Consider the following 57,671-nt stretch of genomic DNA (forward strand, 5'->3'; position numbering starts at 1 on the left):
CTATAACAGTTATACAACCAATAATCAAAATGGAACAGTTTATATCAAAGATGAACATATTAAATTACCTAAATTAAAATCCATTCAGAGAAAACCAATCTATAGTTATTGAGGACTTAAAAGTTAAAAATATGCAGCAGAATCACAGGCTGGCAAAGGCAATAAGCGAAGCAAGCTGGAGTGAATTCAGAAGAATGCTGGAATACAAGGCTGGATGGTATGGCAGAAAAATAATAGTGGCACCCAGTAATTATGCAAGTAGTCAATTATGTTCAGTTTGTGGATATAAGAATAGAGAAGTAAAAAATCTTGCACTCAGGGAATGGATTTGCCCTAAATGCGGCACACACCATGACAGGGGTATAAACGCCAGTAAAAATCTGCTGAAATTAGCCATATAATTTTGGCAATACACTGAGGTTGGTTCGACCTTTAGAGCTTAGGTAAACTTGTTCCATTAGGAATATTGACTAAGAAGCCATCCACTTCTATAAGTGGTGGTAGTTCACAGATAAAAATTTAGAACAGGCAGTAAGATTAACTGCAAATAAGCCCACTGGTACTTTATATAAAAGCGATGTAGATAAGATATCTGAAGTGAATTTTTATTATAATAAAATAAAAGATATTAGCGGAATTGAAAATTTAACTAGTTTACAAAAACTTGGATTAGGTGGTAATCAGATAACCGATATAGGAGCTATCAATAATTTAGCTAATCTAAAATATGTTTCATTTTCTGGTAATCAAATAAGTAATATAAGCCCATTAAAAAATCTAATTAATTTACAGGAACTTGCATTAGGAGATAATCAAATAAGTAATATAAATTCGCTGGGAAATATGACTAATTTACAAACTCTTATTTTATATAGAAATTCAATAAGTGATATAAGTCCATTAAAAAATTTGACTAATTTACAAATTCTCAATTTAAGCATGAATTCAATAAGCGATATAAGTCCATTAAAAAATTTAACTAATTTACAAACCCTTGATATAGGTAAAAATAATATAAAAGACATAAGCCCATTAAAAAATTTAACTAATTTAAAAGAACTTCGTATATCAGAAGGTCAATTAAGTGATAATGAAATAGATTCTTTGAAAAGTGCTTTACCAAACTTAAAGATTACAGTCGAGTATTTAAATTAACCCAGGTATAGGCGAAACCATAGATTAAAATATTTATTTAGCATAATGAATCTTTAAAAAGAATATAAAGGCTTGATTATAGGGAGCAGGCTATCAAGGTTGAGAAGATAGAGTTTTGAAATACTACTATCAAGTGCAACCAGCCTGCTTTTTTGCATTTCATAGTGAAGAAGCATTTTAAGATATAGCTGTTCTTGATATTCTGAATTATGTTTTTGTGACAATGTAATTAATCCCTCTTTCATATCTTTATAATTTATCCAATTTAGCTTTCCACTTTATTTTAATTTTATTTTATCCCATGTATTTTTTTATTGTATTTGTGTGATAATATTAATAACTTCGGAAGGAAATACATTTTAAAGGGAGGAGAAATATTAAATGAAGAAAAAGCAGAAAGCATTGACTTTAATAAGCTTGATGTTAAATTTGATCTTTATATTAGGTATAGAAAGTATGCCTGTTAAAGCTGAACCCTTAAGTAAATCCGATGGATCGGAGATCAAAGCTATAAAATCAGATTTGAATGTAGATGCTAAATCTGCATTGCTTATAGAGCCCTCAAGTGGAAAAATAATATTCGAAAAAAATTCTCATGAAAAACTGGAACCAGCTTCTGTTACAAAAGTGATGACTATGCTTCTGAGTATGGAGGCTGTAGATTCCGGCAAGATATCTCTGTCAGATAAGGTTACCGTAAGTGAAAATGCAAAGAAAATGGGTGGAAGCTCTATGCTTCTGGACACAGGAGAAGTGAGAACTGTAGAGGATTTACTAAAGGGGATAGGTATAGCATCTGGGAATGATGCAGCAGTTGCCATGGCGGAATATTTAGCCGGCAGTGAGGATGCATTTGTGAACCTTATGAATAAGAGGGCAGAACAACTTGGAATGAAGGATACATCTTTTAAAAATTGTACAGGATTAAGTGCAGAAGGCCATTATACCTCTGCCTATGACATAGGTATAATGTCAAGAGAACTGCTTAAACATCCTGCTATATTGAAATATACGGGAACATATATGGAGACCATATCTGAAGGAAGAAAAAGCCCCATAGAACTGGTAAATCATAATAAACTGGTTAGATTTTTTAATGGATGTGATGGATTGAAAACAGGTTTTACTAGTTCGGCGAAATATTGTATATCTGCTACTTCCCTTAGAGATGGAGTGAGGATGCTGGCAATAATCATGGGTTCACCTACTTATAAGGTGAGGAATAAAGATGCTAGCATGCTTATGAATTATGGATTTTCAAAATATTCCTGTAAAAATGTCTTTAAAAAGGGAAGTAATGTAGAGAAGATCAACTTGAATAAAAGCGGGAGCAGATTTTTTATTGCCAAAGCCTCTTCAGATTTAAACGCAATAACGGAAAAGGGAAAAGATAGTAAAATCACCTATAAGTGTATCATAGATAAAAATAAAAAGAGATATAAAAAAGATGAGAAGGTAGGATATTGTGATGTATATGTAAATGGGGAAATGGTGGGTAAAGTCGATTTACGCAGTGATAGAAATGTAAAAAGACCAGGAATATTTAGCAACTTAAAGGATAACATCAGAAATGTTTTGCCTCAGGGAATATGATATATATGTTTTTAGTACAGAAAATATATAGTATAATAAGGTCAGAAAATTCAATTTATCCGGAAGAGAAAAGTACAAATTTGATATTTTACTGTATTGTTTTCTGAAATTCATTGGATTTTCTGATTGCTATTTAAAAATTAGGGGAGAAAATTAGTATGGAAATTTTAGAGGCATTAACTTGTGATGAGATAAAAATTGTAAATGAAATCATGGATTTATGTAAACGCAGGGGAATAAAGTCATATATAGTAGGAGGGGCTGTTAGAGATGCTATTTTAGGAAATAAAGTGAAAGATATTGATATATGCTTAGAGGAAGATCCAAAGGTTATTTTAGATGAACTGCAGAAATTAAAATGTTGTCAGTATCACAGTGAATTTCAAACAGCTTTTTTAGTTTTTGAAAATGGTGTAAATATAGATCTTATAAGATGCAGAAAGGAATATTATTTTATAGATGGGGCATTACCTAGAATTTCTCCATCCCGTATATATGAGGATTTGTATAGAAGGGACTTTACTGTAAATGCCCTGGCCTACGATATTGAAAAAAAATGTATAATAGATGTCTGTGGGGGCATACAGGATTTAAAAAATAGAGTTTTGAGGAAAATACATCCTAATAGCTATAATGAAGATCCAACTAGAATATTTAGAGCTATAAAATATGCTGTGAGATATAAATTTAGTTTAAAAGACAAAGATGAAATAAAAAAATGCGTGGAAAATGGTGTATTTAGTCTTATAAGTAATGATAGAATAGTAAAGGAAATATACCTTCTGTGCTGTGAGGAGAATTGGAAAGAAAACATTTATCTGTGTAATGATTTAAAAATATTTGATGTAGATGAACGCCTCTTAAAAATTGAACTTGAGGAGGAAAACCAAGATAAAAGATATAGTTGTACAAGCAGGGTGGATATGAGGATCCTTAAATTATTTTATTCCATGAGGGATAGAAAATATAGATCAATACTAGCTGAAAATTCAATTTTGAATAAAGAGTTGAGAAGTGCTATTGAATGTTCCAATGAAGATTCTCATGAGGCAGCTGATTTGATTATGGGTACAATGGATAATTATAGGTTATATACAATATTGAGGAAGATGAATGATTATGAGCTTGTATTATTAAGCTGGAACTCAAAATTGAATTATAAGATATATAATTATATTTATAATTTAAGAGATTATAGGCCTTCTTTAAGTGGAAAATATATAGCTTCTAAAGGAGTAAAGGATGGAAAGTCTATAGGAAGGATCTTGAGGAGCATAATGAAAATTGAACTGAATTCTGGAATAGACTATGGGCAAAAATATTTAACTGAAAATTTAGGAGAGAATATGTAGATGTCTTTAAATATAAAAATAAGAAATTTTGAGGGACCCTTTGATGTACTGCTTCATCTTATAAAAAAAAATAAAATGAGTATATATGATATAAAAATTTATGAAATCACAGAGCAGTACTTAAAATATATAAATACCATGAGGGAAATGGACTTAGATGTAGCATCCGAGTTTATAGTAATTGCAGCTTCGCTTATAGAGATGAAATCAAAGATTTTACTTCCAGAGTCAGACTTGGAGAAAGAAAATGAAGATAAAGAGGAGGATCCTAGAAAAGAGTTAGTGGATAAATTGCTTCAATATAAAAAATTCAAGATGGCAGCTGAATTTTTAAAAGAAAGATGTGATAGAGTAGGAAAGATGTATGGTAAAAAGCCAGAGATAATTGAATCAAAAGAAGCGAGTATATCCCAGATTTTAAAGGGTGCTACCCTGTGGGATATATATGAGAGATATACCAAGCTGATGAGAGAATATGAAAGCAAATTTAACAGTGAAGTTGTGCTCAATAAAAAGATATCTAGAGATAAGTTTAAATTGGAAGATAAAATAATTTATATAAAAAATATTATATATAAGAGAAAAGAAGTTAAATTTTCAACTATTATAAAAAACTGTTCTTTTAAAATAGAAAAGATAATTACATTTCTTGCACTTTTGGAGCTTATAAAACTTAAAGTCATATTTGTAGTGCAAAGTGAAAATTTTAGTGAAATTTACATAGAAAGGATAAATGAGAATGAAAAGCAGTGATGATAAAAGTAGCTGTGAGGCCACAGAGAAAGGAAAACTATCAGAGAATAAGTATTTTTCTATAATAGAGTCTTTATTGTTTGTTTCTGGTGAATCTCTTGGTATTGAACAAATTGCATCCATAATAAAATGTAATGTAGAATTTACGAAAAATTTGATTGATGAGATGAGTAGTGTATATAAAAAAGATTGTAGAGGTATAGAGATTCTAAGAGATAATAACAGATATAGGCTGGTTACAAAGGCTGAAAACAGCAGTTATGTTGAAAAACTGTTGAAGAATAATTCAAGACAAGCTTTATCTCAAGCGTCACTAGAGACTTTGGCCATTGTCGCTTACAAACAGCCTATAACGAGAATAGATATAGACGAGATAAGGGGGGTAAAAAGTGATAGAGCCATATCCACTTTAATTGAAAGAAGACTTATAAAGGAAAATGGAAGGTTGAATGTGCCGGGAAGACCTATATTGTATGGTACTACGGAAGAATTTTTAAAATATTTTGGATTTGAAAATTTGGATAATATGCCTAATTTAGATTCTATAATTGTATGAAGAACAAAAGTTAAGAGTTAAAAACTCAGCTGTTTTTTTTGATTTATAACTCTTAACTATTAATTATTAATGGTTAACTGTCGTAGGAGGAACTGTCTTCACCGTGATTTTTTTCTTTATTTTCATCATCTGTCTTGTGATAAGAGGTATCTTTGTTTTTTCTGTTCTTGGAACATACCATTCCCCGAAGCAGATCCATTATTTGAGGAATAGAATCTATTACTTTTTCACAGGTGTTATTTTGATTTAAGGACAGCAGCCTTACAGAGTCACCTTTTGTAACTAAAAAAGCTACTGGTTTTACCGTAACTCCAGCACCTGAGCCTCCACCAAAAGGGTAGTCGGGTCTAGGTACTTCATCGTGCTGCAGATCAAATTCACTTCCACCGGATGCAAACCCAAAGGACACTTTTGAAATGGGTATTATCAGAGAACCGTCTTTTGATTCCACTGCATCCCCTACTATGGTATTGACATCTATCATTTCCTTTAGATTTTCCATAGTACTCTTTAATAAATTTTCTATAGGATGATTATCCATAAAAACTCCTCCTTATAAATCTTAAATTGTTATTATGCAAAATTGCTGTCTATTGAATTATTTGATTTTTTAGACTGCCTTTTATATCTAGATAACTTTATATATACATAGATAATTTTAACTAAACTTATATAAATTATACTTGTTATTTCTAGTTCGAAACGTGAACTGTTGAAATCAGGCTTTATGTTATCATGATATTTTTTTATATGAAAAAATCCGTTTAACCTGTTGAAGAGAAATATTTTTAATGAGCATATGGCCCCGTATACAAGCGCTGTATAGGCAGCATCGCCTAAACCATAGCAAAGTTTTACATCTACTTTAACTGAAAATCTAGCCTTTACGTTTTTAAGTTCCGATGATTTAATTGCATTTATAAGGGAAACAAATCTATTTTTTTCTGCAGTATTTTTGGGAGAAGATCTACCTAGTACAATTTTATTTGTTATATTCAAATTATATATTTGAAAGAGAAGTTGTCTGTTAATGTATTTTATTTTTATCTTTAAGGGTATTGGAAGAAATAACACAATGGGGAATATTAGAATAAATAGAACAGGTAGTATACTCATATATTTCTCCTCCGAATTCAATATGATCTATTGCTTAATAGTATTTACCGCAATAGTAAATTATATACTAATCTGGAACAAGTTTTAATAGTAATATATTTATTTAGGGAAAAAATATTCACAATAATATATTCATTATAGGAAGGAGCAATTTGTACTATTATGAAGATAAAAAAAATTTTATTGTATTTTATAGTGATTTTTATTATTGCTAATATGTTTCCAAATAAAGTAATGTCAGAAGATAAGGAGAGATCTTCTGAAAAGATCAATGTAGATGCCAGGTGTGCTGTAGCCATAGACAGCAATTCAAAAATTGTTATATATGAAAAAAATGCCTGTGAGTTAGTCCCTATGGCAAGCACAACTAAAGTCATGACTACACTGGTGGCATTGAAGTATGGAAAATTGGATAAAAAAATAAAAATTTCTTCTAAGGCGGCTGGGATAAAAGGCTCTACAGTGGGATATAAGGCTGATGAAAAAATAACTTTGAGAGAACTTTTATATGGTCTTATGCTCCGTTCGGGAAATGACGCAGCTGTGGCAATAGCAGAGGCAATAGGGGGAAGCATAGAGGGCTTTGCAAAACTTATGAACGAATATGCCGATGAAATAGGTATAATAAATAGTCATTTTGAAACTCCTCATGGCCTTGACAGGGAGGAACACTACTCCACCGCATATGATCTGGCTGTAGCTACATCTGTAGCCAAGAAAAATCCAACATTCAATGAAATTGTAAGTTCAAGAGATGTAGATGGAAAAGAAAAAGGATTTACTAGAAGTTATCACAATATAAATAAGATCCTTTGGGAGATACCGAATGCAAATGGAGTTAAAACGGGGTATACGGGAAAAGCAGGAAAATGCTTGATAACTTCTGCACCTGTGCAGGGCAATGATGTGATAATAGTGGTTTTAAATTGCCCTAAAAGGTGGAAAGAAACCGGTAAGATATATGAATATATAGATAAAAATTATGACTTCCAAAAATTATATTCAAAGGGAGATAGAGCATTAGAATTAAAGGTAAATAGAAAGAATTTAAGGCTTGAATATGAAGATGATATTGTAGTTCCTGTGAAGAAAGGATGTAAATATACCAGTAAGATTGTAAAGCCTAAAAAAATAAATTACACAGTCAATAAAGGTGATAAAATAGGTATGATCTGTATATACGAAGATGGTAAAAGAGTATACAAAAATTTCCTAAGAGCTTCTAATACCGTAAAAGTAAGAAGGCTTCTTAATTGGACCTTTTAGAACAATTTACAATGTACAGTTCACAATTGATGAGGATTTTCGGCTGAACCGAAAATCCTCATCAATTTGATATTTAAAGGAATAATTAATGACAGTAGAATAAATTTTCTTTTTTGGAATCTTCTATTAAGTCAAATCTTTTTACGGACTTGAAATTATTGTTCTGTATATTTTCAAGTGTATTTTTTAAGAATTCTCTGCTGAATTTAATTTGGGAGTTTGCATTCAGTCTCCTCTGCATTATATAATCTATATGTTCAGGAACGGTGCTGAATATATAAATGGGAAATAAGTGGCTTATGACCTTGTTTGTAAGGGCATATTGATAGATGGATGCATCTATAATGATACCGTTGTATATATTAAAACAGTGGGCAAAGCTTCTGCTGTAATTTTCATTTATATGTACACGCAATATGCCTTGTATTGCAGGGACATCCATATCCACATACTTGCATAGTTGATAGATTAGTGAGGATATTAAAGGTCCGCTGTTTAAAATTGTGTATTTACTTATACAATATTGGCATAGGTTTTTAAAAAAATTTTTTTCAGATTTCTTCATGTAATTTACCTTTCCCTTCTAAGTAAATATTATAATTTATTTTTTAAAGAAATACCATATTGTATGGGCACTAAGTTAAAGTTGAATAAATCAATGAGCATTTTAGATTTTTCTATCTTTAATCAAAAAAGACTTTAATTTCCTGTATATTTAAAAATAGCATATATTTCAAATAATATATTTTGCTCAAAAATAGTACAGTTATAAAAAAATTAATAATACAGAGTAAAAATTATGATTTTTATGGTATAATGTTATAGATGGAATAAGAGGAGGCATAGATCGTAAAAACGATAACAAGTGAGCAAGGAGATGTCAGATATGAAAAAGATGTCAGAAGGCGTTGTAATTGAAGTAGGACAAGATTTCGCCAAGATAAGAGCAAGTAAACACGGGGACTGCAAAAGCTGTGGATTGTGTGCAGGTGAGAATGCCACTATAGTAGATGCAAAAAATCCTGTTGATGCCAAAGTGGGACAGCATGTTATTTTTGAAGTAAAAGAGAAAAATATGTTGAAAGCCGCTTTTATTGTATATATTTTACCTCTTATTGCAATTTTTGTAGGTGCATTATTGGGAACATGGATTGCGAATAACATTGGGTATTCTGAAAGAGCACTTCAAATAGGAGGTGGAGCAATACTTTTTGTTGTTTCATTGTTGTATATAAAAATATTTGATAAGTCCACAAGTAAAAATGATACTATGAAGCCTATTATTAAACGTGTTTTATTTTAAATTACACCTAATTTTCTGATAGAAATACTAGAGCATAAAGCTGTATAGCAAATTGTGGAATATCAAATCTGTAATTTGCTATATAAGCTATTTTTATATTTATCCACACGCTGACATATTTATTCTAAAGTTCAAAATGCAACAGATAAATATCAATTAATGAAGATTTTCAGATAAGTCCTGAAATCCGCCGAATTGATATTTGAACTCTGAACTTTGATATTTGGATGGAGGCGCCGGGATAAGGCAATTTTTAATTTATAAATAATATTTTCATGCTAAAAATATTGAAAGAGGTGTTAAAGAGTGTTAAAAAGTTTTCGAGGTGGAGTGCACCCTGATGATAGTAAAAGGTATACAGCTGACAAGCCTATAGAAAAAGCACCTGTACCAGATAAAGTCTATATACCTGTAAGACAGCATATTGGTGCTCCTACATCTCCTATAGTAAAAAAAGGAGATGAGGTAAAAAAAGGACAGCTTATTGCAAAGAGTGATGCTTTTGTCTCAGCCAATGTGCATTCATCTGTTTCTGGAAAAGTTGTAGATGTAGCTGAATATCCACATCCTAATTTTGGAAAATGTTTATCCATAGTTATTCAAAATGATGGAAACGATGAATGGGCGGAAGGGATACCTGTTGAACGTAACTGGAATGACTTAACTGGAAAGGAAATAATAGGTATAATAAGAGAAGCAGGTATTGTAGGAATGGGAGGAGCAACTTTCCCTGCCCATGTCAAGCTTTCACCGCCGCCAAATAAAAAGATAGATGTTTTTATTTTGAATGGAGCTGAATGTGAACCTTATTTAACTTCTGATTACAGATCCATGCTTGAATACACTGATAGAATAGCATCAGGCATTAAAATTATCATGAAAGTCTTAAATGTGGAAAGAGGATTTGTAGGTATAGAGGATAATAAAAAGAAAGCTATTGAAATTATGACAAAAGCTTTTGAAGGTACAAATGTACAAGTTGTTGGGCTTCCTACTAAATACCCTCAGGGTGCTGAAAAAATGCTTATAAATGTTTTGACAGGCAGAGAAGTGCCTTCAGGAGGACTGCCTATGGATGTTGGAGCAGTTGTTCAAAATGTAGGTACGTGCATTGCGGTTAGTGATGCTGTAGAGAGAGGTATTCCGCTTATTCAGAGAGTTACAACTGTAAGTGGAGGAGCCGTAAAGGAGCCCAAGAATTTATTGGTGAGAGTGGGAACTACTTTTAAAGATGTTATTGATTTCTGCGGGGGCTTTAAAGATACTCCTGTTAAAATACTTTCTGGTGGACCTATGATGGGAATGGCCGAATCAAATCTTGATATACCGGTGATAAAGGGAGTTTCAGGAATACTTGCACTGGCTAAAAGTGATGTCAATACAGGAACGGAATCAGCCTGTATAAGATGCGGCCGATGTATAAAAGCTTGCCCTATGGGATTGAATCCCAGCATGCTGAGTATACTTGGACAAAATAATTTATATGAAGAAGCCAAGGAAGACTATAATCTTTTGGATTGCGTGGAATGCGGAAGCTGTGTATACACATGCCCTGCTAAACGAAATATTGTACAGTATATTAAATACATGAAATCTAAAAATGCAGCTGCAGCAGCTAGAGAAAAAGCTAAAGCGGCGGCTAAGGAAAAAGAAAAGGAAAAAGAGAAAGTTGAAAAATAATAAGGGAGTGATTAAAAGATGGCGGAAACGCAAATAAAAAAAGATGTTTTTACAGTTTCAGCATCGCCGCATATTCGCTGTGATGAATCCATTTCTAAAATAATGTGGAGTGTTAATTTGGCTCTAGCGCCAGCTGGAATTTTTGGTATAATCCATTTTGGGCTGCCGGCTTTTGAAGTGATTCTGACAGGAATAATTTCTGCTGTACTTACAGAATATATTGTGCAGAAGATCAGGAAAAAACCTGTTACTATTTCGGACGGAAGTGCCTTTTTAACAGGATTTTTGCTTGCTATGTGTTTGCCTCCAGATATTCCACCATATATGGTAGCTTTCGGATCTTTTGTGGCAATAGCAATAGCTAAACATTCTATGGGAGGTCTCGGATACAACATATTTAACCCTGCCCATATTGGAAGAGCAGTACTTATGGCTTCTTGGCCTGTAGCTATGACTAGTTGGTCAAAATTGACTGCCAGTGGTGTAGATGTAGTTACTAGTGCCACTCCTCTTGGAATTTTAAAATTAGAAGGATACTCAAAATTAGTTGAAACTTTTGGTGGTACAGGAGCACTTTATAAAGCGCTTTTCCTGGGAACACGTAATGGTAGTATAGGTGAAACTTCCACTGTGCTGCTGGTTTTGGGAGGGCTTTTTCTCATATATAAGAAATATATAAACTGGAAGATTCCCGTAGTGATGATAGGTACTGTGGGAATACTTACATGGGCTTTTGGTGGAAGTGCTGGATTTTTTACGGGAGATCCTGTTTTCCACATGATGGCAGGTGGACTTGTGATAGGAGCCTTTTTTATGGCAACAGATATGGTAACTGTGCCTATGACAAACAAAGGTCAGATCATCTTTGCACTGGGTGCAGGGGCTCTTACTTCTCTTATCAGGTTAAAAGGTGGATATCCTGAAGGAGTATGTTACTCCATATTGCTTATGAATGCAGTTACTCCTTTAATAGATAAATTTACACAGCCTGTTAAATTTGGTGCAAGGAGGTAGACTTTTATGGCTAATGATAAAGATAAAAATAGTATTTTTGCGATTACTAAGAATTTGACCATTACATGTTTTATATCCGGAATTATATTGGCTGGTGTTTATTATATAACTGCACCAGTAGCAGCGCAAAAACAGGTTCAAATAAAAAATGATACCATGAAAGAATTGGTTGCGAATGCAGATAATTTTAAAAACGTAAATGGTAAAAAAGATTGGTATGCTGCTGTAAAGGGCAGTAAGACAATTGCTTATGTAGTACCTGCTGTAAGCAAGGGATATGGTGGAGATATAAATATGCTGGTGGCAGTTACACCAGATGGAAAAGTTGTAGATTTCAGCATTGTATCTCACAATGAAACACCGGGACTTGGAGCTAATGCTTCAGAGGATTCTTTCAGAGGACAGTTTAAGGATAAAAAAGCTGCTGATCTGACAGTTACAAAAGATAAGTCCAACAAGAAAAATATCCAGGCTATGACAGGAGCTACAATTACCTCAAGAGCTGTTACTAAAGGGGTCAAAGAGGCAGTTCAACAGGTTACTACATTTACAGGAGGTAAATAGATATGAAATTATGGGATGTATTTAAAAAGGGATTGATAGCGGAAAATCCTATATTTGTGCTTGCACTTAGCTTGTGCCCTGCACTGGCAACTACAAGCACGGCTTTAAATGGACTTACAATGGGATTTTGTGTGATGTTTGTTATAACTTGTAATAATACTGTAGTTTCCCTAATTAAAAATGTTGTAAACCCTAAAGTTCGTGTACCTGTGTACATCACTTGTATAGCAACTATAGTTACAGTAGTTGAACTCGTATTGCAGGCTTTAGCGCCATTACTGTATAAGCAGCTTGGCATTTATCTTGCACTGGTAGTTGTGTTTGCCATAATACTTGCCCGTGCAGAGGTATTTGCATCTAAAAATCCTGTAGTACCATCTTTCCTTGATGGACTTGGGATGGGATGTGGATTTACACTGGCACTTCTTGTAATAGGAATAATACGTGAGCTGTTTGGTTCTGGAACTATATTTGGCCTACATGTAATGTGGGCATCCTATAATCCAATAATGATTATGATCCTTCCTCCAGGAGCATTTATACTCATAGGATATCTGGTTGCTGTAGTAAAAGTCTATAATCAGCATGTAGAGCAAGTTAAAATGGCGAAGCTTGAAAAGGCAAATGGAGGTGAAGCATAATGGGTACTTATCTTACCTTGTTTATAAGTGCAGTAGTAATAAACAATTATGTTCTGACAAGATTTCTTGGTCTCTGTATATTCTTTGGAGTTTCTAAGAATCTGAATGCTTCAGTAGGTATGGGTATGGCAGTTACCTCGGTTATAACTCTGAGTTCAATGCTGGCCTGGGTAGTGTATCATTTTGTACTTATACCCTTTAATCTGACATTTTTAAGAACTGTTGTATTTGTACTTCTTATAGCAAGCTTTGTGCAGCTTTTGGAAACTATTATTAAAAAGCAGGCACCTGCACTATACAATATGTGGGGAATATATCTTCTTTTAATAGCTACAAACTGTATAGTACTTGCTGTACCTATTGTAAATGCTGATTCCAATTTTAATTTTCTGGAAAGTGTAGTTAATTCTATAGGATCTGGATTAGGATTTGCTATGGCTATAGTTTTAATGGCGAGCCTTAGAGAAAAATTGAGATTAGCAGATGTACCTAAACCACTGGAAGGACTGGGAGTAGCTTTTATATTGGCTGGAATGTTAGCTCTGTCATTCTTAGGTTTTTCAGGTATGATTTCTCTATAGAAAGGAGATTATGATATATGATAAATACTGCAATTATGGTTGTTATTGTAATGACTGTTATAGGTTGTGTATTTGGTCTTATTCTGGCTTATGTGAACAAGAGATTTGCAATGGAAGTAAATCCACTTGTAGAGCTTGTAGAAGATGTACTTCCCAAGGGACAATGTGGCGGATGCGGATTTGCAGGATGCAGGGCTTATGCAGAAGCAGTTGTATTAGATGAAAGTGTTCCTCCAAATCTCTGTGTTCCAGGTAAGGCAGCAGTGGCAGAACAGGTGGCAAAGCTAACAGGTAAATCGGCTCCAGCTATTGAACCTAGAGTTGCCCATATAAGATGCGGCGGTGACTGCACGAAGGCAGTTAGAAAATATGAATACAAGGGAATAAAGGATTGTACTGCAGCAAATTTACTTCAAGGAGGCCCTAAAGCCTGTCAGTATGGATGTCTGGGTTTTGGAACCTGCGTAAAAAGCTGTCCTTTTGGTGCTATGTCCATGGGATCCAAGGGTTTGCCAATAATTGATGTGGATAAATGTACAGGCTGTGGAACCTGTGTCAAAGCATGTCCTAAACAGGTAATTGGATTCAGACTTATAGGATCAAAGGTTATGGTCAATTGCAATTCCAAGGATAAGGGTGGAGTTGTACGTAAAGGCTGTAGTGTAGGATGCCTTGGCTGCGGACTGTGTGTAAGAAATTGCCCTTATGATAATCTTAAGGTGGAGAATAATTTGGCGTCGGTAATAGATCATCATGTTTGCGTAGATAAATGCAGTGAAGCTACTTGTTTGGCTAAGTGTCCTACGGGAGCTATCAGAGCTATTGTAAGTGGAGCAGACTTGCAAGAACAGAGCAAGAAGGAAGCTGCAGCAAATGTATAATCGTTTATAGAAAAAACTAAATTGTAAAAGAGGTTGTTTTAAATTATTTTAATACAACCTCTTTTTAAACAGTGAAGAAAGATTTTCAATATTTTAAACCTTTAAACATGGGAAGTTTATATAAATTTTCAGTTAGGAATTTGGTACACCATCCTATGAAGTATCCCGTAACTATAGCGGAAATTAAAAGTACAGGAAGATAGATATATATTCTGAAATCCTCAATTATAATAGAAGCTACCAATAATTGACCAATATTGTGAAATATTGCTCCACATATGCTTATAGTAGATAAGCTGAGAAATTTTTTAAAATACTTATATAGTATAATCATGACCACATTACTTAAAATTCCACCTGCTATACTAAACATGAAGGCCGACATCGTCCCCCCAAATATTGAACCTAGAAGTGTTCTCAAAAGCATCACTGTGAGAGCCTCTTTCCAGCCAAGAAGTATTAACGCAGTCAGAGAAATCATATTTGCAAGCCCCAGTTTTATTCCTGGGAATAAAACTGGAATTTGAGATTCTATTACATATATAACTAAGGCTATGCCAACTAAAAAACTTAAAAAAACCATTTTTTTTATTTTACTCATATTTGCACCTTTGCTTCTAATATATACTTAATTTGAAAGCCCATCGTATTTTGAGTTTTTACCCTCTATATTGATTATGAGTTTATGAGGTAGACATATAATACTTTCTCCTGGCTTTGATATCCAACCGGTTTTTATGCAGATTTTGTCTGGGCAATCTGCATCTTCTATTCGTATTTTCCCATTTTCAACTTCTACTAAATTAAAGTGAGAAGTCTTGTACTTTATTTTAAATTGTTTTCTACCTTTTACCTTATTTAAATCTATGGTATTTATAATTTTACCCTCTTGTTTTATAACTGCAATTTTATGAGAACCTTTGACGTATAATCTATATGAAAAAACTCCAATGAAGCTTGATATTATTAAAATCAATATACAGATTGCAGCTATTTTATCTCCTTTTTTCATTGTGTCTCTCCTCATTTTTATATTATGAAAATTTAACAGACCGATCTCCCTATGATTTTACTATAATGAAAATGTATTTACAATGTTTTTATAATAAATTTTAAGCAAGAAACAAGGTGGTTAATAGGGACTTTGTGGTATAATGTATCTTATAATGTGAGAATTTAAGAGCAAAATTCTATTAGGGGGTAGTATTGTGGACGAAAATTTAAAATGGGTAACTGATCAGAGGCTCAAAAGGACTATGGAAAATTTAGAAAAAAATAACATGGAAGCTTATTTTGTAAACAGCAAAAAGGAAGTTATAGATAAGCTAGGTGAAATCTTAAAAGATGGCGATACGGTTTCTGTGGGAGGATCAATGTCTCTGTTTGAGGCAGGTGTAATTGATTTTTTGAGAAATGGAAATTATAAATTTTTAGATAGGTATGCTGAAAATTTAAAACCTGAAGATATTAAAGATGTTTTTAGAAAGAGTTTTTCTGCAGATGACTATATAGTGAGTACAAATGCACTGACTGAAGATGGAGAGCTCTATAATGTGGATGGAAATGGGAATAGGGTAGCTGCCATGCTGTATGGTCCCGACAAGGTAATAGTTATTGTGGGAATAAATAAAATTGTGTTGAATTTAGATGAAGCCATAGACAGGGTTAAGTACTGCTCGGCTCCTGCAAATGTGAAGAGACTAAATGCAGGCAATCCCTGTGCTAAATTGGGATATTGTGTAGATTGCAGCAGCAGCGGAAGGATATGTAATGAATACACACTGATAAAAAGACAGAATCATAAGGGAAGAATAAAAGTAATAATAGTAAATGAGGCTTTAGGATACTAAATGCATTGTTTGATGTTTGAACTCTGACATTTAAACTTTAGCGTGGGACCTGTATTTTTGGACAGGTCCTTCTAAAGCTGTGGCATTTGTAATGAAAAAGAACTTTACCATAAATCTAAAATTCAATATAACTGTTCCCGTCAAGAGGAATCAATACTTGAATTTCGGGAGAACCGGATAGGTTTCCCACTGAGTATATACTGTAAAATCTGTTTGGAGTTAATCGTACGTTAGGTACATGAAGGACTCTGCTGTGGGAATCAGAAGTATTTACCTCCAGAGTATATACTCCAGGATTTATAGGTATATATTCTGTTATTTCTTTGTAGGAAACGTTCGGGAAAAGTATATTTCCATTGGAAAGTGCAAGATCCAGTTCTGTAGAATCAGAAGTTAAATTTATAAATCTTATAAGGGATCTGTTGGGAATTCTTGGACGACGTATATCTTCTATAGGCAATAGGCTTATGTTTGGGTAGCGGTCTATAGCGGCTATGGTAAATATTTTTTCTGCTGGTATAGGTAGAGTTTCATCTATAATTGGATTTTGCACGCTTCCTGCTGGAAATACTCTTATATTGTAAGTTCCGTAAGGTATATTTATATAGTTGGAAAAAGATTTATAGGTTAAATTTCTAAACAATAGGCGCTCGTTTAAATATACATCTACTGCAGGAGAATTAGGGCTGGCATTTAAGAACCTTATATAGGAAACAGGAGCGGTTTGAGGCATTCTATAGTGAGTTCTATGTGCAAAGTAAGGACAAACGAACATAATGTTCACCTTTCATTATATTTATACATTTATAATATATGTTTATTTCTGCAGCTGTGATACAATAATGTAAAGTTTAAGGATGAGCTATTGGAATTAGTAATTCTTAAAAATGTATTTGCCTAGATAATATAAATTTAAGGATATGGGAATTTTATTCATGTCTATATAATCCATAGGGTAGTTTCCATCCCAGGGATAGATAGACAGGTATTTTTCATTATATACGTTTATAAGCAGTTTTTCTTTATTGAAGGTAAATATAATTTTGTAGGAAGTTTTGTTGGGAAGATCTTTTGGCCTATCTATGAAATTATTCTTTTTAAGGATTTTTAACATGCTTTTTATATCTGAAATGTTTCTTTCTCCTAGTTCCTCTTGGTCATGAAAATTACTTTCTTCTATAATACATTTTTTAGGTGAAGATGTGGTTAAATTTTGAGCAAGTAAATTTGTATAATAAAAATTATTTGGTTTTTTGCGAGAAGGAAATGTATTATTTAATTTATAATTACATGATGTAAGAGTAAAAATACTGATCAAAATAACACTTAAAAGTATAAAAAATTTTTTCATTATAATCACCTTTATATAGAGTATTATAAATAAAATTTATGTTCTCAATTTAAAGTTTATACCTTACAGCAGGATAATTATTTAGATATACATATAATTTGAAAAATCAAGTATAAAAAAATTGGAGTGTTATAAATATGAACTATAAAATTATTGCTATGGATATGGATGGTACGCTTTTAGATGATGAAAAATTCATATCCCAATATAACGTGGATATGATACGTAGGGCAAGTGAATTGGGAATAAAAGTTGTCATGGCTACGGGAAGATTGCCTGGATCGCTAAAATTTTATTACCATACATTATTTCAAAATCAACCTGTGATATGTTGTAATGGTTCTATGATATTAGATGAAAATGGGAATGTTATAAAATCCGAGCCTGTGGATAAGGTTGAAATTCTTAAAACTATAGATATTTTGAGAGAAGAAAAAGATACGTATTATCATTTTTACGATGATCACAGACTTTATTGTGAGCAGTTTAAATACACTACGAAAAGATTTTATGAATTCAACAGAAAAATAGATAGAAAATTTAGAATGGAGATAAGCATTTTACCGGATTCGCGAAAATTTATAGAAAGTACTGAAGAGAATATCCATAAATTAGTGGCCATAGATTCAGATTTAGGTTATTTAGAGAGATTGAGAAAAAAAATAGAGGGCAGTACTAAGGTAGGTATAACAAAATCCGGCATAGACAATATTGAAATAATCAGCAGGGGAAACTCCAAGGGGAATGGATTGAAGGCTTTGGCAGATTATTATAGGATACCTATCAGTGAATGTATAGCTGTGGGAAATGACGAGAATGATAAGAGCATGATTAAAGCTGCAGGACTTGGAGTGGCAGTGAGCAATGCCCGTCAAATACTGAAAGAATCTGCAGATTATATTACAAAAAATGATAATAACAATGGGGCCATAGGAGAGGTTATAAAAAAATTTATTTTATAACCTATTATGTTTAAAGAAATTTCTGTTAAAGAGTGCAGATGCTTTAAATACTGAAGATATAAAAAATATACCTACAGCTATTGAACCAGCAATAGCCAGTGTTTTGAAGGCGATAAGTAGAGATTGATTTATATTTCCCTGTACATATTGAAACATGGCATTATACATATTTCCACCGGGAACCAGAGGTATAATTGCACCTATGATAAAAGTTGTGGCGGGAGTTTTTAAGATTCGGGCCATTATTTCAGAGTAAATAGATGCGAATACCGAGGCTATAAAGAAACATAATATACTGGAGGAACCTATATAGTGGGAGGAAATTGAATATAAAAACCAGGTTATACCTCCTCCAATGGATGAAAATACAAGATTTTTTCCACGAACATTGCCGATTATGCCAAAGCATAAAGTGGCGATTAAAATATATATGGAATTTATTATCATAATTAAAGTCCTCCTAGAACAAGCCACAGTTTCAATATGGATCCTGTACCCACTGCAATGGCAATGGCTACTAAAAAAGCTTCAATTCCCCTTGAAATTCCGGATATGAGATCACCGGCCATGGTGTCTCTTATGGCATTGGTTATTGAAAGGCCAGGTACTAAAAGCATGATGGAACTTATTATTATGGTATCTACATGAGAGCCTATTTCAAGTTGAACACTGCTCAGAGCTATTAGAGCAGTGACGGCCCCACATATTATGTTTATGAAAAATTCATTTGCTTGAAGAAGGCCTAAAGATTTAGAGAGAATGCTTAAAATACATCCTATGATAAAGGATACTAAAAAGTCATGCAGGTTTCCGCCAAATACAAGAGAAAAAAAAGCAGCAGCTATACCTGAAAACAATATAATTATCTTTGTACTGTAGGGTTTTGAATACTGTATTTTAGATAATTTATTTTCCATCTCATCTAAGGTATAGGCCTCATCTTTTATGTGTCTTGAAATATTATTTACCTGAGATATTTTCTCCAGATTCAGGGTTCTCTGTCTTACTCTTTTTATCAATGATATGGTTTGACCATACTTATCTGAAGCAGAAATTATGATTATATTCAATGTCACAAAGGCATCTATATCATCTATGTTATAATTTTTACTTATTCTAATTATTGTTTCCTCTACTCTGTAAATTTCCGCACCGCTTTCCAGCATTATTTTTCCTGCATAAGCAGCTAAATTTACTATTCTGTTAATATCCATATAAATTGATCTCCCTATGGTAAAATATATCATTGTTTTATTATAGCATATGGGTTCTTGACATGAAATAGTGAAAAAAAAGTAAGTCGCTTGTGCAAATTCAAGTTATAAAGTAGTGTATTGATAGATGTTAAAGGTTTACAGTATAATTATATACGAGATACAAATAATTTGTAAGGAGTTGATAAGAAGTGGATTTTAGTGAATTAAAAAATAGTGACAAGGCCGTTTTTGGCATAATTGAGGAAGAGGCTGAACGACAGGAAAATGGCATAGAGCTTATTGCTTCAGAGAATTTCACAAGTAAGTCTGTAATGGAGGCCATGGGATCTTTTCTTACCAATAAATATGCAGAAGGATATCCGGGCAAAAGGTACTATGGAGGATGTTATGCAGTAGATAAAGTTGAAAATCTTGCAAGAGACAGGATGAAAAAGCTTTTTGGGGGGGAACATGTAAATGTACAGCCTCATTCAGGTTCTCAGGCAAATATGGCAGTGTACATGTCTGTTTTAAAACCGGGAGATACAGTTCTTGGTATGAGCTTAAGCCATGGAGGGCACTTAACTCATGGAAGCAAGGTGAGTTTTTCCGGAAAATTGTATAATTTTATCCCCTATGGATTAAATCCAGAAACAGAGAGAATTGACTATGATAAGATGAGAGATTTGGCTCTTGAACATAGACCTAAAATGATAGTTTCAGGTGCAAGTGCATATTCCAGAGAGATAGATTTTAAGAAAATAAGGAGTATATGTGATGAAGTTGGTGCGTATATGATGGTGGATATGGCACATATTGCAGGACTTGTTGCAGCAGGAAAACATATGTCCCCCGTTCCCTATGCTGATTTTGTAACGACTACTACACATAAAACACTGAGGGGACCTAGAGGAGGAGCTATAATATGCAAGGATAAATATGGAGCTGTTCTTGACAAGACAATTTTTCCTGGAATGCAGGGAGGACCTCTGATGCATGTTATTGCAGGAAAAGCTGTTTGTTTCGGAGAAGCTCTTACAGATGAATATAAAGAGTATATAGCTCAGGTTGTAAAAAATGCCAAAGTTCTGGCAGAAGAGCTTGAAAGATATGGATTTAGAATTGTAAGCGGGGGAACGGATAACCATCTTATACTTGTGGATCTTACTGATAAAAAAATTACAGGAAAAGATTTAGAAGAACTTCTTGATACTGTAAATATAACCGTCAATAAAAATGCAGTACCTTTTGATAAGCTTGGTGCAAATATTACCAGTGGAATTAGGCTGGGTACTCCTGCGGTTACTACCAGAGGTTTTAAAGAAAATGAGATGAAAAAGATAGCTTATTTTATAAATTCAGCTGTAGAAAACAGAGATAAAGATCTGAGCGGCATCAAAGAAAAGGTAGTTGAGTTGTGCCATAGCTTTCCTTTATATAAATAGTGCTATTTGATAGTTTTGCTGTTCACATATTTGTGGACAGCATTTTATTTGTCTTAGTAATTATATTTCATATTTTTTCCGCATACAATTTATTAAAACTATAACGGGGTTGAGTTAAATGATAAAAAAAGGAAGATTAATCGAAGTGGAAAATATGGATTTTTGTCAGGATAAAAGGACAATTAAAGTATTTTTAAGAGGCGTGAGCCTGAAGGATTGTGAGTTTGGTGAACAGACTGAAATAATTACCAGTACGGGACATATAGTCAGAGGGGTAGTTTCTGAGAGAAAATACTTTTATGATAGTTCTAAGGTATTTGGGAAAAATGTAAAAGAAATACTGTGTATCAAGTGATTATCGTGCACTTCTGGAGAGTCTAGGCATGGATTGTTATTCATCTTACTATATTTTAGAAGAATTTATGAGGAAAACTGATATTGCTGACACCTGAATTTTTTTTAAGATAGGGGTGTCACCAATGTCGGTTTTATTCAATTATATTGTTCACAAAGCTGTATATTTATGATATAATATCTACGAATAATTTTAAAAAAAATAATATAAATGTTCGAAAAAAAATAAGAAACAAGGAGAGAGTACGATGGGTGTCAAAAGGCTATTTGTAGAGAAAAAAAAGGGATTTGATATAGAAGCTCAAGGATTTCTTAGGGATGTCAGCGAAAGTCTTAATATTCACGGATTGAAAAATATAAGAATAATAAACCGTTATGATATAGAGAACATCAGTGACGATGAATACGAAAAATCAAAATATATAATATTCTCCGAAAAAACTGTGGATAAAATATATGAGGAAGATCTGCCCAGAGATGAGAATACAAGAGTTTTTGCTGTGGAATATCTTCCAGGACAGTATGATCAAAGAGCCGACTCAGCATCTCAGTGTATTCAAATATTAACTCAAAGTGAAAAAATTCATGTTACATCTGCAAAGGTATATGTGATATATGGACATATATCAGATGGTGAGTTTAAAAAAATAAAGAACTACTGCATAAACCCAGTTGATTCAAGAGAAGCTTCCCTTGAAAAGGTTGAAAACTTGGATAAAAAGTTACATATTCCAGATAGTGTGGAGATAATCCATGGGTTTATAGAAATGAGTCATGATGGCTTAGAAGAGTTTATAAAATTACGGGGACTTGCCATGAGTGTTGAAGATCTGATTTTTTGCCAGAAATACTTCAAAGAAGAGGAAAAAAGAAATCCTACAATAACAGAGATAAAGGTTATAGATACTTATTGGTCGGATCACTGTAGACATACTACTTTTAATACTGAACTGAAGAACGTAATGGTTGAGGAGGGAAAGTATTCAATCCCCATAAAGAGGACTTATGAATATTACTTAAAGCTGAGGAATGAAATATATAATAAAGATGAAAAACCTAGATGCCTTATGGATATAGCTACCATTGGAATGAAGATACTTAAAAAAAGCGGCAAACTAAAGAATCTGGATGAATCTGATGAGATAAATGCCTGCAGCATAGTTGTGGATGCGGATGTAGATGGTAAAAATGAAAAATGGCTTGTAATGTTTAAAAATGAAACGCATAATCATCCTACTGAGATAGAGCCTTTCGGTGGAGCTGCAACTTGTCTTGGCGGTGCAATACGTGATCCTCTATCTGGAAGAGCTTATGTATATCAGGCTATGAGAGTTACTGGGAGTGGAGATCCGAGAACTAAAGTTGAAGATACACTAAAGGGAAAACTACCTCAGAAAAAAATAACTTTAGGAGCTGCCCAGGGGTATAGTTCCTATGGAAATCAGATAGGCCTTGCAACCGGGATGGTTTCTGAAATATATGATGAAGATTATGTAACCAAGAGGATGGAAATAGGGGCTGTCATAGGAGCTGTTCCATTGGAAAATGTGAAAAGAGAAAAACCTGAAATATCCGATGTGGTGATACTGCTGGGAGGAAGGACAGGAAGGGATGGATGTGGAGGAGCAACTGGTTCTTCTAAAAAGCATACCGAAACTTCCATATTGACTTCAGGTGCTGAGGTTCAAAAGGGAAATCCTGTTACTGAAAGGAAAATACAGAGGTTGTTTAGGAAAGGAAAAGTCAGCAGGATGATTAAAAGATGCAATGATTTTGGAGCCGGAGGCGTTTCGGTGGCCATAGGAGAGCTGGCTGAGGGACTTGAAATAAACCTTGACTTAGTGCCAAAAAAGTATGAGGGATTGGATGGAACTGAACTTGCCATATCAGAATCTCAGGAACGTATGGCGGTAGTTGTGGACAGGGAACATGAAGAAGACTTTATAAAATATGCCAGAGAGGAAAATTTAGAGGCCACAAAAGTAGCGTATGTGACAGATAGCGGAAGATTGAAAATGTTATGGAGAGGAAATCCCATTGTAGATTTAAGTAGAGAATTTTTGGATACAAACGGTGTAAGAGCAAAAACAGATGTTAATATTAAATCTCCGGATATTAATAGTTATTTTGAAAGCAGGAAAAACGAGGCAAAAAGCGGGGACTGTATTTTAAGAAGCTGGTTTGAAACGCTGCAGAATTTAAATGTATGCAGTCAAAAGGGATTGATAGAGAGATTTGACAGCACTGTGGGAGCCTCAAGTATATTTATGCCTTATGGAGGTAAATATCAGGATACTCCTATAGAAGCTATGGCTGCCAAGCTTCCTGTATTAAAGGGCAGCACAAACACTGCTACTTTGATGAGTTTTGGGTATAATCCAGATATAGCAAAGTGGAGTCCATTTCACGGTGCAGTGTATGCAGTACTGGAATCGATAGCTAAAATTGTATGTTCAGGTGGACAGATGGATAACATAAAATTGACTTTTCAAGAGTACTTTGAAAAATTGGGAAAGGATCCTTTTAAATGGGGGAAGCCTCTTGCAGCACTTCTTGGTGCCCTCTATGCACAGAGAGAGCTTGAAGTTGCAGCTATAGGTGGAAAGGACAGCATGTCTGGAAGTTTCAAAGATATGAATGTACCACCTACGTTGGTCTCATTTGCAGTTACTACGGGAGAAGCTGATAAACTCATATCCCCTGAGTTTAAGGGATATGGCAGTTATGTAGTATTTATACCTGCACCTAGAGATGATTTTCAACTCCCTGATTTTGAGAAGATAAGAAAGAATTACAGTTTAATAGGTAAATTGATATCAGAAGGAAGAATATTATCAGCCAGTACTGTAAAAAGAGGCGGCATCTGTGAAGCTGTAAGTAAGATGAGTTTTGGAAACAGAATAGGATTGAAGTTTGCGGATAACTGGGAAAACATAGATCTGTTTTCACCAGATTACGGCTCCATGATAGTGGAATTAGATAAAAATGAAATTTTAGAAGAGGAGTTAAAAGAGATTGACTATAAGGTTATTGGAATTACCCAAAGAGAACAGTGTATAGATATAGGTGAGATTAAAATATCCATTTCGGAAATGGAAGCTTCATGGGAAAAGAGTCTTGAAAATATTTTTCCAACCAAGGTTGCATTGGAAAATGAAGAAATAAAGTCAAATCTTTTTAGTAGAAAACATAAATTGTATCCAAAAATAAAAATAGCTTCTCCAAAAGTGACTATTCCTGTATTCCCGGGAACTAACTGTGAATATGATTCCACAAGAGCTTTTCAGAAAGCAGGGGCAGATGTAGACACTGTTATAATCAGAAATTTGACTGGTGCTCAAATAGAGGAATCTGTAAATGAAATTGTAAAAAGTATAAACTCTTCACAGATAATTATGATTCCAGGAGGATTCAGTGCTGGAGATGAACCAGATGGATCCGGAAAATTTATTGCTGCATTCTTTAGAAATTCAAAGATAAAGGAGGCTGTAATGGAGTTTTTAAATAAAAGGGATGGATTGATACTTGGAATATGCAACGGATTCCAGGCACTTATAAAATTAGGGCTGCTTCCATTTGGAGAGATAAGGGACATAGAGGAGAATTATCCTACTCTTACTTATAATAAAATAGGAAGACATGTGTCCAGAGTAGTAAACACCAAAGTGGTCTCAAATCTTTCTCCCTGGTTTAACAACGTGTCTGTAGGCGATATATATTCTATAGCAGTTTCTCATGGAGAGGGAAGATTTGTAGCAAGTTCTGCTGCCATTGAAGAAATGAAGAATAGAGGTCAAATTGCCAGCCAATATGTAGATTTTAATGGGAACCCATCCTATGATATAAGATTTAACCCAAATGGTTCCTATTATGCAGTAGAAGGTATAACCAGTCCTGATGGAAGAATACTTGGCAAGATGGCCCATTCAGAAAGAATTGGAGAGAATATCATGAAAAATATTCCGGGAAATAAAGATCAGAAGCTGTTTGATGCAGGAATTAATTACTTTAAAATTTAGAAATATACGCTATTTATTTAAAACCCCCTATTAAGTATGGTAAATAAATGGTATTTTTGTTATAATAACAGTAAAGTATTGGTATAAAAATTATGCTGTTACTTATTATTCATAATATATTGATTTATGTATTTGACAAAGTATTGTATAATGTTTACTGTAGTGATTGAAATTAATCCTATTTTACGTTGGGGGAGATGCTGATGACTAAGCCTATAATTATGACTGATGCAGGATGTGATTTACCGGGAAGCTTTATAGCAGAAAAAAATATTCCATTTTTAGGTTTAACGTGTCATTTTAAAGGTAAGGATTATGAAGATGATTTTGGAAAATCCTTGAGTTACGCGGAATTTTACGGCGGCTTGAGAAATGGAGAAATGCCATATACATCTCAAATAAATGAATACAGGTTTGCTGAGAAATTTAAAGAATTGCTAAAAGAAAAAAGACCGATTGTATATATTGGAATGTCCTCAGCTATAAGCGGCACCTTTAACAGTTCAAAACTGGCAAGAGAATCTATAATCAGTGAGTTTAAGGATGCCGATATAACTTTAGTTGACAGTAAAGGTTCTTCCATAGGACTTGGACTTTTGGTATATGGTGCTTGTAGAATGGCAGAAGAAGGTAAAAGCAAGGATGAAATTGTAAAGTGGCTGGATGACAATAAACTGAAGATGAATTACTGGTTTATGGTAGAGGATTTAAAACACTTGAAGAAGGGTGGAAGGATATCATCATCCAAGGCAGTTATAGGAACTCTTCTAGATGTAAAGCCTATAATATATATCTGTAGTGATGGATCGCTTAAAAATGTAGCTAATGTTAGAGGAAGAAGAAAGGGAATTAAATATCTAGTTGATAAATTTAGAGAAAGGGCAGTGAGCACTGAAGGCCAGGTTATAGGTATTTCTCATGGAGATTGTCTGGAAGATGCAAATATGTTGAAAAAGGTAATGGAGAAGGAATTCCACAATAACAAATTTATTATAAATCCTTTGGGGCTCGGAATGGCTACTCATTGTGGAGCCGGAATGCTTTCGCTTTGTTTTTTTGGAAATAGAAGATAATAAAGGCTATCATTGATAATAATTTATTCTATATAAAAAAACCACCGCAGGTGGTTTTTTTATGCGTATTTATGTTTATCATTCCACATCTTTTTCAATAAAAATGCCAGAGTAGTTACTGCAAATAGAAACAGCAGCCCAATTACTAGAGTTTTAACTGTACCTGTCAACATTCCGCCTATGTAGGAGTAAATGATAGTAGCAGGGAGTTGTCCTAATCCAGTTGCTATGAAAAACGGCCAAAATCCCATGGAAGTCAAACCTGCTGCATAACTGACTATGTCAAAAGATATAAAAGGTAATAATCTTGCAATTAGTATAGCATATTTACCATAATTTTTAAAAAATTCATCCACTTTTTCTATGGCGGTTTTGGATGTGAGCTTTTCAACTGCATCCCTGCCTAGAAATCTAGCTATATAGAAGCAGAGAACTGCTCCTGCCATAGCACTTGACCAGGATAAAATGGCACCTTTTATCCATCCAAATATCCCTGCATTGGCGAAGGTTATTATAAATGCGGGTAGGGGGGCAATTATTGATTGAAGTACCATTAAAAAAAATGATACTATTGGTGCTAAAATGCCGAAGCTTAGAACATAACTTCTGACTGAATCCACGTCTACATTTTTCAGTACACTGATGGATTTGTCAATCCCATGCCTTAAAGGGGGTATAAATAGATATAAACAGCATATTATTAAAATTAATAATATCTTTCCTTTAGTTCCCTTAAATAGTCCTTTTATGAAAATACACTCCTTTCTCTAGAGGATGACTTGACACAATATAAATATAATACATATATATATTGCGTTCAACAAGAATAGAAAAACAAAATATTTCAACTGTATAATATAAATACGTTTTATAAAAATAAATTTATTTATAAATTTTTGCTATAAGTTTTTTATTTGTATTGCTATTTTACAAACTAACTGGTAAAATAAAAACAATGATTAATTTATTACTGCACTGAATTAAAGCATTAGCATGATAAAATAAGGAAGTGAACTCTATGACCAATTGGAAAAAATATATACCTGATGGAACAAAGGATATTTTATTCGAAGAATGCAGCAAAAAAATAGATATAGAAAATATATTGAGGAAAACATATGTGTCCAGCGGATTTATGGAGGTAAAATCTCCAACTTTGGAATTCTATGATACTTTTAATGGGAACAATTCCATATTACCTCAAGAAAAAATATATAAATTGATTGATAGTCAAGGAAGAATCTTGGCATTGAGGGCTGATATGACCACACCCATTGCTAGAATTGCGGGGACAAAATTAAGGGAAGTAGCTCATCCCCTTAGGTTATGCTACAATTCAAATGTGTACAGGGCTAATGAAAGTTTAAAGGGTAAAAATAGCGAGATAACCCAGTCAGGAATTGAAATCATAGGAACAGATAATACTGCTGCAGATGCAGAGGTCATAATAACTGGAATAGTTTGTCTGTTAAATTGCGGACTTAAGAATTTCAAGGTGGAAATTGGCCATGCTAAGCTGTTTAAAGCTTTGGTAGATCAGCTAAATATAGATGATGTGGAGAGGGAAAAACTGAGAAAAAGTATAGACATGAAGAATTTTACAGCGTTAAATGAGGTATTACATACAAATGAGGATAAATTTAATGAGGACTCTTTTAATATTCTAAGTGAACTGCCAAGGCTTTTTGGTGGTATAGAGACAATTGAGAGGGCATATGAGCTTACCGATAATAAAAATGCTTTAGAATGCCTTGGGGATATTGGGAAAGTGTATGAGATTGTAAAAAGCATAGGGCTTCAGGAGTATCTGTCCGTAGATTTAGGCATGGTCCATCATATAGATTACTATACTGGAATAATATTCAGGGGTTATACTCATGGTTTTGGAGGGAATATATTGAGTGGGGGAAGGTATGATAATTTGGTAGGCCAATTTGGAGACGATGAGCCTGCTACAGGATTTGCCATAGACGTGGATGGAGTAATTGCTGCCCTTAAGTATAATGAAATATTCTATGGAAAAGTATATGAGAAAGTACTGGTACATTATGATAAAAAAGATTTTAAAAAAGCTTATAAAAAGGCTCAGGAACTTAGGAGGAGCGGAATAATTGCAGAGATGAGTCTTTTTGACAATGAAAATAAAGCAGTGGAATATGCTGATAAAAATAATATGAAATTTATTAAAATAGGGGATGGAAAAATTTAAATGGTGAATATCAAGAAAATAAGGATAGCTTTAACCAAGGGAAGAATTGAAAAGGAAGCAGTGAACATATTTCAAAAGGCACATATAGATTGCAGTGAAATCATGAATAAGGGAAGAAAGCTCATATTTCACAATTATAAGGACAATATAGATTTTGTTCTAGTGAAGGCACCGGATGTGCTCACATATGTAGAGCATGGAGTAGTTGATATAGGGATAGTTGGAAAAGATACTCTGCTTGAACAGAATAAAAATTTTTATGAAGTGCTGGATTTAGGGTTCGGGTGCTGTAAGTTTTCTCTGGCTGGACCCAGAAATTCCAATTTTTATTCCGGTTACAATAGGAAGAAAATTGCAACTAAGTATCCGAATGTGGCTAGAGATTATTTTAGAAAATTAGGACAAGATGTTGAAATCATAAAAATAGAGGGTTCTGTGGAATTGGCTCCTATATTGGGACTTGCAGATGCCATAGTTGACATAGTTGAAACAGGCAATACATTAAAAGAAAATGGGCTCGTTATTTATCAGGACATATGTAACATAAGTGCTAGAATGGTGGTTAATGTAGCTAGTATGAAGATGAAAAAAAGTGAGATACAGACAATAATAGATAAGGTTCAAATGCAAATTACTGCACGGGAAAAAGCTTTAAGTTAGGAGGAATATCATGGAAGATGATATTATAAATACAATATTTGCAAATACAGAAGATGGCAGAATGTATCTAAGCAATTTCAGAAATAAAGAGGAGAAAAATCAACAAAGTGCAATTGCAGCAGTCAATGATATATTGGAAGATGTGAGAAAAAATGGAGATGAAGCACTTGTAAAATATACAAACAAATTTGACAGCAAAAAAGTAGGCAGAGACAATATTTTAGTAACAGATCGGGAAATAGAAAATGCCTATGAAATGACAGATAATGAATTTATAGAAGCGTTGAAAACAGCAGCTCAGAATATAATTTTTTTTCATGAAAAGCAAAAGAGGAATTCATGGATGGTTACTAAAGACAATGGGATAATGTTAGGTCAGCAAGTTAGACCCCTGGAGAAAGTGGGTATATATGTGCCTGGGGGTACAGCTGCTTATCCATCATCTGTACTCATGAATGCCCTTCCTGCTAAAGTGGCAGGGGTTAAAGATATAACTATGGTTACACCTCCTTTAGAAGATGGAACTATAAATCCTAAAATTTTGGTTGCTGCAGATTTAGCCGGGGTGGATAAAATTTACAAAGTGGGAGGAGCTCAGGCCGTAGGTGCATTGGCTTTCGGCACTGAAACAATTTGTAAAGTGGATAAGATAGTGGGACCGGGAAATATATATGTAGCCATGGCTAAAAAAAGTGTATATGGCTTTGTTGATATTGATATGATAGCAGGTCCGAGCGAGATACTGATAATTGCAGATGAAACGGCAAATCCCTCCTATCTGGCAGCAGATTTAATGTCCCAGGCAGAACATGATGTACTTGCATCGGCGGTACTGGCTGTAACTTCTGAGAAATTGGCTGCTGAGGTAAAAAGGGAACTTTTAAAACAAATTAAATATTTAAAAAGAAAAGACATCATAATACAGTCTTTGAAAAATCGAGGGGCAATATTTATAGTGGACAGCATAGAAAAGGGCGTTGATTTAGCTAATGAAATAGCACCTGAGCATTTAGAACTATGTATAGAAGATCCATTCCCGGTATTGGGAAAAATAAAAAATGCAGGTTCGGTATTCATGGGAAAATTTTCACCAGAGCCTCTGGGAGACTACATGGCAGGTCCAAACCATGTGCTTCCTACAAGCGGAACAGCTAGATTTTTTTCACCTCTTTCTGTAGATGATTTTATAAAAAAATTCAGTTTCACCTATTACTCTCAGAAGTCGCTTTTAGAGGTAGGGGATAAAATTGTAAAGCTTGCAGAGGCAGAGGGACTTACAGCTCATGCCAATTCTATAAATGTCAGGATGAAATGATGATGAGGAGTGTGTTTTTATGAGAATAGGAGAGTTTTCTAGAAAGACCTATGAAACTGACATACAGGTAAAAATAGATCTAGATGGGAATGGAAGGTATCAGATAGATACAGGTATAGGCTTTTTTAATCATATGCTCTCTATGGTGGCAAAGCATGGAATGACAGATCTGGATATATTGGCAAAGGGAGATCTGGATGTGGATTTTCATCATACGCTGGAAGATACGGGAATTGTTATGGGAAAATGTATAAAGGAAGCTCTGGGGAATAAAAGAAATATAAAAAGGTATGGTACATTTTTTGTACCCATGGATGAAAGTCTATCCATGGTATCTGTAGATTTAAGTGGAAGACCTTATTTGGTATTTGATGCCGATTTCAATACTGAAAAAGTAGGCCAGATGGATACGGAGCTTGTAGAAGAATTTTTTAGGGCACTGGCCTTTAACTCAGAGATGACACTTCATGTGAAAGTGTTCTATGGTAAAAACACCCACCATATGATAGAGGGAATATTTAAAGCCTTTGCACATGCTTTTAGGGAAGCGGCATCTGTAGATGACAGCATAAAAGGGATAATGTCTACAAAAGGCAGTCTGTGATTTCATTTAAATATAAGAGTTCAAAATTGTGAATTGTATAAAGGTGGTGTTTAAAATTGATCTGTATTGTAGATTATGGTATGGGAAATTTAAAAAGTGTTCAAAAAGCACTTAGATATATAGGAGCAGATAGTAAGATAACTTCAGAAGGAAGAGACATAGAGGACAGCAGTGGAGTCATACTTCCAGGAGTAGGTGCTTTTCCTGAAGCCATGAAAAATTTAAAAAAGAGGAATCTGGATAAAGTTTTAAAAAAACAGGCAAAAAGCGGAAAACCCTTTATAGGTATATGCCTTGGCATGCAGCTCCTATTTGATAGTGGAGAGGAAATAGAAGAATGTGATGGGCTTGGATTGATATCAGGTAAAATAGTGAAATTATATGGAGATATAAAAATACCTCATATGGGCTGGAATAATTTAATTACTGAAAAGCAGTGCAAAATTTTGAAAGGTGTTCCTGAAAACAGCTATGTGTATTTTGTACATTCTTATTACGGAAAATTGAAATCAAAGGAAAACTTGAGTGCTTATAGTATTTATGGCCAGGTAGATATACCAGCCGTGGTAAATAAAAACAATGTTTATGGGACTCAATTTCATCCGGAAAAAAGCGGTGATGTCGGCATCAGAATATTGAAAAACTTTATAAAGATGACAGTTTAAGTTAGAGATTTGAGGAGGCATTTTATATGTTGATACTTCCGGCAATAGATTTGAGGAATGGTAAATGTGTCAGATTATATCAGGGGAAATTTGAAAGATCAGAAATAGTGGGAGAAGATCCGGTAAAAGTAGCGTTGAGTTTTAAAAAAGCCGGGTCAGAATATATCCACATGGTAGATTTGGATGGGGCTCTTGATGGAAAAATAAAAAATGCAGAAACTATATCAAAAGTGGTGAAAGCATCTCAAGTTCCAGTGGAGCTTGGGGGAGGAATAAGAAATCTAAATACTGTAGAAAAGCTTGTACAGCTAGGAATATCAAGAATAATACTAGGGACTGCTGCCCTGAATGATCCCGGCTTTGTGAAAGAGGCAGTAAAAAAATATGGAAAAAAGATAGCTGTAGGCATAGATGCAAAGGATGGGAAAGTTGCAATAAACGGCTGGATGAATATAAGCACTGTAAAGTATACAGATTTTGCAAAGCAGATGGAAGATATAGGAGTTGAAACAATCATATTTACGGATATAAGTAAGGACGGAACACTGGGAGGGCCTAATTTGGAACAGCTTTCCAGGATTCAAGATGCCGTTAGCTGCAAAATAATAGCTTCTGGTGGAATTAAAAATATAGAGGATTTGCAGAGTATAAATAAGATGGGCATATATGGAGCTATTACAGGTAAAGCCATATATGCCGGGAATATAGATTTGAAAAAAGCTATAAAGCTGTGCAAATAAAATTAGTAGAAGGTGATAAGTCATGAGTAAATACTGGAGTAAAATTACAAGAAATGTAGAACCATATGTATGCGGTGAACAGCCTAAGGATAAAAAATATGTAAAATTAAATACCAATGAAAGTCCCTATGCGCCATCACCGAAGGTATTGAATGCCATAAGAAATGCAGCGGATGGAGACATTAGATTGTATCCAGATCCCAGCTGTGATAAATTGAGAGAAACTATTTCAAGTTATTACGGCTTGAATAAATCCCAGGTTTTTGTTGGTAACGGATCTGACGAAGTTTTGGCCATGTCGTTTTTAACATTCTTTGACAAAGATGAAGCTATAGTATTCCCGGATATAAGCTATAGTTTTTATCCGGTGTATGCCAATTTATACGGCATAAAGTGCAGATTGGCGGCATTGAATGAAGATTTTTCGATTCCAGTGGAAGAATTTTTGAAACCAAATGGAGGAATAGTGATTCCAAATCCAAATGCTCCCACGGGAAAGTGCCTTGAAACTGAAAGAATCAAGGAGATTTTGAAAAACAATGGGGATAAAGTAGTTATAATAGATGAAGCCTATGTGGATTTTGGAGGAAATTCCGTGATTGGTCTTATAAAGGATTATCCCAACCTGCTGGTAGTACGGACTTTATCCAAGTCCCGTTCGCTGGCTGGACTTCGGGTGGGATTTGCATTGGGTCAGGAAGAACTTATAGATGGACTCAATAGAATAAAAGATTCCTTTAATTCTTATACTGTAAACAGAGTTTCCAATGCAGCGGCAATAGCTGCCCTGGAGGATGAAGATTATTTTAAGAAATGTGTTGAGAAAATAATAAATACCAGAGAGTCAACGGTAAAAAAACTGAGGAAGCTGGGATTTAAGGTCGTACCTTCAAAGTCCAATTTCATATTTATAACCCATCCGCTATATGCCGCCAGAGAACTTTTTATGAAATTAAGAGAAAAAGGTGTTCTTGTAAGATATTTTGACAAAGATAGAATAGATAATTATATGAGGGTAAGCATAGGTTCAGATGAAGATATGGATATTTTTATAGAAAAGATCAGAGAAATTATTGGGAAGGGAGTGTAGGATTTGCTTACCAAAAGAATAGTACCCTGTCTGGATGTGAACATGGGCAAAGTTGTCAAGGGAATAAATTTTGTAGATTTACAGGATGTAGGAGATCCTGTGGAAATAGCTGAACACTATAACAGACAGGGAGCAGATGAAATAGTGTTTTTGGATATTACGGCTACTTATGAAAAAAGAAAGACCATAATAGATCTGGTGGAGAGGACAGCTGAAAAAGTATTTATTCCCCTTACAGTAGGAGGGGGAATATCCGGAATAGATGATTTTAAAAATATACTTAGGGCAGGAGCAGATAAAATTTCCATAAACTCTTCTGCCGTAAAAGATCCAAAATTGATATATGAAGCAGCAGATAAATTTGGTTCCCAATGTGTGGTGGTGGCAGTGGATGCAAAGAAGAGAGATAGCGGTGAGGGATGGGATGTATTTGTAGAAGGCGGCAGAAGAAATACTGGAATGGATGCTGTAGAATGGATTAGAAAGGCAGAGCATTTGGGAGCCGGGGAAATACTTTTGACAAGCATGGATGCAGATGGTACTAAGAAGGGATATGATATAGAACTTACCAAAACTGTATGCAAAACTGTGAATATTCCTGTAATAGCCTCCGGGGGATGCGGATCTCTAAAGGATTTTTACGATGTCTTTAATGATACAGGTGCAGATGCGGCTCTGGCGGCTTCACTGTTTCACTATGGAGAACTTACCGTAAGGGAGGTAAAACAGTATCTTAAGACAATGAACATTCCCGTTAGATTCTGAAGTTAAAAGGGTGATAATAAATGAATGCAGAGATTCTAAATAACATAGATTTTAAAAAAGCAGGAGGGCTTGTACCAGCGATTGTTCAGGATTTTGAAAATGGAGAAGTGCTTATGCTGGCGTATATGAATAGGGAGTCCTTAAATAAGACCGTTGAAACAGGCAAGACCTGGTTTTGGAGCAGATCCAGAAATAAGCTCTGGAATAAGGGCGAAACTTCAGGACATTATCAGTATGTAAAAAGTGTAAAACTGGATTGTGATTATGACACTATATTAATAGAAGTTAAACAAATAGGAGCAGCTTGTCATACGGGAAAAAGAAGCTGTTTTTATAGAAAATTATATTGAGAAAAAGGAGTGTGTATTTTAATGGAATTGCAAAAAATATTAGAGGAATTATGCGGTGTTATAGAAGACAGAAAAGAAAATCCCATAGAGGGTTCCTATACGAGTTATCTATTTAGAGAGGGAATTGACAAGATACTTAAAAAAGTGGGGGAAGAAGCTTCTGAAGTGATAATTGCCAGCAAGAATAATGATAAGCAGGAAGAGGTCTATGAAATATGTGATCTCGTATATCATCTTTTAGTTTTGATGTCAAATCAAAAGGTAGATCTTAAAGATATAACTGAAGAACTTGAAAAGAGAAGACAGAAAATATGTAATAAAAAACCTGAAAGAAAAATAATGGAAGGAATACATTAGTATTCTTCTGCCAGAGATTTTTATGCTCTGGCCTTTATTTATTATTAGAAAAGATATTTTACATTATTATAATTCAAAATTTAATTCCAATATGGTAAAGTATTTAAATATATTGAGTGGAACTTGCCTGCTTGATTATTATTCAAGAGATGAACTGTCAAAGAAGAATTTCAGATTTTATAAAACTATTGCTAAAAACATGACATTGTGATTACATAATTGTATAGGGTGATTTTTTATATTCCAGGCTTAGATGAACTTATTTAGAACATATTCAAATATCAATTTTAATGAATTTTCAATCGTATCTAAAATTATCAATTTGATATCTGTACTTTAGATTAAGGAGGGATGTTTATATGGAGGGAAATTATTTTATCACAATTACAGGGCTGAATCATTATTATGATAAAAGACCCTTTGAAGTTGGCCGTATACTGAAGATTGTAAAAGAACCTGAAAATGAATATGACCAAGAGGCAATACGTGTAGAACTTCCCTATATTGGCACGGTTGGTTATGTTGCCAACAGTCCCAGTACCGTTTTTAGGGGAACAGTTAGCTCTGGAAGGTTGTATGACTCTATAGGAGATTATGCCTATGCACAGGTTTGTTTTATCACCCATTCCAGTGTGATTGCACTTGTTCTATCACCGGATGAAGTGGGAGAAAATTTAAAAGAAGAAGAAATACAGGAAATGGTCGAAAAACTGAAGAAAATGAAATAAGGCGTAGAAAATATCTATTTCATCTCACACATGCTTGTCTCGTTTCTATTATTCTATTATGTATATTTTAGGCAGTAACAAATTTATCTAGCTTAATAAGTTAAAGCTTTTATCTATAACTTTTTTTGAATTCCACTTTATGATGTAAAATTATAAGGATATTTAATAGGAACTGCGTTCAAATTTTTTGTATAATGGATTATAATATTAAGGTAATATTTAAATATCAAAGTTCAGAACCCAAATATCAATTTTGGTGGATTCTAGGTCATACAGGAAATTATCATTATTTGATATTTGATATCTGCACTTTGTACTTTAAGATTGAAGGTGGGATATGAGATGGATAAATCTGAACTTTTGTCTGAACTGGTGGAGGTATCTGCCAGGCCTATATTTCAAGCAAAAAATTACTGGCATAAAAGTGTGTACAGCACGTTGGAAGCCAGGAGGAAAGCTGCAAAAGAAAGTGAAAATTATGCATTGGCTTTGAAAGCTGACATTGTATCCATAAAAAGGCTTTGGGAAAAACAGCTGAAAGTTATAGAAAAATGGGCAAGGGATGAAAAAATACCTGATACAGATGAAATTGGCAGGACTATAGAAAATATTGAAAGAGAATCTAAAACGGAAATAATGGGGAATAAGATAATTTTTGAAAATGAAGATAAATTAAATAGGGATGAGCTTGATTTTATAGAAAGATACAGTTCCATAGAAGATTTAAATGAAAGAATTGCATCTATGGAAGAGGATTATCTGTATTTCCGGATAAGAGATTATATAATTTTAAATTTATTTCAGTTTTTGGAGGAAAATAGAGAAATGGCACTTAGCATATTGAGTGGAAATGTCCCCCAAAATGTAGAGAAGATATCTGATTTAATCTGTAAACATGCGGATAGGTGCATGTATATTGATTTAGAATGAGATTGATTTAATATGAATTTTCACTTTTAAGGGAATAAAAATTAGGGGGAGCATTATTGGACGTTAAGGTAGTAAATGAAGTAATAATATTATCACTTATGATGATGGTGGGGGTGTTTGCGAGAAAAAAAGATATAATAACTAAAGAGACGGTGGGAAGTCTATCGGATTTTTTACTGAAGGTAACTCTGCCGGCTATGGTGCTGACTTCTTTTAATTATAGTTATTCGGAAAAAATGGTAAAAAATGCAGAAGATATATTTATATATGCTGCAATCCTTCAGATAGGCCTTATACTTTTTAGCAAATTGTTGACCTTTAAAAACAAGGATAATGCTAAAAAGGTCTTGAGATTTATAATTATATTTTCCAACAGCGGGTTCATGGGATATCCTGTTCTGGAAGGCATATTCGGGAAAATAGGTATATTTTATGCAGCTATATTCAACATACCATACAATATTTTTATGTTTAGTGTGGGAATTATGATATATACTGAAAAAAGTGACTTAAAGACAACAAAAGAGGTGGTTTTAAATCCGGCAATAATTGCAACAGTAATTGGTTTTTTGATGTTTTTATTTTCTATAAAAATGCCATATACTTTATATACTGCGGCAAGTGCGGTGGGAGCTATGACTACTCCACTTTCGATGATCTTAGTTGGAGCTATGCTGGCGGAAGTAAAATTGAAGGATATATTTTCAGGAGTTTTAGTGTATTATGGATGTTTTTTAAGGCTGATATTAGTACCTATTTTTACAGTTTTACTGTTGAAAATATTACATACAGATAATTTGATAATTCAGATATGTGCTATAATTGAAGCCATGCCTGCGGCAGTTGTAGCTTCTGTATTTGCACAGAAATACAGAGCAGATACAGAACTGGCAGCCAGAATTATATTCATGAGCACCATAATGTCGATGTTCACCATTCCAGCAGTGACATTGTTTCTAAAATATATAATTTAAAAGTTTATAGGAGATGGTATATTGTTTGATACACATGTACATACTACTTTTTCTACGGATTCAGACATGAAGATAGAATCTGCTGAGAAATATGCGGAGGAAAATTGTGTGTCCCTTATAATAACTGAGCATATGGATATCAATTTTCCTAAAAAGGGTTTGTTCTGCTTTGACGTAAATAGATACTTCCAGGAATATTTCAAGTGGAGAAAGGATGATTTGCTTCTGGGGATAGAGCTTGGAATGAAAGAGGACTGTGTAAAAGAGAGTAAAAAGCTTATAGAGGACAATTCGTTTGATTATGTAATAGGCTCCATACATCTAATTGACAATATGGATTTATATTATCCTGATTATTATAAAGGAAAGACCAAAAAGGAAGCTTATCTCAAGTATCTCCAGGTTATGTTCGATAATCTGAATTATTTTGACTTTATAGATAGTTTGGGACACATTGATTACATAGCCAGATATGCCAAATATGAGGACAGTGAGTTGTATTACAACAGCTTTTCGGATATAATAGATGAGATATTAAAAAGACTTATAGAAAAAGGAATATGTCTGGAGCTAAATACCAGAAGACTTGGCAATTACAGTTCAATAAAAAGTATGATTGATATATACAGAAGGTTTGAAGAACTGGGAGGAAAGTACATAACTGTAGGATCTGATGCCCATGATCCTTCTGCTATAGGAATAAATTTTAAAGATGCAGTGGAAATTGCTGAACTCTGCAATCTAAAAATTGTATATTTTAAAAATAGGTCGAAGGAATATGATAAAAACTTATAGGAGGGTTAATTATGGAATTTACACATAATATGGAGCAGACTATTGAGAGTATAGGAAAAGGAAGAGCTTTTCTAACAAGTAAGTACGATGATAGAATAAATACCATGACTATAGGATGGGGGAGTATTGGTATTATATGGAGGAAACCTGTTTTTACTGTCCTTGTGAGAGAATCCAGGTATACAAGAGAATTCATAGAAAAAAGTGGAAATTTTACTGTAAGTGTATGTTTTGATGACAGCATGAAAAAAGCATTTTCAATATGCGGGACAAAATCAGGAAGAGATATAGACAAATTTAAAGAGTGCAATTTGAAAGCAGTTCCGGGTAAAAGCGTGAGCAGCCCTGTAATGGGTGGATGTAATATATATTATGAATGCAAGGTTGTATATAAAAGGGATATGGATAAAAAGTTTTTATCTGAAGATGTGGATTCAGATTGCTACGGCGGCAGTAATACAGGGGATTATCATACAATTTATTATGGAGAAATAGTAAATTGTTATGAAGCACAATAAGCCTGAAAATAGTTTAACAGTGCAGCCATAAGAAGTTTTCAACTGTAACTTCTTATGGCTGCACTGAGTTTTCCGTTGAATTTTTAAATCATCTTTGTATATTGATTTAAAGCACGTTTCAGGCTGTCGATTTGAGGTTCTCTGTCTTTACTGCGAAGTGCGTCAAGAACACAGTGATCGAGATGATCTTCTAATACAATTTGGCTGATTTTTTGTAAAGCTGCTTTTGCAGAATTGAGCTGAATAATAATTTCGTCACAGGGTTTGTCATTTTCCAGCATCTTGCATATGCCATTTAACTGCCCCTGAATTCTATTGATTCTCTGACATAGTTTCTTTATATCGTGATGTTGATAATCAGGCATGAGATCCACTCCTTTTAAATTATACTATAAAAATTATAGCAAAAATGCAAATTTTAATTTTGAAGATAATCAACTGATCTCCTCTTTATATGTGAGCAGCAGGGCGGAGTTTACAACTACAAATACTGAACCGCAGTTATGAACAAGTGCTGCTGTCACAGGATTTAAAATGCCAAAGCCCGCGAGGATAATGGCGAAAAAGTTGATGCACATGGAGATGATGATGTTAAAAATAATGCGGCTCCTGGTTTTACGACAGAGCCTTATTAAAAAGGGAAGCTTGCTTATATCGTCGCTCATCAAAGCGATATCTGCGGCTTCAATGGCCACATCTGAGCCTATGGCACCCATGACAATACCTACAGAAGCTGTGGCTAAAGCTGGGGCGTCATTTACTCCATCTCCCAGCATGCCTACAGAATACCCCTCTTCTATTAATTTTTTTATTGTAGCGGATTTGTCTCCAGGAAGCTGGGAAGCAAATATGTCTGTCATGTTTATGGATTGTCCAATAGAATTGGCAACGGTTTGATTGTCTCCTGTTAGCATGATCATATGTGATATACCAGCTTTTTTTAAATCTGAAATTGTGCTTTTAGCCTCTTTTCGAAGAGTATCTGCAATGGTTATAATTCCTGCAATTTTTCCATCTAAAGCAACGGGTAAAACGGTCTTTCCATATTTTTGAGTCTGTTCAATAAACTCCAAGGCTCTTGGAGAACTATTTATAAGCTCTTGTCCAATAATTTTCATACCGATTGAGAGTTTGTGCCCACAAATTGTTGCAGAAATACCTTTCCCAGCCTCCATTGCAAAGGATTCAGGATCCTCTGGAGTAATGTTATGACTTTGGCTGTATGCAACAACGGCTTTTCCCAATGGATGTTCAGAAAATTTTTCTGTACTGGCAATCAGTTTTATAAAATCTGTCTTACTTATATTTTGGTCAAATATTACAATATCCTCTACTTGAAGTTTGCCATAAGTAAGTGTTCCTGTTTTATCCATAACTATGGTATCGAGTTTTGCGGCAGTTTCTACTGCAGAACCTGATTTAATAAGTATTCCCTTTTTTGTGGCATTTCCAATTGCAGCCATTATGGCAGTAGGAGTGGCAAGTATCAGTGAGCAGGGGCAAAAGACAACCAATGCTGTAACTGCTCTGTGAATATCCTTTGTAATAATCAAGATCAATATAGAGCAGCCCAGGGCAATCGGGACGAGAATACGGGCCCATTTATCTGCAATACGGACGATGGGTGCCTTGTTTTCTTCAGCTTGTTTTACTAGATGGATCATCTTTTTAAGGGAGGAGTCATCACCTACATTGATGGCTTTAATTTCTATAGCACCCTGTTGGTTTATGGTACCCTGATATACTTCATCTCCAGCTGTTTTGTCAACGGGAACGGATTCACCGGTCATGATTGATTGGTCAATTGAAGTGTTTCCACTGAGTATTCTGCCGTCAACGGGAATAGACTCACCGGGACGAACTAAGAGAATATCACCCTTTTTAACTTCTGATACCAATATTTCTCTATCACCGTTTAAACTGTGCAGACATGCTTTTTGAGGTGTGAGTTTTATAAGTGACTGCAGGCTTTTATGAGATCTATCTGCTGTAACATCCTCTAACACTGTGCCCAGCTGCATGATGAAAGCGACTTCTCCGGCAGCAAAATATTGGCCTATTATAAGTGCAGCTATTAGTGCAATTGCCACTAGAAGATCAGCGGTAACATCAAATTCTGTAATCAGTCCTTTGGTGGCCCCAAAAACTATGGGAATTCCACTTATGATAATGGCGATCCAGGCTGCATCAAAGGGTAATTGCGGAATCAATTTAAAAAAACTTATAATTAAAACTATTCCTGATAGTATTGTTAGACATAATGTACGAAATTCTTCTTTCTCTCGAAACTTATCAATAACATACATAATGAAGTTCCACCTTTCTTTTGATCAATTTACGATTAATGAAGATTTTTTTTTGGCCGTACTGAGAGTCCACTGAATTTTATGTTGGAACTGTGATATTTAAATATGCCATATGCCCCTATGTGGTATATGATCATTTTAGAAAAAATTATCCTCTTTGTCAACTACAGTCAGCCATCAACTACATGTAGAAATTATTTGGATGAATTTAATCCGTCAGTTTAGTAGACAAAAATACTTGAAGTTTATAGTTGACAATTTTACTCTGATTTGATAATATAAAAAATATAATAGGTAAAGTATTTAAAAAGTAGATGGGAAGTGGTTACTTGAAATTATCTACAAAAGGAAGATATGGTGTAAAAGCTATGGTGGATTTAGCTATTCACTATAGTGAGGAACCTTCATCTATAAAGAGTATATCAGAAAGACAAAACATATCGGAATATTATTTAGAACAGTTATTTTCCAGTTTGAGAAAATCCAATTTGATCAAGAGTATAAGGGGAGCACAAGGTGGATATATTTTAAATAGAGAACCTAAAGATATAACAATAGCTGATATAATGGGAGTATTGGAGGGTCCTGTAGAAATTTCAGATTGTATAGATGAAAATAGTGAAAGTTCTTGCAGCAGGATAGATTGTTGTGCTACCAGACTTTTATGGAGCAAAATTAAGGAGAGCATAGATCAGGTTATGAAATTTACTACTTTGCAGGATATGGTAGATGATTATAATCAAATGATACAGCAGAAGAATAAAAGAAATAAATAGATAATCTATTAAAATATAACTTCTAAAAGTTATATTTTTTTATTTTTTTGGATAAAATAAGAATATTATTTTTAAACTAAAGGTGATATTTTGTATAGAACTATGGATTTTATATTTAAAGATGTAATAGACCTTTCTGGAAAAATGCTGGGATTTATAAGTGATATAATATTGGATTTTAACGGCAAAAAAATAGATGGATTTATAATAACTCCTAATAACATATTTAAAAAAACTTTGAATGTCAATATAGAAAATGTGGTAAATTTTACTTCTGTAATAGTTGTAACTGCTGTGAGTAGAGGGAAATGCCTTCAATTTGAAGATATAAAGAATATGGATGTGGTGAATGAGAGAGGTGAGCTGATTGGAATGGTTGAAGATATTTTATTTGACAGAGAGAAATTTTCCATAAGGGCTCTCATATTGTCCACTGGATTTATAAATAATTTTATAAAAGGCAAAAAAGTTCTGCTTATAAATGATTTGATATTGGGGGACAAAAATTTGTTATACAGAGGTAAAAATCGAAATCTCGAATTTTTCAATTCAGCCCATAAATTATTAAAAAAAGAGAAAAGCTAGGTATTGTAAATTAAAGAAGAATTATGGAAGATGATGCGGATGAATATTTATAAAAAAAGCAGTATTAGATATATCACTGTGGCGGTTATAACAGCGGCATTGATTGTATTTATCATTATGAGTTCTCTATTGAGAGAGCTTATATGTTTAATCTTTATATCTTTTTTAATAGCATATACGCTGAGGCCGATATATAATTCCATGTTAAATAGGGGAATTAACGGAAGAGTGGGAGCTTTTTTTTTGATAAGCTTATTGATTCTGCTTATAGTAGGTGTCTTTGCAATTCTCATACCTTCTTTGTTTAGAGAAAGTTTGAATTTTAACTCTGCTGCAGAAAGAATTCAAAATATGGTAGATAATTTTTATGTGAAATTAAAACCGATTCGCGATAACAAAACTATTTATTCACTGATAAACAGTTTAAATAGTAAAATAGACAGTGGAATTGTAAATATATTCAATAAAATGTTTGATTTTATAATTTATATAGGACAAAATTTATTATCTGTAATAGTCATACCTATAATAGCTTATTATTTCTTAGCAGACGGGGAGTATATAAATGGAAAGATTCTGTCTATATTTCCAATGGACAGCAGAAATGTAATTGAAAAGATGTGCTGTCATGCAGATAAAATATTGGGTAGATATATAATGAGCCAGCTCATTTTAAGCGGGCTTGTGGGTATAGCCACATTTTTTATTTTAGTGAGTTTAAAGGTGGATTTTCCCATTATATTGTCCATATTAAATGCATTTTTTAATATAATTCCATATTTTGGGCCTATATTTGGAGCGCTGCCAGCTGTAGTTATAGCTCTTATAGAATCTCCCAGGGCAGCACTGTGGACTGCAGTATGGTTATATGTATTGCAGCAGATAGAAGGCAATATGCTGTCTCCAAAAGTTACAGGGGACAGTGTAAGTATGCATCCTCTAGTAATAATACTTCTTTTAATAGTCGGAGGAAAAGCAGCGGGATTTATCGGAATGGTACTGGCAGTGCCCATAGGGGTTATAGTTAAAATAATGTATGAAGATTTAAACTACTATTTATTTTGATTTAATCGATAAATATTGACATAAGTGTGCATTTAACTTATAATTTGTATCATAATCGAATGATGAAGTGATGAATAGAAGGAGTAGGTATTTTCTTATATTAAAGAGAGGAAGTGGAAGGTGAAAACTTCCTGTAGGATATATTGAAGCTGTCTAGGAACTTGTATTATGTTGTTTAAGAGATATAGATTGTATTTTGAATATCTATATAATTAGGGTGGTACCGCGAAGAGAATCTTTCGTCCCTTAGGGGAATGAGGGATTCTTATTATTTTAAACGTGGATTAAATATGATATTGAAGTTGAAAGGGAGAGATATATATGGAAAAATTAGGGTTGAATCAAATTAGGGAATTGTACTTGAAATTTTTCGAAGGAAAAGGACATTTGAGAATGCACAGTTTTTCATTAGTTCCTAAAAATGATAAGAGTTTACTTTTGATTAACGCTGGTATGGCGCCGCTTAAACCATATTTTACAGGGCTTAAAATACCGCCTCGGAAAAGAGTTACTACCTGTCAAAAGTGTATAAGAACGGGGGATATTGAGAATGTAGGTAAGACTTCACGCCACGGCACTTTTTTTGAAATGCTGGGAAATTTTTCTTTTGGGGACTATTTTAAAAAAGAGATAATTCCATGGGCCTGGGAATTTACTACTGAAGTTTTGAAGCTGCCAAAGGATAGATTATATGTTACAATATACTTAGATGATGATGAGGCCTATGATATATGGGTAAAGGATACCGATATAGATAGTTCAAGAATTTTTAGACTTGGCAAGGAAGATAATTTTTGGGAACACGGTGTAGGTCCCTGCGGACCCTGTTCTGAAATTCACTATGATAGAGGAGAGGGAAAGATAGATACAGTAGAAGAATTTGTGAAAGCAGGGGATAATGATCGGGTACTGGAATTTTGGAATTTAGTGTTTACTCAATTTGACAGGGATGAACAGGGGAATTATAATAGACTTCCAAAGCCTAATATAGATACGGGTATGGGGCTTGAAAGAATGGCAGTTATAATGCAGGATAAAGAAAGTATATTTGAGGTAGATACTATAAAAGCTATATTAAAAGAAGTAAGTGATATGTCCTGTAATTCCTATGGTAAAGATAAAAATAGTGATATATCTATCAGAGTGATAACAGATCACATAAGAAGCATTGTATTTATGGTGAGCGATGGAATACTTCCTTCTAATGAAGGGCGCGGATATGTACTCAGAAGACTTTTGAGAAGGGCAGCAAAACATGGCAGATCTCTTGGAATTAAAGGTTCTTTTCTATATAAACTTTCTAAATCTGTGATAGATAATTCTTATGAAGGCTATCCCGAATTGAGAGAAAGGGAGGATTATATAAGAAAGATAATAAAGATTGAAGAGGAAAGGTTTGCCGTGACAATAGATGGTGGGATTCAGATTTTAAATGAATTTATATCCCAATTGAAAGAGAATGACAGCTCAGTATTAGATGGGGATAAGGTATTTAAATTATATGATACTTATGGTTTCCCTGTAGAGCTTACTGAAGAGATATTGGAAGAAAACAACATGACTGCAGATTTGGAAGGCTTTAATGAAAACATGGAAAATCAACGAAACATGGCAAGAGCCGCCAGGATGGAAACAAATTATATGGGTGCAGAAGATACCATATTGAATAAAATTCCCATGGAGGTTAATACTGTATTTGAAGGTTATGATAAACTGAAGTCAAAATCTAAAGTCAAAATCATGATGAAGGATGAAGAGTTTGTATCTCATTTAAGCGAAGGAGAAGAGGGAGTTATAGTAGTTGAAAATACACCTTTTTATGCTGAAATGGGTGGACAGGTAGGAGATAGTGGAATCATATACAATGATGATTTTAAAGGTGAAGTGTTAGACTGTAAAAATAATGTGGCAGGTAAAATACTCCATTTTATAAGGGTGAATTCAGGCGGCTTGAGTTTGGATGACGATGTTGTTTTGAGTGTGAATGAGAATAGAAGAAATAGCATAAGAAAAAACCACACTGCAACTCATATATTAGATGAAACCCTGAAGAGGGTTTTGGGAGAACAGGTACACCAATCTGGTTCCTATGTGGATGAACACAGATTGAGGTTTGATTTCAATTATTTTGAGCCTCTGAGCAGTGATACATTGAGGAAAATTGAAGATATGGTCAATAAGAATATAATGGCAGTTCATCAGGTGAAAACTGCTGAGATGCCTTTGGAAGAAGCTAAAAAAAGCGGGGCAATAGCACTTTTTGACAGTAAATATAAGGATAAAGTAAGGGTAGTTTCTGTGGGAAATTTCAGCAGTGAACTCTGTGGTGGAACTCATGTAAATAATTCTGGTGAAATAGGATTGTTTAAGATAATATCTGAAACTGGAATAGCTGCCGGCATTAGGAGAATAGAGGCTGTTACCGGCGAAAGTGCAATAAAATATCTGAACTTGAGAGATGATATGTTAAAGGAAATATCGGGTAAATTGAAATGTTCTGAGAAGGAAATAATTCATAAATTGGATCTGCAATTCAATGAACTGAAGGCAGCTGAGAGGGAAATTCAGCAATTGAAGTCAAAATTGGCAGGTAATGCGGAAACTGATATTCTGGATGGAATGAAAATAATTGGAAAAACGAAGCTTTTTACAGGGGTGTTAAAAGAAGTTGATGCCAGTGCACTTAGGGAACTGGGAGATAAGTTTAGAAATAAGTATGACAACTGTTTAGTGGTATTGGGAAGTAGTGTAAAGGGAAAAGTTCAACTCATAGCTATGGCAACTGAAGAGGCAGTGAAAAGTGGTATTCACTGTGGAAAGATAATAAAGGAGGTTGCGGCTGTCACTGGAGGAAGTGGAGGAGGAAGACCGGATATGGCACAAGCCGGAGGAAAATTACCTGAAAAATTAGAAGAAGCTATAGGAAAATGCAGTATAATTATGGAAAAAAAAGTTAGATAGTATACATTTTATGAAATATGTTTTATAATAGATCTATTAGAATGTTAGCGGGGTGATATATATGGGCAAGGACAATACTATTCAGTTTGACATTTCTGAGAGTAAGAAAGCACTGACAAAAGAGATATTAACTGAAGTTTATGATTCGCTAATTAAAAAGGGATACAATCCGGTAAATCAGCTGGTAGGATATTTGATTTCAGGGGATCCAACTTATATAACAAATTATAATGGAGCAAGGTCATTGGTGAGGAAACTTGAGAGAGATGAGATACTTGAGGAAGTTTTGAAAGTCTATTTAGATATAAAATAAAAATGTCCTTTTAGGGCATTTTTATTTTAAATGTGAGCATAATATTGAGGAGAGTGAAAATTTGAGAATACTGGGACTGGATATAGGGGATAGAACTATAGGTGTTGCACTCAGTGATCCATTGGGATTTACAGCACAGGGAGTTACTACTATAAAGAGAAGGGGAATGGAAAAGGATATTGATGAGCTGAGATCTGTTTGTGAAAAATATGGTGTAGAATTAATTGTCTCCGGACTTCCTAAAAATATGAATGGAACACTTGGTCCCCAGAGTGAGAAAGTGATGGATTTTTGCAAAAGAATAGAGAAGCTTATAAAATTACCCGTAAAAATGTGGGATGAAAGATTAACTACCGTGGCAGCAAATAGAGCCATGTTAGAGGGAGATCTCTCCAGGGCAAAGAGAAAAAAGATAGTAGATAAAATGGCTGCTGTATATATTTTGCAGGGGTATTTGGACAGTATTTCGAAATGATTTATTTTGATAAAGCTAATTCTTTGAATAAAGGGGAAAAAATTGAATGGGAGAAAATATCAGAAACTTAATACTGGAGGATGAAGATGGCAAAAAAGTTCAATTTGAAGTGATTACCAAATTGGATATAGAAGATAGAGAGTATGTAATTGTAATGCCTGAAGAGTGTAGAGAATCAGAGGAAGCCATAGTGCTTAAGATAATAGAAGATGAAAATGGCGAGGAAATTTTTGCAACGTTGGAAGATGAAGATGAATTTAACCAGGTTTCAGAAGTATATGAAACTTTGTTTTAATGTTAATTGATTTTCAATTGACAATATTTTTCTGTTATATTAGACTTAAAATAGAAAAGTTTTTGTGGGTGTTTTAAAATTTAAGTTGAAATGGGGTATAGTTATGTCAAAGCTTTCCTCTTCAGAAATAGAGAGATTAAAAAATAGCCTGAAGGAAAAAGGGTATAAGCTTACACCTCAAAGGAGGGCTATAGTTGATATTATAATAAGAAATGAAGGACAGCATCTTACAACGGAAGAAATATATGATCAAGTTAGAAGTGAGTGTCCTGAAATTGGTTTAGCTACAGTTTATAGAACTGTACAACTTTTAGATGAGATAGGAGTTATATGTAAATTGGACTTGGATGATGGATGCAATAGATATGAAATAATACACAAGGAAGAAAATCACCAGCATCATCATTTGATATGTAATAAATGTTCAAAAATAATTGAGGTGACGGATGATCTTTTGGAACCCCTTGAGAGGGAAATAGAAAAGAAATATGATTTTAAAATTTTAAATCACAGTTTAAAATTTTATGGAATATGCAGTGACTGTAAAAAGTCCGGCAAATACAAGTAAAATTGCAATTTGTAATTTTTATATTTTATGAAAGAGTTATTTGACATAGGATGCGGATAGGGTACGTTTTTAATTTGATATTCATATTGTTTTAACATAACTTGTTCATAAGATATTTATTACCAAGTTGTAAAAATATTAAAATAAATTAAATAAGGAGGGAAGATTTTATTGCGAAAAGAAAGAGATAAGGTAAAAATTATTCCATTAGGCGGACTAAGTGAAATAGGAAAAAATATTACAGTAATAGAATACAAAGATGAGATAATAGTGATTGACTGCGGGATGGAGTTTCCAAGTGAAGAGATGTTAGGAATAGATATAGTCATACCCGATACAACTTATCTTAAAAAGAACATAGATAAGGTAAAAGGCATATTTTTAACTCATGGACATGAAGACCACATAGGGGCACTGCCGTATGTATTGAAAGAGATCAATGTACCTGTATATGGGAGCAAATTGACGTTGGGGATTGTTGATTCAAAATTAAAGGAACACGGTTTAAGTGGATCAGTGGATTTAAAGTGCATAAAAGCAGGTGACGTAATTAAGTTAAATAGAATGTCCGTGGAATTTATAAGAACCAGTCACAGTATAGCCGATTCCATGGCTATTGCAGTATATACCCCGGTGGGTATAATACTTCATACTGGTGATTTCAAGGTGGATTATACACCTATTGATGGCAGCGTAATTGATCTGGCTAGATTTGCAGAACTTGGGAAAAGGGGAGTAACTGTTATGCTGGCAGACAGCACTAACGTGGAAAGACCTGGATATACTATGTCGGAGAGGACGGTAGGACAGACCTTTCAAAAATTTTTTGCTGTGGCAAAAAGTAGAATAATAGTTGCCACTTTTGCATCTAATATTCACAGGATACAACAGGTAATTACTGCTGCTGAAAAATATGACAGGAAAGTGGCTGTTTCAGGTAGAAGTATGGAAAATATAATGGAAGTAGCTATGAATTTGGGATATATAAATATTAGGAAAAATACTCTTATAAATGTAGACAATATAAATAAATATCCCGGAAACAAGATAGTTATAATAACTACTGGAAGTCAGGGTGAACCTATGTCAGCACTTTCTAGAATGGCAGCTTCTGAGCATAAAAAAATAAGTATTATTCCAGGGGACACAATAATAATTTCAGCAAATCCCATACCTGGAAATGAAAAATTGGTGTCAAGGGTGATAAATCAATTGTTTAAAAAGGGAGCAGAGGTAATATATGAAGCTCTGGCGGATGTTCATGTATCAGGGCATGCCTGCCAAGAAGAATTGAAACTTATGCATACTCTTGTAAAACCCAAATTTTTTATACCTGTACATGGAGAATACAGACACCTAAAACAGCATGCAGATTTAGCGATGAATCTTGGACTTAACCCCAATAACATAATCATAGCAGACAATGGGGATGTTATAGAAGTTTCCAGAGATTCCATAAGAAAAAATGGAACAGTGGTATCGGGACAGGTATTTGTAGATGGCTTGGGAGTTGGAGATGTGGGGAATATAGTCTTAAGGGATAGAAGACATCTTTCTCAGGACGGAATACTTACAGTGGTTATTACTATTGAAAAAGAAACGGGTACCGTCATTGCAGGACCTGATATAATATCCAGAGGTTTTGTGTATGTTCGGGAATCAGAAGATCTAATGGAAGAGGCAAGGGAACTTGTTCGTGGTGCTTTAAAGGATTGCGAGGAAAAACATATTACAGAATGGTCAAGCATAAAATCCAATGTAAAAGAAGTACTTAGATCATTTCTCTACGAGAAGACGAAGAGAAAACCCATGATATTGCCAATAATCATGGAAATATAATATTGTATTAAAAATTAGGAGAGTATTTGATAATGAATATATATGATAGAACAAGAGAATTTGCAGAAGAGCTTAAAACATGTGATGAAGTAGTTGATCTTCAAAGATTGAGTCAAAGAATAAAAAACAATGAAGATTATACAAGAATATTGAGTGATTTTAGAAAAATACAAGTGGAGGCCTATTCGCAGCAAGTTCAAAATGGAAAGATCTCAGAAGAGATTATGGAAAAGTTTAAAAATATGGGCTCTGTGATTTCTGCTAATCCTCCTGTAAATGAATATATACAGGCAGAACAAAAATTCAGTGTAATGTGGCAGGACATATTAAAGATATTAAATGATGCCATAGGGGTAGATTTTTCTTTTGGAAAAGATAAAAATAAAGTTAATGTGCACTGAAAACCGTTAACTTAAGCATTATAAAGTTGACTTTTTAATACTATGATATTAGAATAAATATGGCAGCTCTAAATTGGATACAAAAAAGGTATCCAATTTTTTTGAGTGCTTATCCAATTCACAATGAATTTTGATATTTGAATATATTCCATAGGTTAAAAATAAATTGGAGGAGTAATAATGAATTTATTTACAAGAAATGATATAAGAAATGTGGCAATAATTGCACATGTAGATCATGGCAAAACTACATTAGTAGACGCATTATTAAAACAGAGCAATATATTTAGGGCAAATGAAAAAGTGGAAGAGAGGGTTATGGATTCAAATGCTATTGAAAGAGAGAGAGGAATTACCATACTTTCAAAAAATACTTCCGTAACTCATAAGGGGATTAAGATCAATATTGTAGATACACCAGGCCATGCAGATTTTGGCGGTGAGGTAGAACGTGTACTTGAGATGGTAGATAGTGTTCTATTGGTGGTAGATGCTGCTGAAGGCCCAATGCCGCAGACAAAATTTGTTTTAAAAAAGGCATTGGAATTAAAACTAAAACCAATAGTTGTAATAAACAAAATAGATAAACCAGATGCAAGACCATCTGAGGTTTTAGACGAAGTATTTGATCTGTTTATAGAGTTGGGGGCCAGTGACGAACAACTGGATTTCAGTGTGGTCTATTGTTCGGCAAAGGCGGGATTTGCTAAAAAGGAGATGGAGGATAAATCCACTAACATGGAACCTCTTTTCGATACTATAATAAAAAATGTTCCAGCACCTCAGGGATATCTGGATATGCCCCTTCAACTTCTAGTAACGACTATAGATCACAATGAATATGTAGGAAGAATAGGTGTTGGAAAGATAACGAGGGGTAGCATAAAGAAAAATGAACAAGTTGCTCTCATAAGAAAGGGAAATAAAATAGAAAATGTGAAGGTGTCAAATCTATATGTATATGATGGATTAAAAAAGGAAGAAGTAGAAGAGGCCAAACTGGGAGATATAGTTGCAGTTTCAGGAATTCCCGACATAAATATAGGTGAGACTATAGCTGATGCTTTAAATCCGGAAGCACTTCCTTTTGTAGATATAGATGAACCTACGCTGACTATGAATTTCATGGTAAATGATTCTCCATTTGCTGGTAGAGAAGGAGATTTTGTGACATCAAGGCATTTAAGAGACAGACTTATGAGAGAATTGGAGACTAATGTAGCCCTTAGGGTGGAAGAAACTGATTCACCAGACTGTTTTAAGGTAAGTGGAAGAGGAGAACTTCACCTCTCAGTTTTGATAGAAACCATGAGAAGGGAGGGTTATGAATTTCAAGTTTCCAAACCAACAGTGATATTTAAAGAAAAAGATGGAAAAAGATTAGAACCTATTGAATACCTCACTATAGACGTACCTGAAGAATTTATGGGAGTGGTTATGGAAAAACTGGGTCCGAGAAAAGCTGAAATGGTAAATATGACTTCAGCTGTAAATGGATATACCAGATTGGAATTTAGGATACCCGCCAGAGGATTGATTGGGTTTAGGAGTGAATTTATGACTGATACTAAGGGCAACGGTATAATGAACCATGTATTGGACGGATATGAAGAGTACAAGGGTGAGATACCCGGCAGGACAAGAGGCTCCCTGGTAGTATTTGAACCTGGAGTATCTATAACTTATGGACTTTTTAATGCTCAAGAGAGAGGAACACTATTTATAGGACCTGGAGTAGAAGTATATGAGGGTATGATAGCTGGTGAGTGTTCAAGACCGGAGGATATAGAGGTAAATGTATGCAAGAAAAAGCATCTGTCAAATACCAGATCCTCAGGAGCTGATGAAGCGCTGAAATTAGTGCCCGTGACGGAAATGACTCTGGAAAAGTCGCTGGAATTTATAGCACCGGATGAATTGGTAGAAATTACTCCCAAGAGTATAAGAATGAGAAAGAAAATATTGAATACGGATCTCAGGAAAAAGGCCATGAGAAGAAAATAGGAAGGATTGTTTACAGTGAAAAGACACTTAAAAAAAAGTATTTTTTTACTTTGTAGTGTGGCTTTAGTTTTATTAATTGCCGGTGTCTTGTATTATTTCATTCAAAATACAAGATACCCATTTAAAACAAACGGAAAAAAGATAAATTTTCAGATAAAACAAGGGGAAAGGTTAGAGCAGGTTATAGATAATCTGAGCAGCAGTAAATTAGTAAAAAATCCACTTTTGATAAAATGGTATACAAAAAGGCATTTTGAAAATGGCCTGTTAAAACCTGGAAAGTATTCCTTTTCTAAAGGTATAAGCTTGAGTAATTTTGTACTCTATGTGGAAAGGGGAATTAGGGATGATAGACCTGTAAAAGTTATAATACCTGAAGGATATGATATAGAGCAGATAGGAAATTTACTGGAGAAAAAGGGGATAATAAGCAGCTCGAATTTTATAAAAAGCTGCAGGGAGTATAAACTGCCTGATTTTGTGAAGAAAGATTCAAAAAGAAGGTATGCCCTGGAAGGGTATTTATTTCCGGATACCTATGATTTTCTCAAAGGAAGCAGCGGAGATTATATAATTGAAGTGATGCTAAATAGATTTTCTGATGTCCTGGATAAAGTACAGGAGGATACAGGAAAACATTTAAACATTCAAGAAATGGATAAAATCATAACCATGGCTTCTATAGTTGAAAGAGAAGTGAAAAAACCCGAGGAGAGGGGAAAGGCAGCTTCTGTATTTTACAATAGATTAAAAAGGAATATGAAGCTTCAGTCCTGTGCTACAGTATTGTATGCACTGAATGTGCACAAGGATAAGGTGTATTATAAAGATTTACAAGTAGACTCCCCGTATAACACTTATAAAGTAAATGGACTTCCTGAGGGGCCTATATCCAATCCAGGAAAGGGCTGTATAATAGCGGCTATAAATCCTGAAAAAACAAATTATCTTTATTTTGTTTCTGAAAATAATGGAACTCATTTTTTTACAGATAGTAATGAAAAGTTTTTGGAGGTCAAAAAAACTACTCAGGGTGAATGACCGACCTTTTGGAGGAAGATATGAGTGAAGTTGAACATGAATATATAAAAGAATATATAACGTCCTTAATAGGAAGTCATAGTGGAATATTAAAGGAAATAGAGGAGTATGCATCTGAAAATTCCATACCGATAGTGCATAGAGAGATGGCAAGATTTTTAGAGCTTATGATAAATATGAAAAGACCATCTAGGGTTCTTGAACTTGGAACTGCTGTTGGATATTCTGCCATTTTAATGAGTCTCAGTTCCCATAAAAAAAATCATATAACCACTATTGAAAGGGACAAAAATATGGTTGAAATTGCTAGAAAAAATATAAAAAGATATAATTTTGAACAATATATAGATGTTATTGAGGGAGATTGTATGGAAATACTTAAGAATATTAGAGAAAAATTTGATCTTATATTCATTGATGCCGGAAAGGCACATTACAATCATTTTTTACCCTACTGTTTAAAACTTTTAGACGAAGAAGGCGTAATAGTGGCAGATAATGTATTGTTCAGGGGAATGGTGGCTTCTGATGAATTAGTAAAGAGAAGAAAAATAACCATAGTCAAGAGAATGAGAGAATACTTAAAAATTGTATCTGATGACAATAAATTTATAACTTCAATTATACCTATGGGAGATGGTATTGCTGTTACTATGAGGAGGAATTGAGATGAATAAAAAGCCGGAGTTATTGGCACCTGCGGGCAATTTGGAAAAGCTGAAAACTGCCGTGGATTTTGGAGCGGATGCAGTCTATTTAGGAGGAAATAAGCTTAATCTTAGAGCATTTGCAGACAATTTTACGGATGAAGAACTTATAGAAGGTATGAAATATGTTCATGAAAGGGAAAAGAAGGCATTTATAACTGTCAATGTATTTCCACATAATGCTGATCTAGAGGGATTGGAAGGTTACCTAAAGAAATTGTATAAATTGGATGTAGACGGGATAATTGTGTCAGATCCAGGGATAATAATGGCTGCCAGGAAAATCGTGCCGAATCTGGAGCTGCATCTAAGTACTCAGAGTAATAATGTGAATTGGATGTCTGCTATATTTTGGTATAGACAGGGTATAAAGAGAATAGTTCTTGCCAGGGAACTTTCGCTTGAAGAAATAAAAGAGATAAGGCAGCATTTACCAGAAGATTGTGAAATAGAGGCTTTTGTTCATGGAGCCATGTGTATGGCCTATTCGGGAAGATGCATGCTTTCAAATTATATGACAGGAAGAGATTCCAATAGGGGGCAGTGTGCCCAGCCTTGCAGATATAAATACTATCTTATGGAAGAGAAGAGGCCGGGAGAATACTTTCCTGTATTTGAAGATAACAGGGGGAACTATATTTTAAATTCGAAAGATCTCTGTATGATAGAACATATTCCAGAATTAGTAGAAGCGGGCATAAATTCATTTAAGATAGAGGGAAGAATGAAAAGTGCATATTATGTAGCTACTGTAGTTAAAGCCTATAGAAGGGCTATGGATTCCTATTTTGAAAACCCTGATACATATGTATTTGAGGAGAAATGGCTGAAGGATTTGATGAAAGCCAGTCATAGAAAATATTTTACAGGATTCTATTTTGAAGATAAAGACAGCCAAATTTTCGAAAATTCATCTTATATAAGAAATTATGATATAGTTGGCTTAGTTAAAGATTATGATAAGCACGATAATACCGTGGTTATAGAACAGAGGAATAAAGTATACAGTGGAGATATGGTGGAAGTATTAAGGCCTATAGGAGACAGTTTTAAAGTATATCTAAAAGATATGAGAGATGAAAATGGGGAGAAAATAGAATCAGCTCCTGTTGCCCAGATGATATTTACTGCAGTAGTGGATAGAATATTGGAAAAGGGAGATATGCTTATAAAAGCTAAACTATAAGTTACAACCTGGTAAAATTATATCCAGGTGAATAAAATACCTTATTTTGGATAGAAATTAGTCTAGATGAGGTGTTTTTTTATGTTAAAGATAAACAGGCATATAATACAAAAAAGACAATATATTTTATTTTTCATAATTATTTTAGCGTTTTCCCTGCTGTATTTTAAAATAATAAAACTTCAGTATTTTGGAAGTAGTAAATTGAGTGTAATGGCAGATTCACAATATTCCTATAAAGAGGATTTAACCGATGTAAATTATATGTTATATGATTGCCATGGGAAACAATTTATGAGTTATGATAAAAAATATTATGTGGTTATATCGCCAGAAGTATTTTTGAAAGATAATGAAAATGTGGATTCAGAGAAGATGCTCACTTTAATTTATACTCTTAGAAATTATGACAGTGATTACGATATATCTAAAGCTGGAGTATTGAATAAAAGTGAGAAATTATATTATGAGGTGGATGTAAACACCTACAATAAGTTAAAGAATATAACTGGAATAAATGGAGTCTATACGTATGTTTATTCTCCTTTAAATAAAGCTGGTATATGGAGTATAGGAAATTTACTTCTAAATCCTAAGAGAACTGAGAATAACCAAATTAAAAATAAAAATTCCTTAGAAATGCAGATATATGAGAAGACAAAAGACAATAATAAACCTGAGGTCGTATTTGAAAGGGATGTAGATGGAAAGATAATAAATAAAAAAGTGAATTATCCTGAAAACAATGTAAATGTGAGATTGACTGTAGATAAAAGTATACAGGACAAAATAAAAGAAATATTAAATGAGGGAAAAAATAAAGAATTTAGTCAGATAGGTGTGGTTTTGATGGAGGCGGATACGGGAAAAATAAAGGCACTTGTACAGAAAGATGACAGTAAACCAAATGTAAATATAGGTGCTGCCACTAATCATGGATTTTTTCCCGGCTCCATATTTAAAGTTATAGTAGAAGAGGCAGGACTTGATAAAAATATCATAAATGTAAATGACAAATTTACCTGCAAAGGACTGTATGAGGTAGAAGATGAGGCAAATCATGGCACACTGACTCCAGGAGAAGCACTGACTGTATCCTGCAATGATGTGTTTGCCCAGATAGGGGAAAAGGTGGGATTTAATAATTTTTATGACAATGCAAAAAGTCAGGGATTATTTCAAACAGTTTTAAATTTAGATGGTGAGAAATCAGGACTGTTTGAGGTAAAAAATCCAAGTTATGCCGACGGAAGCTTATCCCTTGCATCTATAGGGCAAAATATTAGGATAACTCCGATAGAAGCTATCAGCATACCAAATACGGTGGTAAATGGTGGAGTATATGTAAAGCCGTATATATTAGATGCCTATGTGGATGATAAAAATAGTAATATAGAAAAATTGAATACCACAAGTAGTTCCGTTATAAAAAAATCAACAGCTGAGGAAATGAAAGAACAGATGATAAATGTAGTGAAAAATGGTACAGGAAAATCTGCACATGTAGATGACATGGAAGTTGGAGGAAAAACGGGAAGCACCCAGCGAATAGAGCTGACCGGTAAAAATAAGACAGCAGAGGAACATTCAGATGGATGGTTTGTAGGATTTTTTAAGTATAATGGCAAGTACTATTCTATGGTTGTTTTTGTGAAGGATATAGATAAAAATAATGAAAGCGGTGGGAATACTGCTGCCCCAATATTTAGGGATATAGTTTCAAACATACAACAATATCTAAATT

General features: G+C 34.0%; 61 protein-coding genes, 1 pseudogene and 1 other annotated feature (1 of these 63 running past the window's edge). Of the genes and pseudogenes, 50 read left to right on the forward strand and 12 right to left on the reverse strand.

Annotated features, from left to right (window positions below):
* Window positions 1-86 precede the first annotated feature (86 nt).
* From LN736_RS12470 to scpB, 6 genes and pseudogenes are all read left to right on the forward strand, one after another.
* Window positions 87-401: pseudogene (locus LN736_RS12470) on the forward strand (RNA-guided endonuclease TnpB family protein); the annotation flags it as partial.
* A 196-nt stretch (window positions 402-597) separates the two neighbouring features.
* Complete coding sequence (locus tag LN736_RS19145) at window positions 598-1,155, forward strand: leucine-rich repeat domain-containing protein (protein ID WP_229981655.1); 558 nt, start codon at window positions 598-600, stop codon at window positions 1,153-1,155.
* A 381-nt stretch (window positions 1,156-1,536) separates the two neighbouring features.
* On the forward strand, window positions 1,537-2,748 hold the full coding sequence (locus tag LN736_RS12480; protein WP_150356499.1) for a D-alanyl-D-alanine carboxypeptidase family protein: 1,212 nt from the start codon (window positions 1,537-1,539) through the stop codon (window positions 2,746-2,748).
* Between the two features lie 158 nt (window positions 2,749-2,906).
* Window positions 2,907-4,100 carry a tRNA nucleotidyltransferase/poly(A) polymerase family protein gene (locus LN736_RS12485; protein ID WP_229981656.1) on the forward strand — a complete coding sequence of 398 codons (1,194 nt, stop codon included), beginning with the start codon at window positions 2,907-2,909 and terminating at the stop codon, window positions 4,098-4,100.
* Complete coding sequence (locus tag LN736_RS12490) at window positions 4,101-4,853, forward strand: segregation/condensation protein A (RefSeq protein ID WP_179977200.1); 753 nt, start codon at window positions 4,101-4,103, stop codon at window positions 4,851-4,853. It abuts the gene before it with no gap.
* Window positions 4,840-5,409 carry an SMC-Scp complex subunit ScpB gene (scpB, locus tag LN736_RS12495; protein WP_229981657.1) on the forward strand — a complete coding sequence of 190 codons (570 nt, stop codon included), beginning with the start codon at window positions 4,840-4,842 and terminating at the stop codon, window positions 5,407-5,409. The genes LN736_RS12490 and scpB overlap by 14 nt, the downstream gene beginning before the upstream one ends.
* Window positions 5,410-5,482: 73 nt before the next feature.
* On the opposite strand, the gene ytfJ is transcribed toward scpB, so the two are convergent.
* Together ytfJ and LN736_RS12505 are read right to left on the reverse strand one after the other, a co-directional pair.
* Entirely contained in the window at window positions 5,483-5,950 is a 468-nt protein-coding gene (ytfJ, locus tag LN736_RS12500; protein ID WP_150357840.1) for a GerW family sporulation protein, read from the reverse strand.
* A gap of 32 nt (window positions 5,951-5,982) precedes the next feature.
* Window positions 5,983-6,525 (reverse strand): DUF2953 domain-containing protein, encoded by a 543-nt coding sequence (locus LN736_RS12505; RefSeq protein WP_229981658.1) that lies wholly within the window; start codon window positions 6,523-6,525, stop codon window positions 5,983-5,985.
* Window positions 6,526-6,687: 162 nt separating this feature from the next.
* Here LN736_RS12505 and LN736_RS12510 point away from each other — a divergent pair, with 162 nt between their 5' ends.
* Entirely contained in the window at window positions 6,688-7,791 is a 1,104-nt protein-coding gene (locus tag LN736_RS12510) for a D-alanyl-D-alanine carboxypeptidase family protein (RefSeq protein WP_179977201.1), read from the forward strand.
* A gap of 85 nt (window positions 7,792-7,876) precedes the next feature.
* Here the strand turns inward: LN736_RS12510 and LN736_RS12515 are convergent, their stop codons facing one another.
* The gene (locus LN736_RS12515) at window positions 7,877-8,356 is read right to left on the reverse strand and encodes a hypothetical protein (RefSeq protein ID WP_179977202.1); all 480 of its coding nucleotides are present in this window, start codon (window positions 8,354-8,356) and stop codon (window positions 7,877-7,879) included.
* Between the two features lie 321 nt (window positions 8,357-8,677).
* Between LN736_RS12515 and LN736_RS12520 the strand changes: the two genes are divergently transcribed.
* The 7 genes from LN736_RS12520 to rnfB all read left to right on the forward strand — a co-directional run bounded on the left by LN736_RS12520 (window position 8,678) and on the right by rnfB (window position 14,455).
* Window positions 8,678-9,094: a SoxR reducing system RseC family protein gene (locus tag LN736_RS12520; RefSeq protein WP_150357836.1), complete on the forward strand. Its 417-nt coding sequence runs from the start codon at window positions 8,678-8,680 to the stop codon at window positions 9,092-9,094.
* A gap of 306 nt (window positions 9,095-9,400) precedes the next feature.
* The gene (gene rsxC / locus LN736_RS12525; RefSeq protein ID WP_229981659.1) at window positions 9,401-10,774 is read left to right on the forward strand and encodes an electron transport complex subunit RsxC; all 1,374 of its coding nucleotides are present in this window, start codon (window positions 9,401-9,403) and stop codon (window positions 10,772-10,774) included.
* Window positions 10,775-10,792: 18 nt separating this feature from the next.
* Window positions 10,793-11,788, forward strand: a complete 996-nt coding sequence (locus LN736_RS12530) for an RnfABCDGE type electron transport complex subunit D (protein ID WP_179977203.1) — start codon at window positions 10,793-10,795, stop codon at window positions 11,786-11,788.
* Between the two features lie 6 nt (window positions 11,789-11,794).
* Entirely contained in the window at window positions 11,795-12,352 is a 558-nt protein-coding gene (locus LN736_RS12535) for an RnfABCDGE type electron transport complex subunit G (RefSeq protein ID WP_150357833.1), read from the forward strand.
* 2 nt (window positions 12,353-12,354) lie between these two features.
* Window positions 12,355-12,993 (forward strand): electron transport complex subunit RsxE, encoded by a 639-nt coding sequence (gene rsxE / locus LN736_RS12540; RefSeq protein ID WP_150357832.1) that lies wholly within the window; start codon window positions 12,355-12,357, stop codon window positions 12,991-12,993.
* Complete coding sequence (locus LN736_RS12545; protein WP_150357831.1) at window positions 12,993-13,574, forward strand: electron transport complex protein RnfA; 582 nt, start codon at window positions 12,993-12,995, stop codon at window positions 13,572-13,574. The genes rsxE and LN736_RS12545 overlap by 1 nt, the downstream gene beginning before the upstream one ends.
* A 20-nt stretch (window positions 13,575-13,594) precedes the next feature.
* Complete coding sequence (rnfB, locus tag LN736_RS12550) at window positions 13,595-14,455, forward strand: RnfABCDGE type electron transport complex subunit B (protein WP_150357842.1); 861 nt, start codon at window positions 13,595-13,597, stop codon at window positions 14,453-14,455.
* A gap of 85 nt (window positions 14,456-14,540) precedes the next feature.
* On the opposite strand, the gene LN736_RS12555 is transcribed toward rnfB, so the two are convergent.
* Together LN736_RS12555 and LN736_RS12560 are read right to left on the reverse strand one after the other, a co-directional pair.
* Window positions 14,541-15,056, reverse strand: a complete 516-nt coding sequence (locus tag LN736_RS12555; protein ID WP_150357830.1) for a Gx transporter family protein — start codon at window positions 15,054-15,056, stop codon at window positions 14,541-14,543.
* 27 nt (window positions 15,057-15,083) lie between these two features.
* Window positions 15,084-15,467 (reverse strand): NusG domain II-containing protein, encoded by a 384-nt coding sequence (locus tag LN736_RS12560; protein WP_150357829.1) that lies wholly within the window; start codon window positions 15,465-15,467, stop codon window positions 15,084-15,086.
* Window positions 15,468-15,663: 196 nt separating this feature from the next.
* On the opposite strand from LN736_RS12560, the gene LN736_RS12565 reads away from it, so the two are divergent.
* Window positions 15,664-16,305: a lactate utilization protein gene (locus LN736_RS12565; RefSeq protein WP_150357828.1), complete on the forward strand. Its 642-nt coding sequence runs from the start codon at window positions 15,664-15,666 to the stop codon at window positions 16,303-16,305.
* A 115-nt stretch (window positions 16,306-16,420) separates the two neighbouring features.
* Here LN736_RS12565 and LN736_RS12570 read toward each other — a convergent pair whose 3' ends face one another.
* Complete coding sequence (locus LN736_RS12570) at window positions 16,421-17,080, reverse strand: DUF4397 domain-containing protein (protein ID WP_150357827.1); 660 nt, start codon at window positions 17,078-17,080, stop codon at window positions 16,421-16,423.
* 96 nt (window positions 17,081-17,176) lie between these two features.
* Window positions 17,177-17,656 (reverse strand): DUF4883 family protein, encoded by a 480-nt coding sequence (locus tag LN736_RS12575; protein ID WP_150357826.1) that lies wholly within the window; start codon window positions 17,654-17,656, stop codon window positions 17,177-17,179.
* A gap of 137 nt (window positions 17,657-17,793) precedes the next feature.
* Here LN736_RS12575 and LN736_RS12580 point away from each other — a divergent pair, with 137 nt between their 5' ends.
* Complete coding sequence (locus tag LN736_RS12580; RefSeq protein ID WP_150357825.1) at window positions 17,794-18,618, forward strand: Cof-type HAD-IIB family hydrolase; 825 nt, start codon at window positions 17,794-17,796, stop codon at window positions 18,616-18,618.
* On the opposite strand, the gene LN736_RS12585 is transcribed toward LN736_RS12580, so the two are convergent.
* Both LN736_RS12585 and LN736_RS12590 read right to left on the reverse strand, forming a co-directional pair.
* On the reverse strand, window positions 18,613-19,065 hold the full coding sequence (locus LN736_RS12585) for a threonine/serine exporter family protein (protein ID WP_150357824.1): 453 nt from the start codon (window positions 19,063-19,065) through the stop codon (window positions 18,613-18,615). The two genes, LN736_RS12580 and LN736_RS12585, sit on opposite strands and share 6 nt — an antisense overlap.
* Before the next feature lie 2 nt (window positions 19,066-19,067).
* On the reverse strand, window positions 19,068-19,832 hold the full coding sequence (locus tag LN736_RS12590; protein ID WP_150357823.1) for a threonine/serine exporter family protein: 765 nt from the start codon (window positions 19,830-19,832) through the stop codon (window positions 19,068-19,070).
* Window positions 19,833-20,023: 191 nt separating this feature from the next.
* On the opposite strand from LN736_RS12590, the gene glyA reads away from it, so the two are divergent.
* The 4 genes from glyA (at window position 20,024) to LN736_RS12610 (ending at window position 26,705) form a co-directional block, all read left to right on the forward strand.
* Window positions 20,024-21,259 (forward strand): serine hydroxymethyltransferase, encoded by a 1,236-nt coding sequence (gene glyA / locus LN736_RS12595; protein ID WP_150357822.1) that lies wholly within the window; start codon window positions 20,024-20,026, stop codon window positions 21,257-21,259.
* A 118-nt stretch (window positions 21,260-21,377) separates the two neighbouring features.
* Window positions 21,378-21,614 (forward strand): hypothetical protein, encoded by a 237-nt coding sequence (locus LN736_RS12600; protein ID WP_150357821.1) that lies wholly within the window; start codon window positions 21,378-21,380, stop codon window positions 21,612-21,614.
* A gap of 247 nt (window positions 21,615-21,861) precedes the next feature.
* Window positions 21,862-25,632, forward strand: a complete 3,771-nt coding sequence (locus LN736_RS12605; RefSeq protein ID WP_229981660.1) for a phosphoribosylformylglycinamidine synthase — start codon at window positions 21,862-21,864, stop codon at window positions 25,630-25,632.
* A gap of 203 nt (window positions 25,633-25,835) precedes the next feature.
* Window positions 25,836-26,705: a DegV family protein gene (locus tag LN736_RS12610; protein ID WP_229981661.1), complete on the forward strand. Its 870-nt coding sequence runs from the start codon at window positions 25,836-25,838 to the stop codon at window positions 26,703-26,705.
* Window positions 26,706-26,764: 59 nt separating this feature from the next.
* Here the strand turns inward: LN736_RS12610 and LN736_RS12615 are convergent, their stop codons facing one another.
* A complete protein-coding gene (locus LN736_RS12615) occupies window positions 26,765-27,454 on the reverse strand; it encodes a TVP38/TMEM64 family protein (RefSeq protein WP_150357815.1) in 690 nt (229 codons plus the stop codon).
* A 269-nt stretch (window positions 27,455-27,723) separates the two neighbouring features.
* Between LN736_RS12615 and LN736_RS12620 the strand changes: the two genes are divergently transcribed.
* The 15 genes from LN736_RS12620 to LN736_RS12690 all read left to right on the forward strand — a co-directional run bounded on the left by LN736_RS12620 (window position 27,724) and on the right by LN736_RS12690 (window position 39,405).
* Window positions 27,724-28,914, forward strand: coding sequence for an ATP phosphoribosyltransferase regulatory subunit (locus LN736_RS12620; protein WP_179977207.1), 1,191 nt, complete (start codon window positions 27,724-27,726; stop codon window positions 28,912-28,914).
* Complete coding sequence (gene hisG, locus LN736_RS12625; protein ID WP_179977208.1) at window positions 28,915-29,574, forward strand: ATP phosphoribosyltransferase; 660 nt, start codon at window positions 28,915-28,917, stop codon at window positions 29,572-29,574.
* Window positions 29,575-29,596: 22 nt separating this feature from the next.
* Window positions 29,597-30,889, forward strand: a complete 1,293-nt coding sequence (hisD, locus tag LN736_RS12630) for a histidinol dehydrogenase (RefSeq protein WP_407647168.1) — start codon at window positions 29,597-29,599, stop codon at window positions 30,887-30,889.
* A gap of 19 nt (window positions 30,890-30,908) precedes the next feature.
* Window positions 30,909-31,493, forward strand: a complete 585-nt coding sequence (gene hisB, locus LN736_RS12635) for an imidazoleglycerol-phosphate dehydratase HisB (RefSeq protein WP_229981663.1) — start codon at window positions 30,909-30,911, stop codon at window positions 31,491-31,493.
* A gap of 56 nt (window positions 31,494-31,549) precedes the next feature.
* Window positions 31,550-32,158 carry an imidazole glycerol phosphate synthase subunit HisH gene (gene hisH, locus LN736_RS12640; RefSeq protein WP_179977211.1) on the forward strand — a complete coding sequence of 203 codons (609 nt, stop codon included), beginning with the start codon at window positions 31,550-31,552 and terminating at the stop codon, window positions 32,156-32,158.
* A 26-nt stretch (window positions 32,159-32,184) separates the two neighbouring features.
* Window positions 32,185-32,898: a 1-(5-phosphoribosyl)-5-[(5-phosphoribosylamino)methylideneamino]imidazole-4-carboxamide isomerase gene (gene hisA, locus LN736_RS12645; RefSeq protein ID WP_150358290.1), complete on the forward strand. Its 714-nt coding sequence runs from the start codon at window positions 32,185-32,187 to the stop codon at window positions 32,896-32,898.
* Between the two features lie 22 nt (window positions 32,899-32,920).
* Entirely contained in the window at window positions 32,921-33,988 is a 1,068-nt protein-coding gene (hisC, locus tag LN736_RS12650) for a histidinol-phosphate transaminase (protein ID WP_179977212.1), read from the forward strand.
* A 3-nt stretch (window positions 33,989-33,991) separates the two neighbouring features.
* Window positions 33,992-34,753 carry an imidazole glycerol phosphate synthase subunit HisF gene (hisF, locus tag LN736_RS12655; protein WP_150358292.1) on the forward strand — a complete coding sequence of 254 codons (762 nt, stop codon included), beginning with the start codon at window positions 33,992-33,994 and terminating at the stop codon, window positions 34,751-34,753.
* Between the two features lie 20 nt (window positions 34,754-34,773).
* On the forward strand, window positions 34,774-35,103 hold the full coding sequence (gene hisI / locus LN736_RS12660) for a phosphoribosyl-AMP cyclohydrolase (RefSeq protein WP_150358293.1): 330 nt from the start codon (window positions 34,774-34,776) through the stop codon (window positions 35,101-35,103).
* 21 nt (window positions 35,104-35,124) lie between these two features.
* On the forward strand, window positions 35,125-35,460 hold the full coding sequence (hisE, locus tag LN736_RS12665; RefSeq protein ID WP_150358294.1) for a phosphoribosyl-ATP diphosphatase: 336 nt from the start codon (window positions 35,125-35,127) through the stop codon (window positions 35,458-35,460).
* A 359-nt stretch (window positions 35,461-35,819) separates the two neighbouring features.
* Entirely contained in the window at window positions 35,820-36,188 is a 369-nt protein-coding gene (locus tag LN736_RS12670; RefSeq protein WP_229981664.1) for an HIRAN domain-containing protein, read from the forward strand.
* Window positions 36,189-36,530: 342 nt separating this feature from the next.
* Window positions 36,531-37,118, forward strand: coding sequence for a hypothetical protein (locus LN736_RS12675; protein ID WP_150358296.1), 588 nt, complete (start codon window positions 36,531-36,533; stop codon window positions 37,116-37,118).
* Window positions 37,119-37,174: 56 nt separating this feature from the next.
* On the forward strand, window positions 37,175-38,092 hold the full coding sequence (locus LN736_RS12680) for an AEC family transporter (protein ID WP_150358297.1): 918 nt from the start codon (window positions 37,175-37,177) through the stop codon (window positions 38,090-38,092).
* A 21-nt stretch (window positions 38,093-38,113) separates the two neighbouring features.
* The gene (locus tag LN736_RS12685; RefSeq protein ID WP_179977215.1) at window positions 38,114-38,887 is read left to right on the forward strand and encodes a histidinol phosphate phosphatase; all 774 of its coding nucleotides are present in this window, start codon (window positions 38,114-38,116) and stop codon (window positions 38,885-38,887) included.
* 11 nt (window positions 38,888-38,898) lie between these two features.
* Entirely contained in the window at window positions 38,899-39,405 is a 507-nt protein-coding gene (locus LN736_RS12690) for a flavin reductase family protein (protein WP_150358299.1), read from the forward strand.
* 83 nt (window positions 39,406-39,488) lie between these two features.
* Here the strand turns inward: LN736_RS12690 and LN736_RS12695 are convergent, their stop codons facing one another.
* Both LN736_RS12695 and LN736_RS12700 read right to left on the reverse strand, forming a co-directional pair.
* Complete coding sequence (locus LN736_RS12695) at window positions 39,489-39,770, reverse strand: metal-sensitive transcriptional regulator (RefSeq protein ID WP_150358300.1); 282 nt, start codon at window positions 39,768-39,770, stop codon at window positions 39,489-39,491.
* 69 nt (window positions 39,771-39,839) lie between these two features.
* On the reverse strand, window positions 39,840-41,711 hold the full coding sequence (locus LN736_RS12700) for a heavy metal translocating P-type ATPase (protein WP_150358301.1): 1,872 nt from the start codon (window positions 41,709-41,711) through the stop codon (window positions 39,840-39,842).
* Window positions 41,712-42,040: 329 nt separating this feature from the next.
* On the opposite strand from LN736_RS12700, the gene LN736_RS12705 reads away from it, so the two are divergent.
* From LN736_RS12705 to LN736_RS12775, 15 genes are all read left to right on the forward strand, one after another.
* Window positions 42,041-42,487: an RrF2 family transcriptional regulator gene (locus LN736_RS12705; RefSeq protein WP_150358302.1), complete on the forward strand. Its 447-nt coding sequence runs from the start codon at window positions 42,041-42,043 to the stop codon at window positions 42,485-42,487.
* A gap of 90 nt (window positions 42,488-42,577) precedes the next feature.
* Entirely contained in the window at window positions 42,578-43,072 is a 495-nt protein-coding gene (locus LN736_RS12710) for a PRC-barrel domain-containing protein (RefSeq protein ID WP_150358220.1), read from the forward strand.
* Window positions 43,073-43,111: 39 nt separating this feature from the next.
* Complete coding sequence (locus tag LN736_RS12715) at window positions 43,112-44,137, forward strand: AI-2E family transporter (RefSeq protein WP_150358221.1); 1,026 nt, start codon at window positions 43,112-43,114, stop codon at window positions 44,135-44,137.
* Window positions 44,138-44,198: 61 nt separating this feature from the next.
* Window positions 44,199-44,387: a binding site (T-box leader), on the forward strand.
* 71 nt (window positions 44,388-44,458) lie between these two features.
* Window positions 44,459-47,098, forward strand: a complete 2,640-nt coding sequence (gene alaS, locus LN736_RS12720; protein WP_150358222.1) for an alanine--tRNA ligase — start codon at window positions 44,459-44,461, stop codon at window positions 47,096-47,098.
* Window positions 47,099-47,159: 61 nt separating this feature from the next.
* The gene (locus LN736_RS12725) at window positions 47,160-47,411 is read left to right on the forward strand and encodes an IreB family regulatory phosphoprotein (protein ID WP_150358223.1); all 252 of its coding nucleotides are present in this window, start codon (window positions 47,160-47,162) and stop codon (window positions 47,409-47,411) included.
* 61 nt (window positions 47,412-47,472) lie between these two features.
* Window positions 47,473-47,886 carry a Holliday junction resolvase RuvX gene (gene ruvX / locus LN736_RS12730; RefSeq protein ID WP_150358224.1) on the forward strand — a complete coding sequence of 138 codons (414 nt, stop codon included), beginning with the start codon at window positions 47,473-47,475 and terminating at the stop codon, window positions 47,884-47,886.
* 46 nt (window positions 47,887-47,932) lie between these two features.
* Complete coding sequence (locus tag LN736_RS12735; protein WP_150358225.1) at window positions 47,933-48,181, forward strand: DUF1292 domain-containing protein; 249 nt, start codon at window positions 47,933-47,935, stop codon at window positions 48,179-48,181.
* A 103-nt stretch (window positions 48,182-48,284) separates the two neighbouring features.
* Window positions 48,285-48,749, forward strand: coding sequence for a Fur family transcriptional regulator (locus tag LN736_RS12740; protein ID WP_150358226.1), 465 nt, complete (start codon window positions 48,285-48,287; stop codon window positions 48,747-48,749).
* Window positions 48,750-48,920: 171 nt separating this feature from the next.
* Window positions 48,921-50,588 (forward strand): ribonuclease J, encoded by a 1,668-nt coding sequence (locus tag LN736_RS12745; protein WP_150358227.1) that lies wholly within the window; start codon window positions 48,921-48,923, stop codon window positions 50,586-50,588.
* A gap of 32 nt (window positions 50,589-50,620) precedes the next feature.
* The gene (locus LN736_RS12750; RefSeq protein WP_150358228.1) at window positions 50,621-50,989 is read left to right on the forward strand and encodes a YlbF family regulator; all 369 of its coding nucleotides are present in this window, start codon (window positions 50,621-50,623) and stop codon (window positions 50,987-50,989) included.
* A 180-nt stretch (window positions 50,990-51,169) separates the two neighbouring features.
* On the forward strand, window positions 51,170-52,993 hold the full coding sequence (gene typA / locus LN736_RS12755) for a translational GTPase TypA (protein WP_150358229.1): 1,824 nt from the start codon (window positions 51,170-51,172) through the stop codon (window positions 52,991-52,993).
* A gap of 15 nt (window positions 52,994-53,008) precedes the next feature.
* Window positions 53,009-54,034, forward strand: coding sequence for an endolytic transglycosylase MltG (gene mltG, locus LN736_RS12760; RefSeq protein ID WP_150358230.1), 1,026 nt, complete (start codon window positions 53,009-53,011; stop codon window positions 54,032-54,034).
* A 20-nt stretch (window positions 54,035-54,054) separates the two neighbouring features.
* Window positions 54,055-54,702, forward strand: a complete 648-nt coding sequence (locus LN736_RS12765; protein WP_179977216.1) for an O-methyltransferase — start codon at window positions 54,055-54,057, stop codon at window positions 54,700-54,702.
* A 1-nt stretch (window position 54,703) separates the two neighbouring features.
* Window positions 54,704-55,927 (forward strand): peptidase U32 family protein, encoded by a 1,224-nt coding sequence (locus LN736_RS12770; RefSeq protein WP_179977217.1) that lies wholly within the window; start codon window positions 54,704-54,706, stop codon window positions 55,925-55,927.
* Between the two features lie 81 nt (window positions 55,928-56,008).
* Window positions 56,009-57,671 carry the 5' portion of a peptidoglycan D,D-transpeptidase FtsI family protein gene (locus LN736_RS12775; protein ID WP_150358233.1) on the forward strand. Its footprint extends 2 nt past the window's final position, so the window shows 1,663 of its 1,665 coding nt (coding positions 1-1,663); the start codon lies at window positions 56,009-56,011; the stop codon is cut by the window's right edge — 1 of its three bases falls inside, at window position 57,671.

This window comes from Clostridium aromativorans, assembly GCF_020908015.1.
Lineage (GTDB): Bacteria > Bacillota > Clostridia > Clostridiales > Clostridiaceae > Clostridium_B > Clostridium_B aromativorans.

Excerpts from the sequence above, each read along its gene's own strand:
- LN736_RS12510 (WP_179977201.1), top strand. The coding sequence starts at position 6,688 with ATGAAGATAAAAAAAATTTTATTGTATTTTATAGTGATTTTTATTATT.
- LN736_RS12575 (WP_150357826.1), bottom strand. The coding sequence starts at position 17,656 with ATGAAAAAATTTTTTATACTTTTAAGTGTTATTTTGATCAGTATTTTT.
- LN736_RS12535 (WP_150357833.1), top strand. The coding sequence starts at position 11,795 with ATGGCTAATGATAAAGATAAAAATAGTATTTTTGCGATTACTAAGAAT.
- LN736_RS12545 (WP_150357831.1), top strand. The coding sequence starts at position 12,993 with ATGGGTACTTATCTTACCTTGTTTATAAGTGCAGTAGTAATAAACAAT.
- LN736_RS12600 (WP_150357821.1), top strand. The coding sequence starts at position 21,378 with ATGATAAAAAAAGGAAGATTAATCGAAGTGGAAAATATGGATTTTTGT.
- scpB (WP_229981657.1), top strand. The coding sequence starts at position 4,840 with ATGAAAAGCAGTGATGATAAAAGTAGCTGTGAGGCCACAGAGAAAGGA.
- LN736_RS12675 (WP_150358296.1), top strand. The coding sequence starts at position 36,531 with ATGGATAAATCTGAACTTTTGTCTGAACTGGTGGAGGTATCTGCCAGG.
- LN736_RS12765 (WP_179977216.1), top strand. The coding sequence starts at position 54,055 with ATGAGTGAAGTTGAACATGAATATATAAAAGAATATATAACGTCCTTA.
- LN736_RS12570 (WP_150357827.1), bottom strand. The coding sequence starts at position 17,080 with ATGTTCGTTTGTCCTTACTTTGCACATAGAACTCACTATAGAATGCCT.
- hisC (WP_179977212.1), top strand. The coding sequence starts at position 32,921 with ATGAGTAAATACTGGAGTAAAATTACAAGAAATGTAGAACCATATGTA.
- LN736_RS12605 (WP_229981660.1), top strand. The coding sequence starts at position 21,862 with ATGGGTGTCAAAAGGCTATTTGTAGAGAAAAAAAAGGGATTTGATATA.
- LN736_RS12740 (WP_150358226.1), top strand. The coding sequence starts at position 48,285 with ATGTCAAAGCTTTCCTCTTCAGAAATAGAGAGATTAAAAAATAGCCTG.
- LN736_RS12690 (WP_150358299.1), top strand. The coding sequence starts at position 38,899 with ATGGAATTTACACATAATATGGAGCAGACTATTGAGAGTATAGGAAAA.
- LN736_RS12555 (WP_150357830.1), bottom strand. The coding sequence starts at position 15,056 with ATGAGTAAAATAAAAAAAATGGTTTTTTTAAGTTTTTTAGTTGGCATA.
- LN736_RS12485 (WP_229981656.1), top strand. The coding sequence starts at position 2,907 with ATGGAAATTTTAGAGGCATTAACTTGTGATGAGATAAAAATTGTAAAT.
- LN736_RS12610 (WP_229981661.1), top strand. The coding sequence starts at position 25,836 with ATGACTAAGCCTATAATTATGACTGATGCAGGATGTGATTTACCGGGA.
- ytfJ (WP_150357840.1), bottom strand. The coding sequence starts at position 5,950 with ATGGATAATCATCCTATAGAAAATTTATTAAAGAGTACTATGGAAAAT.
- alaS (WP_150358222.1), top strand. The coding sequence starts at position 44,459 with ATGGAAAAATTAGGGTTGAATCAAATTAGGGAATTGTACTTGAAATTT.
- LN736_RS12585 (WP_150357824.1), bottom strand. The coding sequence starts at position 19,065 with ATGATAATAAATTCCATATATATTTTAATCGCCACTTTATGCTTTGGC.
- LN736_RS12530 (WP_179977203.1), top strand. The coding sequence starts at position 10,793 with ATGGCGGAAACGCAAATAAAAAAAGATGTTTTTACAGTTTCAGCATCG.
- LN736_RS12750 (WP_150358228.1), top strand. The coding sequence starts at position 50,621 with ATGAATATATATGATAGAACAAGAGAATTTGCAGAAGAGCTTAAAACA.
- LN736_RS12770 (WP_179977217.1), top strand. The coding sequence starts at position 54,704 with ATGAATAAAAAGCCGGAGTTATTGGCACCTGCGGGCAATTTGGAAAAG.
- LN736_RS12515 (WP_179977202.1), bottom strand. The coding sequence starts at position 8,356 with ATGAAGAAATCTGAAAAAAATTTTTTTAAAAACCTATGCCAATATTGT.
- typA (WP_150358229.1), top strand. The coding sequence starts at position 51,170 with ATGAATTTATTTACAAGAAATGATATAAGAAATGTGGCAATAATTGCA.
- LN736_RS12700 (WP_150358301.1), bottom strand. The coding sequence starts at position 41,711 with ATGTATGTTATTGATAAGTTTCGAGAGAAAGAAGAATTTCGTACATTA.
- LN736_RS12725 (WP_150358223.1), top strand. The coding sequence starts at position 47,160 with ATGGGCAAGGACAATACTATTCAGTTTGACATTTCTGAGAGTAAGAAA.
- LN736_RS12580 (WP_150357825.1), top strand. The coding sequence starts at position 17,794 with ATGAACTATAAAATTATTGCTATGGATATGGATGGTACGCTTTTAGAT.
- LN736_RS12715 (WP_150358221.1), top strand. The coding sequence starts at position 43,112 with ATGAATATTTATAAAAAAAGCAGTATTAGATATATCACTGTGGCGGTT.
- hisI (WP_150358293.1), top strand. The coding sequence starts at position 34,774 with ATGAATGCAGAGATTCTAAATAACATAGATTTTAAAAAAGCAGGAGGG.
- LN736_RS12490 (WP_179977200.1), top strand. The coding sequence starts at position 4,101 with ATGTCTTTAAATATAAAAATAAGAAATTTTGAGGGACCCTTTGATGTA.
- LN736_RS12670 (WP_229981664.1), top strand. The coding sequence starts at position 35,820 with ATGGAGGGAAATTATTTTATCACAATTACAGGGCTGAATCATTATTAT.
- LN736_RS12695 (WP_150358300.1), bottom strand. The coding sequence starts at position 39,770 with ATGCCTGATTATCAACATCACGATATAAAGAAACTATGTCAGAGAATC.
- LN736_RS12520 (WP_150357836.1), top strand. The coding sequence starts at position 8,678 with ATGAAAAAGATGTCAGAAGGCGTTGTAATTGAAGTAGGACAAGATTTC.
- LN736_RS12560 (WP_150357829.1), bottom strand. The coding sequence starts at position 15,467 with ATGAAAAAAGGAGATAAAATAGCTGCAATCTGTATATTGATTTTAATA.
- LN736_RS12735 (WP_150358225.1), top strand. The coding sequence starts at position 47,933 with ATGGGAGAAAATATCAGAAACTTAATACTGGAGGATGAAGATGGCAAA.
- LN736_RS12620 (WP_179977207.1), top strand. The coding sequence starts at position 27,724 with ATGACCAATTGGAAAAAATATATACCTGATGGAACAAAGGATATTTTA.
- hisE (WP_150358294.1), top strand. The coding sequence starts at position 35,125 with ATGGAATTGCAAAAAATATTAGAGGAATTATGCGGTGTTATAGAAGAC.
- hisA (WP_150358290.1), top strand. The coding sequence starts at position 32,185 with ATGTTGATACTTCCGGCAATAGATTTGAGGAATGGTAAATGTGTCAGA.
- LN736_RS12590 (WP_150357823.1), bottom strand. The coding sequence starts at position 19,832 with ATGGATATTAACAGAATAGTAAATTTAGCTGCTTATGCAGGAAAAATA.
- LN736_RS12505 (WP_229981658.1), bottom strand. The coding sequence starts at position 6,525 with ATGAGTATACTACCTGTTCTATTTATTCTAATATTCCCCATTGTGTTA.
- rsxE (WP_150357832.1), top strand. The coding sequence starts at position 12,355 with ATGAAATTATGGGATGTATTTAAAAAGGGATTGATAGCGGAAAATCCT.
- hisG (WP_179977208.1), top strand. The coding sequence starts at position 28,915 with ATGGTGAATATCAAGAAAATAAGGATAGCTTTAACCAAGGGAAGAATT.
- hisB (WP_229981663.1), top strand. The coding sequence starts at position 30,909 with ATGAGAATAGGAGAGTTTTCTAGAAAGACCTATGAAACTGACATACAG.
- LN736_RS12480 (WP_150356499.1), top strand. The coding sequence starts at position 1,537 with ATGAAGAAAAAGCAGAAAGCATTGACTTTAATAAGCTTGATGTTAAAT.